This is a genomic window from Lewinella sp. IMCC34183 (assembly GCF_003390915.1).
Classification (GTDB): Bacteria; Bacteroidota; Bacteroidia; order Chitinophagales; family Saprospiraceae; genus Neolewinella.
Genome location: NZ_QMEM01000001.1, coordinates 56,996 through 114,666, shown reverse-complemented (window position 1 = coordinate 114,666; position 57,671 = coordinate 56,996). Strand labels below are relative to the sequence as shown.

Sequence of the window (57,671 nt, the reverse complement as noted above, 5' to 3'; positions counted from 1 at the left end):
GTCACGGGCGGGGAAAAGTGATCTACACCGACGGCGGCGAGATCGTCGGTACCTGGGTGGACGACGTGCTCGATGGCGAAGTCGCCTATACCTTCGCCAACGAAAACTACTACGTGGGTACCCTCCGGGAAAACGCCCTCGACGGCTTCGGCACCATGGACTACGCCAACGGCGACCGCTACGTCGGATTCTGGTCCGCCAACCGGCCCAACGGCCGCGGCCGGATGACCTACGCCGACGGCACCGCCTACCAGGGCGAATGGCTGGCCGGCGAGCCACGAGTCGACTGGGCGACCCTCGGCTTTGTCGGAAATACCGCCGACCTCGTCAACTGCAACGAAGGATGCCCCGACGGCGACTCACGCTACACCTACAGCGATGGTACCACCTTTTTCGGCACGACCCGTGACGGCAGCCCTGACGGGCGGGGCACGGTCATGTTCCCGAACGGAAACAGCTACCACGGCGCCTTCAGCAACCACCGTCCGAACGGTCTCGGCGTCATGCAATACCCCAGCGGACTGATCGAGGGCGGCCTCTGGCAGGACGGACAGCTGGCCCGCCCGATGTACACCGCCCAGGGCAACGCACCGGTCGCGGCCACGGCCGAGTACGACCCGGAAGTGAAGGTGTGGGCCGTGGTTGTCGGCTGTGCCTACTACCAGCACATGAAAACGCTGCGGTACACGGACGACGACGCGTACCAGTTCTACGCCTTCCTGAAGAGCATCGAGGGCGGAGCCCTCACCGACGAGCAGGTGAAGGTCCTGATCGACGAAGACGCCACCCACGAGAATATCCTTGCCGCCCTGCACGATACCTACCGCAAGGCCGACGAGAACGACGTTATCCTGTTCTACTTCAGCGGCCACGGCCTGCCCGGCTCCTTCCTGCCGGTCGACTACGACGGCGAGCGCAACGCCCTGGCCCATGCCGACGTCCACGCCGCCCTGGCGGAGAGCCGCTCGCGGCACAAGGTGGTGATCGCCGATGCCTGTCACAGCGGCAGCCTGGCGGCCCGAGGCGTGGGCGGGAACACCGGCATGCTTACCGACTACTATTCCGCATTGACGAATGCCCAGGCCTCTACCGCGCTGATGATGTCGAGCCGCGGGGAAGAGATCAGCATGGAAGACGGCGGACTCCGGTCCGGGGTGTTCAGCCACTACCTGATCCGGGGCATGAAGGGGGAAGCCGACGCGAATAAGGACGGCATGGTGTCCATAGAAGAACTGTTTACCTACGTACACCGTGAAGTGCGGGGGTACACCGGCAACCTGCAAACCCCTACCCTGACCGGGAATTACGACCGCAACATGCCGGTGTCCGTGACCCGCGCCCGCTGATCGGCCCTACTCCGGACGATTGTAGATATAGTACTCGACGGCCCGCGGCTCGAACTCCGCTTTGATCTTCTCGGGATACCGCGTCAGCCGCAGCGGCACCGTGTTGTGGGGATCGTCCGTCTGCATCCGGCTCAGGTCTGCCTCTACCTGAAAATCGGTGGCCCGTACGGATCCGAAGGCCCGCTGTGGAATGGTGGCCCGCACCGTCACGAAGGCCGGAAACACCCGGGAAGAATCGCTGCGCGGTGCATTGTAGAGGGTAACGGGTACCCGAAATTGCTGCTCGATAAAGGCCTCCACGTCAACGGCTACGGTGACCTCATTGTAATCGAGCACGAGGCCCTCCGGAGGGGGTTTCAGGGGGACGGTCTGCCGGAGGCTTCCCTCTACGTTATCGAGTACCAGGGGCTCCGACGGCCACGATTCAATCCCGGCCAGCACGTCGATGGCACCGGAGACGGTCACGCTGTCCGGCCGGAGGGACGTGCCCCCCGAGGAGGCGTAGCCCGGGGCATACCTGACGTCCACGTTGTTAATTACCGGCACCCGCTTGCCGTCGCGCCGGGTGGTGACGATCCGCTGGGGTTCGTAATTGAGGTTTTCGATCTCCAGGTCGCCGCTGCTCAGCTGGCGGCGCACTTCCTGCTCAAGCAGGTTGCGGTTGAGCTGGATGCTCTCTTTATCACCGATGTCGAGGGTGATGTCAATATCGTTGCCGCGCAGGCTTTCCCAGATCAGGTTCCAACCACGGCCATGGATCCGGACCGGCACGTTGCTGGGCGGGTCACCGGCGAGGGCCCGCTGGGGACTTACGGCGTAATTGACCACGACCACCTTATTGATGTCGTAGTCCTGTGACAGATTAAGAATAAGCCAGAACACGAAGGCCAGACCGATACACACCAGCAGCATCTGCCGGTCGGTCGTCTCCATATTGCGGAGCGGATTGCTATCCTTCAGTTTTTGGAGGGTAGATGGCATCGGTGAGTTCCTTGGAGATCGCGTTTTTGGTGACCTGAATGTAGGTCTTATTCCCTACGTTGAGGGTAACGATCTGGTCTTCGAGCTTATCGATGATGCCCAGCATGCCACTGGCCGTGACTACGCGCTGGCCCTTCGCCAGTCCTTCCATGAAGGTCTTCTGCTGCTTGCTGCGGCGGCGCTGGGGGATGATCATGGTGAAGACGAGCACGGCGAGCATGGCGATCATGAAGAAGCCGTTCGTGAACAGATCGCCACCGGCCTGGAGGAGGAGGGTCATGGGGTAGTTACTTTTAATTAATCGTTGAGTACGGTGCCGTCGACGTACACGGTGGTCATCGAGGGGTAGGTATTGGCGGTGAGCGTCACCGGTTTACGCTGCCGGCCGTACTTGTGGGCGGTATTGAACTCCACCCGGACGGTACCGGTGCCGCCCGGCGGTATTGGCCGTTCGGGGTAACTCGGTACGGTACAGCCGCAGGTCGACCGGGCATCGGTGATCATGAGCGGCACGCTTCCCGTGTTGGTAAAGGTAAACTCGTGGGTGACCAGTGTTCCCTCCGGTACTTCGCCGAATAGGTACTCGGGTGCTTCGAAGGACATCCGGGCCACGTCGGTACTGTCGGCGTCGTTCGCGACCGGATTCCGAATCAGGCTGGCGTTGTCGTCGGCCGCTTCCGGGGTCTCGGCCTCGGGCGCCGGGTCACTGGCACAGGACAGCAGAGCGGTAAACAGCAGGAAGTAAAGAAGTTTGTACATACCGTCCGGTTGGGCCCGCAAAGATACTCAACCGGGCGGCAACCCGGGTAGGTGGGGCGTTCCGGTTTCCCGGCGCGGGGAGTGTATATTTACTCCCCCACAACTCCACCGCTTACATGCGTCTTTTCCTTACCGGCTTCATGGGGTCCGGAAAAAGTTACGTCGGCCGCCGCCTGGCCGACCGGCTTGGCCTCCCCTTTCTCGACCTGGATGACCTGGTCGAAGAACAGACTAAAACCACGATAGCCGAACTGTTCGCCCGGGTCGGAGAATCCAGTTTCCGCGATCTGGAAAGCACCATGCTGCGGGAGCTCGATAATCTGCCGATGTTCGTCCTGGCTACCGGCGGCGGAACCCCTTGCTTCCACGACAACATGCAATGGATGAACGGGCAGGGCACCACGGTCTTTCTCGACACCCACCCCGAGATCATCGGTGCCCGGCTGGCCGATGAACGCGACAAACGCCCGCTTCTCCACGGCCCCGAGGACTTGCCTACCCTCATCCGGCGGCGCCTCGAAGATCGCCGCGAATGTTATGCCTCCGCCAAAATTCACGTCGTACACGACAACCCCGAGGACGACGTAGTGCGTTTGGTGGAGAGCCGGTTGAACGCTCACCGGCCTAACTGATCTCCATGCCACGTTTCCTCCTGCTATTCTGTACCCTGCTCTTCGCTACCGCCCTGTCCGCCCAGGACGATCCACAGCAGCGCCTCTACTTTATCGGATTCACCGATAAGGCAGGTACTACCTACAGTGTCGACCGGCCGGAGGAGTTCCTCAGCACCCGCGCCCTCGAGCGGCGGCGTAAAGTCAACGCGGCGGTCACGGAGGTTGACCTGCCCGTCAGCGCCGCGTACGAGCGGCAGCTTACCGACCGCGGGGCCAAGATCTGGTTGCGCAGCCGCTGGATGAATGGCGTAGTCGTAGCCACCACGGCCGGGGAGCTTGACGCCCTGGCCGACCTGCCCTTCGTAGATACCACATTCTACGCCGCTCCCCTGCAGTACGCGCGCGCTTCTGCCCTGCCCGCAGCCCCCCGGCTCGATCGACCGGCACCGGTCGTACAGCGGGTGCCGGTGAACGAAACGTTCTACGGGTACGGATACAAGGACCTGTCGCGCATGAACGGCGACAGCCTGCACCGCCTGGGCTTCCGGGGCGCAGGCGTACTGGTGGCGGTACTGGACGGCGGGTTCCCGAGCGTTGAATACAAGGATTTTCTGGGCTACGATCAAATCGAGGCCGTTCCGGGTAACTACGACCTAGTAGAGCAGGACAGTACCGCGCTCGACGGGTCTACCCACGGTGCTACGGTACTTAGCACCATGGCCGCCCAGCATCCCTTTTTCTTCATCGGCACGGCCCCCGAGGCCCGCTACGTGCTCTTCAAGACGGAAAACAGCCGCGGGGAACACCGCATGGAGGAAGTCAACTACGCGATCGCCCTGGAAATGGCCGACAGTGCCGGCGTAGACGTGGTGAACAGCAGCCTCGGCTACACCACCTTCACCGACAGCAGTATGGACTACACCTACGACGACCTGAACGGCAAGACGTCTCCCGCGACCATCGCCATCGACCGGGCGTTCGCGCGGGGCATCATCATCGTGACCAGCGCCGGCAACAGCGGGGCGGACGAGTGGAAGCATATCGGCATCCCCGCCGATGCCGCCGGGGCCTTCAGTATCGGGGCGATCGGGCCCGACGACGAGCGGGCCTACTTCAGCAGCTACGGGCCCACGGCCGACGGTCGTACCAAGCCCGACGTGAGCGGGCCCGGGGTCATGGTAGCCGCCGTGGCCGCCAACGGCAAGGGGCTCACCCCGGCCAACGGTACCAGCCTCAGCGCACCGCTGGTGACCGGGCTAATCGCCTGCCTGGTGCAGGCCGTCCCGGAAGCTACGAACCAGGAGATCCTGGACGCCGTTCGGGCTACGGCCTCGCAGGCGAACGCGCCGGACGACACGCTGGGGTACGGCAAACCGGATTTTGCCGCCGCGTACCGCTACCTTATTCAGCGGCGGCAGCAGCCCTGACCGCTGCCTTTTTTGCCGCGCGACTTGTACCGGCAGCGCCAGATGCTTATTTTTGAGAATCCCGCCCACGTGCCGCCCGCACCCGGCGGTCCCACGAACTCGCCGGATTTACCCGGCACCGCTTTTTTATTTGGTATCAGTAAGTTGGAACGAGCCCCGGCATCCTCTGGATGACCGGGGTTCTTTATTACTTACCTGCGGAAGGCCAACCGCTCGCCGCGTACCGTGTCGTTGACCCGGCCGTCGGCGTAGGCCAGCTGGCCGCTCACGATGGTTTCCCGTACCCGGCCCCGAAAGTTCATGCCCTCCAGGGGCGACCAGCCCACGTGGTAAAGGATGTTCTCCGGGCGGACCGTCCACTCGGTTTGCGGGTCGTAGATCACCACGTCGGCCCACATCCCCTCGTCGAGGAACCCGCGGCGATCGACCTGAAAGCAGATGGCCGGCGCGTGGCACATCTTCTCCACTACCCGTTCCAGGCTGATCTTCCCCTGTTGTTCCAGGCGCATCATCAGGTCGAGGCTGTGCTGCACCAGCGGCAACCCTCCCGGGGCCTTGAAGTAGTCGGCCTGGGCCTTCTCCGCGGCGGTGTGGGGGGCGTGGTCGGTCGCCACGACGTCGAAGTGGTCGTCGAGGAGGGCCGGCAGCAGGGCCGCGCGGTGGTGCTCCTCCTTGATGGCGGGGTTGCACTTGATGCGGTTTCCGAGGCGGGCGTAGTCGTCGGCGTTGAAGGTGAGGTGGTGTACGCAGACCTCCGCGGTGATGCGCTTCTGCTCCAGCGGGATGTCGTTGCGAAAGAGCCCTACCTCGTCGGCGGTGCTGATGTGAAGGATGTGCAGGCGGGCGTTGTGGCGGGTTGCGAGCTCCACCGCCAGGGAACTGCTCTTGAGACAGCCGGCGGCGGATCGGATGTTCGGGTGCTCGCGGACCGGGATCTCCACGCCGTATTTCTCGCGCGCCTCCGCGGCGTTGTGGCGGATGGTGGCCTCGTCCTCGCAGTGGGTAGCGATCAGGAGGGGGATGCGGGAAAAGAGCGCGTCTAGGGTACGTTCGCTGTCCACCAACATATTACCGGTGCTACTGCCCATGAAAATCTTCAGTCCGCACACCTGCTCGGGATCGGTGCGCAGGGCCTCGTCGAGGTTATCGTTCGAAGCTCCCATGTAGAAGCTGTAATTGGCTACGCTGGTGGCGCCGCCGATGCGGTACTTCTCGTCGAGCAGCAGCTGGGTGAGGGCGGCGGGTTTGGTGTTGGGCATCTCCATGAAGGAGGTGGTACCACCGGCCACGGCGGCGCGGGCTTCGGAGCCGATGGTCGCCTTGTGCGTGAGTCCGGGCTCGCGGAAGTGTACCTGGTCGTCGATCACGCCGGGCAGCACGTAGCAGCCCTCGGCGTTGATCTCGCGGTCGGCCCGCACGTTGAGGGAGTCTTCCACGCGGGTGATGAAGCCGTCTTCGATGAGTAGGTCCCCTACCCTGCGTTCCCCGCGATTTACGATGGTTCCGCCCTTGATGAGGATGCTTTGCCGCGCCATAAATGTGTTTTCGGCCAAGGTAAGGCCACCTCCGCCGATTTTAGGACGCCGTTAATAGAACGGTGGGACTTTTTAAGACTTTTCGCTGCAACCTTTGGGATGCGACAAACGCCCTTCACGTGAATCAACTGCCGGCCATCCGCCACTCGGGCGGGGACGCAGGTGCAACGCAAACCCGCAAACGCATTACCCATGAAGACCCTGTATTCACTATTGACCCTTTGTTTATTTACCGGTGCTCTCGCGGCCCAGGAGCTGGCTTACGCCGCCCCCGCCCCCGCCCCCGCTACCGACGCCGGTCCCCGCTTGGCTTACCGGTCGGCCGCTCCCGTGCATGCATCGGTTGCCGACTATTCGCTCCGCCGGGAGAAAACCCTGCTTGGCGACCTTGACTTTACCGGGGCGTGGGGCGGCCCCACCTATAACTACTCGGCGACGGGCGACGACTGGTCGCTGGTCCGCGGTGGTTTTGGTGGCCTGGAATTCGGCGAAACCGTGTTCCTGGGCTACGGAGGCTGGAAAGCGCGTGAAAACTTCACCACCGACGAGGAACCGCTGGTCGGCGAACGGCCGCAGTATGAGTTCCGCCACGGCGGATTCATCATCGGGGTGGCGCCCGGCGCCGACAACGTCATTCACCCCCGCTTTACCGCCATCGTGGGCCCCGGCCGCATCGATGTGGAGGGAGAAGGACGGGACCGCATGCTCGTGGGCCAGCTTATGGGCGGCGCGGAGATCAACCTTTTCCAGTGGTTCCGTCTGGGTATCGAGGGCGGCTACCGCTTCGCGAGCGGCGTGGACAGCGACGTCATCACCGCCAAGGACGTCAGCGGCGCGGTCGTCCAGATCGAGGCCCGCTTCGGCTGGAGCTGGTAAGTTGTCCCCGGCTGGCGGCGGCTTTCCTACCTTTGCGCTCCTATGGAAAATTCGCCCATCAAGCACATTGCCATCGCCGGGAATATCGGCGCCGGTAAAACGACCCTCTGCCGCCAGCTGGGCCAGCACTTCGGCTGGGAAGTTCACTACGAAAGCGCCGAGAACAATCCCTACCTGAGCGATTTCTACGACGATATGAAGCGCTGGAGTTTCAACCTCCAGGTGTACTTCCTACACAACCGCTACCGGCAGATCATCGACATTCAGGACGGTGACCACCCGGTCATCCAGGACCGTACGATCTACGAGGACGCCAACATCTTCGCGCCCAACCTTTTCGGCATGGGCCTGATGACCGAACGCGACTTCAACAGCTACACGGAGCTTTTCCATACCATGACCAGCCGCATCAAGCCCCCCGATCTGCTGATCTACCTGCGGGCGGGCATCGGCACGCTCGTCGCCCACATCGAGAACCGCGGGCGCGACTACGAGGGCAGCATGAGCCTGGATTACCTCAAGCAGCTCAACCGGCGCTACGAAGACTGGATCCGTGACTACCACGACGGCAACATCCTGATCATCAACGTGGACGAGGTCGACTTCGTCAATAAAAAGGAAGACCTCGGCCGCGTGATCAACATGGTGGACGGCAAACTTCACGGCCTGTTCAAGGGAGCGTAGCGGCGCTGCCTACAGTCCCTCCTGCATGCTGCTCGCCAGGTCGATGTAAACGCCTTCCCGCTCGGGGGGCGAGATGCTCTGCAGGTATTCGGACTTCTGAGCGTTGTCGTTCTCCACGAAGGGCCGGATCTGGAACAGCCAGATCTTGTTGTCCTGAAATCCCAACTCAACATCAAAGGGCCCGTCGGTATTCACGCCCGGTGCCTGCGGCATGATACGCTCTACTTCCTGCCCTAAAGCGTAGAGATCCGACAGGTTTTGCTGACTCAGGATCGGACGATCGAAGGGGGCGGCAACCATCACCGAGCCCCCCGTTACCGGCAGGCGACGGTACATGCGCTCGCGGGCGGGCGCCTGCAGGGTGAAGCGGCCATCGGCTCCCAGCAGGTAGGATTCCGCGGCTTGTCCATCGACCGCACCCCCAGCACCGCGGCTGAAGGCCACGGTAATATCGTCGTCCAGTCCGGACGTAACCCCCTTGGTGATCATCACGCCGGAATATTCCACGTCCACGCTCGGGATGATGAGGATGCTAGGGAATACGTTCTCGGGGTTCAGGAGGTAGCGCTGACGCCAGCGGTAGCTTCGTTCCGTGTACGGGCTGGCCCAGACTTCCTTGATGCCGTCCAGAATGGAGGTGCGGCCCACGACATTGAAGACGGTCTTGTTGAGGCCGGCCCCGGTGAAGGATTCCAGATCCTCCATGTTAGTGTCCGACCGTAGGAATACCGGTACTTCTCCGAATTCGCCACCAAGTACGTCGCGGAAGCCGTCCTGTAGTTGGGCGATCAGTTTGCCCTCGATGCGGATCTCATCGATGGCCGTGCGCAGCGTGGCCAGCTGTTCAAGCGTATAGGCCTCGATATCCGCTGCACTGCGGCCATCCTTTTCCATACGGGCCGCTTCGGCGAAGCGTGCGTTGAGGAAGGTCCAGTAGCTGGTACCGTCGGGCTGGCCGGGCATCTGCTGATCCAGGTGCTCACGGAAAATGCCGAATGGGATCACCAGACCGTTGACGACCTTATCGGGGAAGAGCGCCTTGAGCTGGCCGAGGTTGGCGGCCTTGGGGCCGGACCGTACGCCGCTGTCTTCGGCGTCGACGTTTCGCAGGTCCAGTACGTCGCGGGTCGAGAGATCGATGCGGTCGACGGGCACGGCGATCTTTTCCTGGCTGCGTTCGCGCACGGCGAAAAGGTCACGCTCCGTTTCGGTCATGTCTCCGACCGGCTTCATCAGTACCGATCCGCCGCTGCTCACCGCGTAAAAGACCTCCTCACCATCGTACGGCTTGAGCTGCTTGAATTGCTGGTCGCTAAGCACGGCGTTGGGAATACCCAGATTGCGGGCCAGCAACTGTACGTGGCTGACCATATTCCCCTCGCTCACGGTAAGGATACCGCCGACGGGTTTCAGGTCGGATGGCGGACGGCTGAAGGCGAAGATGTCGTGGTTGTTGACCTCTACGCCGTCGGGCGCGCCCTCGATCAGGTGAAGGATGCCCCGGGCGTAGCCGGGATTGAGGCCGCGGGCCTGGGCCTGGGAGGCGATGTCCATAAGGTGGTTGCCGCTGTCGCTGTTGCGAGCCAGCCAGTCGCCGAGGGCGCCGACGGCCTGCCCGAAGGGCAGCAGAACGGAACCCCGGATCTGGTCGTCGAGAAAGCCGAGGGCCTGCGGTTCGAAGCTCGCGTACCGCTCTGCCACATCGCCGTAGACGACCCGGTTGGTAGCGGTGCCCCACTCCACGAAGCGACGGGCGTTGTCGAGGTAATCGTCGAGCATCCGGGGCCAGATGTACTGATACCCGGGATCGGCGAGGTTACCGATGGCGGCTTCGTACTCCCAGAGTTCGATGAAGCCCGTGCCCGCCGCGGCCTCCCCGAGGTAGCAGATCTTCTCCATCTGGTCCCGGGCCGTGACCGGTTCCCAACTGCCGGCGGTGCGGAAGATGAGGTCGCTTACTTCATTAAGTACGTCGATCAGGCGCAGGCGATCGAGGGGACGGCGCTCGTCGTTGACCAAACTCTGGCGAATGGCTACGCTCAGGTCGGCCGCCGCGGTCAGGCGCGAAACATCGTTGGAGCCGTCCTCCAGGCGGGCCTGCTGCTCGACGAACCCGATCAGGCCGGGCCGGAGGGGGTCGGTCTCGGGGAGATCGGCGAGCAGATCGCGCACGTTGCTCAGGTCGCTGCCTCCGTACGCCACGTTGATGTCGTTGACCAGAGATTCGGCGGAAGCGTAGAGGTCGCGTTCGCGCAATTCCGTGGCGTGTTCTTCCATGAAGCGTTCCACCGCACCTGCGTCCGCGCCCTCCGGACGTCCGTGGATCTTGATCCGCAGGTCCATGAAGGCCGGGTACTCATCGGCGATCTCCTTACTGACCGCGCGAATACGCTGGTTGAGGTCGGTATCGCCGCGGTGCGGAATGTCGCGGGCGGCCTGCACGATGAGGTAAAAGTTTTCCCGCAGCACGTCGTCCTTAGCAAGCAGCCACCGGAAAAAACTGCGGCCCCACTCTTCCTCGTCCTCTACCTGGAAGGCGCCCCGGTAGAAGCGGGCCTGCTCGAGGATCCAGCCGTCGTCGACGGCCACGAGGTAATTATTGAGCTGGTACTGTTTGAGTCGGCTGTGATCGTTGGCCGCATCCCAGAAATCCCCGTACTCGGTATCGGCGAGTACCTGTCCGAAGAACAGGTGGTCCTGCCGCATGAGCTGCTTGATACGCGGAGTATAGTCGGCGTGCTGGTGGGCGCGGTCGTCGTCCGGACAGGGGTCACGCGCCGCGCGCTGGCTGCCGTCGGAGCAAAACCAGAAGATGCCGCGGTAGGGGCCGCGCCGGTCGGTACGGTAGGTGTTGACGAGCTCGGCGATCTCCCCGGGAGGAGTCGACTGAGCGACCAGGGACGGACCGCCGGCCAGGGTGCTAATGAGCAACAGAACGATCAGTCGGAAACCAGGTACGAACCGGGAAATAGTGTACATGCAAATAGGTTTATCGGGCAAAGGCAGGCATAATACAGCCGGCGTGCGCACGCCGTTCAAAGGTAAGACCGTTATCTGGCCAAGCAGTGTGAACATTGTTGGTACAGGTATTCTTCTAACCAAAACTTTAGTTTACGTGATAGCATTGCGCATTTTGGCCTACGTTCTCGGAACGATCGGCGTAGTCGGTACTTTGATGCCCTTCATCAAGTACGACGATTGGTGGATTCGCGGGTTTGACTATCCCCGGCAACAACTTGCCTTTCTGCTCTTCCTTTCGGCCATTTGCTGGGTGCTGTCCAACCAACAGAACGACGCACTCAATATTGCCGTCAGTGTTATTCTGGTATCCGCAACGCTGTATCAGGGCTACCGCATTCTACCGTATACGCCCCTTCACGGCAAGGATGCCAAGGATGCCGAAATCCTGGAAGAAAGCTCCGGCCACCTCACCCTGATGATCAGCAACGTACTGCAGACCAATACGCGGACGGACCTGCTGATCAGCCTGGTCAAGGAACGCGACCCCGATATCCTGCTGACCGTGGAAACGAATAAGTGGTGGGAGGAGAAAATCATGGAAGGCCTGGGCGATACCTATCCCTACCGCGTGCCGGTACCCATCGAGAACCTGTACGGCATGCACCTCTGGAGCAAACTGGAGCTGATCGACCCCGAGGTGAAGTACCGTATCAAAGATGATATTCCCAGCGTGGAAACTTCCATCAAGCTGGAGAACGGCCACGAAGTCGACCTGTACTTCCTGCACCCCATGCCGCCCAGCCCCACCGAGGCCTACGCGAGCACCGGACGGGACGCCGAATTGTCCCTCGTCGGGCTGGAGATCAAGGAACGCGATCACAAGACCGTGATCGTCGCCGGTGATATGAACGACGTAGCGTGGTCCCACTCCTCCCGCCTTTTTCAGCGGCTCAGCGGCCTGCTCGATCCCCGCCGCGGCCGGGGCATGTTCTCCACCTTTCACGCGGAGCACCGCCTGCTGCGCTGGCCGCTCGATCACGTGTTTCACAGCAGTGACCTGGCCGTGGTCGATTTGGAGCGGCTGCCGTACATCGGATCCGATCACTTCCCGGTACTGATCACGCTCAGCTACGAGCCCGCCCAGGACGAAAACCAGGGCGAAACGCCGGAGGAAGATGACCTGGAAGAGGCCGAGGAAACCATCGAAAAGGGCAAGGCACACGAGGACGATGCCGTAATCAAGGAGCGGTAATCAGCAAAAGAGTGTCATTTATATACGGCATCACTTCACCAGCTACACCGGACCGCCGTACCTTCGCCGCCTCTCCCAATCCGACTTTCGTATGAAAAATGTGGTTTCTCAGCGCTTTATCAAGTGTCACGACAAGCTTAAAGCCGAGAAACGAATTCGCTCCAGCCGCGCCTTCGCCCTGTCGCTGGACTATCTCCCGCAGTCCTTAAGCGAGATCCTGAAGGGACGCCGCGACGTGACCATCGAGCTGCTGCGGCAGGCCATCAATAAGTACAAGCTCAACCCGGTGTACATCTTTACCGGCGACGGTCCCATGTTCATGACTGAGGAGAGCAATCAGAACTTCCGGGTGCTGACCACCATCACCACCCCCGATGCGGACGAGCTGATTGTACACGTTCCCCTCCCGGCCCAGTCGGTGTACGCGGGCGAGCTCGGCGACCCCTCTTTCGTAGAGAGCCTGCCTACCTTCAGCCTGCCGGACTATAAATACAAGGTGGGCACCCACCGCAGCTTCGATGTGCCGGGCAACAGCATGGAACCTACCCTCTTCGAGGGCGACAAGGTGGTCTGTGCCTTCCTGGAGCCTACCCTATGGGAAAGCGGCATCAAGGACAATTACGCCTACGTAGTGGTCACCCGCAGCGACGTGGTGGTCAAGCGGATCCGCAACCACATCGCCGAGAGCAAGGAACTGGAGGTGATCTCCGACAACAGCTTCTACGAAACTTACCGCATCCCGCTGTCCGATCTCCGCGAGATCTGGTACGTGCGCGCCCGCATCACCCCGTTTTTGCCCTCTCCGCAAAATATCCAGCGCTACGTCCACGACGAGATGGCCGACCTCAAGGCCACCATCGCGCAGCAGGGCAAATTGATGGAGCGACTGGGCGTATCGGTAGAGAAGGTCCTCAGTGGCCAGTCCAAAAAATAGGTTCGGGGTACGTTATTCCTCGATGGTGCAAGTCCAGTCTATCGCTACCCCCCCAGCCTTGAGCATCAGTGATACGCTGCACAGTTTTTCCATGCTGAGGCGGCAGGCGCGGTCGGCCTTTTTAGGGTCGAGGGGTCCGAACAGGCGGTAGTGGACCCGGATGCGGGTAAAGGTGCGCGGCTCCGTGTCGCGGCGATCGGCCTCCACGGTGACTTTGATATCGCGCAGTTCCTGCCGCTGCTTCTGCAACAGCAGTACTATATCAATACTCGAGCAACTGGCTACGGCCGCGAGTACCAGCTGCATGGGGCGCATTCCCTTGCCCTGGCCGCCGATGTCGGGGCTACCGTCGGTCTGGACCGTCAGGCCCTCGTCGTTGGTGGTTTCAAAGAGGAAGGCGTCGTCGAGGCGGTTTAATTCTACTTTCACTACTTAGCGCGGTTTTTTTCCCAGAGCATACGGTTGTCGTTTACCTCGATCCAGTACCCGTCCGGGTCCTGAACGTATACCTGCTGCACGCCGTCCGGGCGCTTGTTTGATTTCATCTTTTCGCCGGTCCAGGTCTCGAAGGCGATATTCTCGTCGCGCAGGTGCTGCACGAAGCCGGCAAAGTCGTTGACGGCCATGCAGAGGTGAACGCCCTTGGTAGTGGTTACGTCCGCCCGGTCCGTCTCAATGATGTGGAGGGCCATGCCTTCCCCCAGCGACATCCAGACGCGCCGGTCATTGCCCGTTCCGTTATAGATGGTGTCGAGGGCAAAGGTATGCATGTAGAATTCCGCGCTGCGGTCCAGGTCGGTAACGTTAATGGCGTAGTGGTCGAAGCTGGCTCCGTAGGCGCCGTTTGCCTCCCCGAAGGGCGCGATCTTCGGGGAGCAGGATAGGGCCAGCAGGGTGATCCCGAGGCAGAGTAAGGTTCGCATGCGACTTCGTTTAGGCGGTAAGATACGCGTGACCCGTAAACTTCCATGGTGTCCGGATCCGTGGGCGTTCACCCCTCCTAAGAGGCCGTAGTTAAATTTTCGGCGGGAGGCTCAGCGCGTCTTCCGGGACCGTAATTTCGGAAGCGCTAAGCGAGTTTCATGCACCCAACCTACCGGTTTTTATACCCTTTCGTCCTGTGCTTCACCCTACTGGCCTGCACGAAAGAAGACGAAGGGGGAACCCTTGAGGTATTCGTCTCAAACGCCGATGGTCCGCAGGCCGGCGTGGCAGTACGGCTCGATCCGGGCGATGCCCGCGGCATCACCGACAGTGCGGGAACCGTACTGTTTGCTGACCTGCCCCCCCTCGATTACCTCGTCGAGGCCAGCCACGACGAGCTGGGTAGCAACAGTGCGCTAGCCTCCGTGGCGGAAGGCACGCTGACCCAGGCCATCATTAGGCTTCCCGGGCGGTACAATCGCGGTCCGGAAATAATCCCCGTGTTCCCCCGCCCCGACATAACCGATGGGTTCCGGGACACGGAGGGGTTCACCTTCGAAGCCCGCCTGACGGACGACCGCGACGCCACCGGAACCATCCCCTGGGAGCTGACCAGTAGCCTGGACGGCGTCCTGGGGTCGGGCGTAGATTCCGCGGGCCTGGCCGCGGTGTACCTGCAGGACTTATCGGTCGGCACCCACGTATTTACCCTTACGGCCACCGATAGCGAGGGCCTTACCAGCCGTCTCTCCTTCAACGTGCTGATACTGCCGCCGGCCCCTACCGTATATATCCGGAATGCGGTACCCAGCGGCGAGGGTCTGGCCGTGAGCTGGTCGCGCTGGGCCGGCGGCGACTTCGACCACTACACGGTGTACCGGGGTGAGGCGGGGAGCAATAGCCTATACGAGATCGCCATCCTTAACGACGTCAACGATACCGTCTTCGTGGACGAAACCCTACCCTACAACCGACCCGTAGATTACCAGGTGAACGTGTTCACCGGCCGGTCCGAACCCATCTCCAGTGAGCCGTACACAGCAGCGTACACGGTAGACCACATAGATCTCGAGGCGACGGTCAACCGGCTGTTGTCTGACCCGAAGCGAGGCCTGCTGTACGGTATAGATCAGGAAAACGACCGCCTGGTGGTCATGGACGTGGGCACCAGGCGGGTGACCCTGCAATTGCCGGCAGGCAGCCAGCCGACGGACCTCAGTTTGTCACCGAATGGAGACACCCTGTACGTGGCCGCCTCCGGAGGCAATACAATTACCATATTCGACCTGACAGTCCTCAAACGCGACCGGGTGATCTACCTCCCTGCCGCACGCTTCGCGCAGACGCTGCGCCCGATACGGGTAGCAGCCCTCACCGGAGGACGTGTAGCGCTGATCGGCGATTCAAACGTGCGTGGGCTACACCTTTACCGGCCCGGAGTGGATACGCTCACGCTCCTCGACGTAGGGGCATCAGAATCAAATAACCTGATAGCCGATCCAACCGGCACGCGACTGTTTATGTCGAACTTCGGCGGCGGCGGGCAGCGGGCCGTCCGCTTCGATCCTGACGGAGAGGGCAGTTTGTTTTTGGCCGATAAATCGGCTTCCTCCAACGGTAGCCTTCGTGCCGTACTGACCGCCGACGGCCGCTACTTCTTCTCGGGGAATGCCATGCTTCGCGCGAATGATCTGCAGCAGGTGGTGGCCACCTTCGGCACCGACTACTACAACGACATACGACTGTCCAACGCCGACGGCAGCCGCGTCATGGGCCCCGACCGGTACTACGGGAGCCAGCCAGCGGTAGAATTGGGACCGGTGCGGGCACCCAATCGGGTGCTGGCCTACGATCCGATGCGGGGCATCGCCTTCCACCACGAACTGTATTCTACCCTCATCACCCTCGTACCCTTTCCCTGATGCACCTGCTCCGCACCGCCTGCTTCCTCCTGTGCCTCCTGCTAGCCGCGGGCTGTGAAAAGGAGGAGCTGCCCCTTACCGGCAGCCTTGAAGTTACGGCCTACGACCAGGTGGGCAGACCCATTCCCGGAGCCACGGTACGGCTCACTCCCGGCGCCCTGGAGCAGCTGACCGATTCACTAGGCAGGGCACGCTTCCTGGACCTGGCCACCGGCACCTACGACATAGAGGTAAGCCAGTTCTATTTCCTCCCGCACGCCACCTCCCTGCGGATCACGGACCACCCCGTCGTACGCTACGACGCGGAACTTATTTCGGATCCCAACATTCCCCGGATATGGATTTACTCACCCGACGCCCGGTACATCACCACCTACATTCTTGGTGACAGCATGCTGGTCAATGCCGACGCCGCTAATGAGGTGCACGGTGCCCTGACCTATGCTATCCGTTCCGACCGTGACGGCCTGATCGGGGAGGGACAGGTCCCGGAGACCGGTAGGATATACGTGACCGTTCCCCTGCTTAGTTCGGGATTGCATACGATCACAATCACGGCGATGGCCGCGACGGGACACGAGACCAGTGTTGCCCTAAGCATACGGGTGCTTGAGGAGCCCGCGCCACCCACGCTGCTGTCCGCCACACCCACGCCTGAGGGTGTACTGCTGCGGTGGACGCAAACCACGAGCGAGGCCTTCAACGCCTACGAGGTAATCGTCGAGGCCGACAACCAGGGATTTTCCTCCTTCCTCACTTCCACCTTTACGTCTACCGATACGACGTTTCTCCACCGGGATCCGGGCTTCGGGGTGGATTATACCTATGCGGTTCGGTTGCAGCTGGACAATCAGGTAGAGCTGACCAGCAACCGCATTACGGTACCGTCCGGCGTACCCCGGTTGAAGTTCGAATCTCAGGTTATGGGCATGCTCGTTGATCGCCAGCGCCCCCTGCTTTACGTTATCACGGCCGAATCGCCCGAACTGCTGGTCTATAATACCGAGGATCTAACGTTGGTGGCGGTCCTGACCCTGCCTGGCGTACCGGAATCACTGGCGCAGTCCGGCGATGGTAGTACCCTGTTCCTCCCGCTGCCCCGGGCGGGTGCTATCCAGCTGGTTGACCTGACAAACCAGACCGTGGCGCGGACCGTCCCGGCGTTGGGCTTGGCCGGCGAAACCGATGCCCCCTTCCCCATCCGCGCCGTCGGCTTGTCCGACGGACTATTAGCGTACACGGGGTACGGTAGTCTGCGCGGGCAGACCGTGGTGGCGGATGCGATCACGGGCGACACCCTTGGATCTTACGCGGCCAATTACTCCGTGCCCGAATTCGTGACCCCCCCCGCCGGGGATGTACTTTTCACGGTCGAGCAGGACATGATCTTTCGCTACGGCGTCAGTAAGGGGGGACTGGCCCTGGAGCAGCGTATACGGCATAGCGCATCGATGTATGTCCGGGCATACCTGACCGACGACGCCCGGTTCCTGGTGGCGGATGCCGTCCGCCGGGACGCCAAGAATCTGCAACGGGTACTGGGTAGCTACCCCACGGGCCTGTTCGCGCTCAGCGGAGACGGCCGGTATGCCGTCGGGGCGTATGGATTGCTGGACGGTGAAACGTATCAGGTGCTGCTGCCCCTGTCCGTCATCGTCCAGGGGGCATCGATAGACACCCAAACCGGGACGTTCTTCTTCACCACCCTCGACGCCAACCGTACAATATTCCGGATGCCGATGCCAGACCGGTGATCAAACCAGCAGTTCCGGGGCGGTATTCAGGGTTACGCGGCCAGTGCTCAACAGGGTACGGCGCAGTCCCGCCGTGCGCGGGAACACGTAATCGAAGTAGTACGCTGCGGTAGCCAGCTTGGACTCATAGAAGGTTTGCTCGTCCCGGCCCAGGGGGGTCCCTCCAACGGTACGGGCCGCTTCGAGGGCGCGAACGGCAGCGTTGGCCTGCAGGACCCATATCCACCCGATAACGTGCAGCCCGAAGTAGTCAAGAAAAACGGTAGCGTCCGCCAGGAACACCCGGGGATCGTCTTCCCGCTGGGCGAGCCCCAACAAATACTCCAGGGTCTCCTGCAGCTTACCGACACCCTGGCCCAGCGTCCCGGCCAGCTCCCGCGTCCGTGCGTTGGCCTGGGCATCCCGCAGGGTGGCGGTGACCTCTTCGGCGAGAAAACCAACCGCCTTGCCGTTCTCCATCAGCACCTTGCGGCCGAGCAGATCGAGCCCGTGTATGGTAGTCGTACCCTCGTAGATGGAGTTGACGCGTATGTCGCGGAACAACTGCTCCACCGGGTGATCGTCGGTGTATCCGGCGCCTCCGAGTACCTGCATGGCCAGGCTAACGGACTCGTTGCCGTACTCGCTGGGGAAGCTTTTCGCGACCGGCGTAAGCAGTTCGAGTAATAGCCGGCTGCGGTCGTCCCCCGCGGCGCGGTAGCGATCCTCGTAGAGGCTACACTGGAGAAGCAGCGCGATGCTACCCTCGACCACGCTCTTCTGGAAGAGCAGCATGCGGCGTACGTCGGCGTGCTCGATGATGAGTACCTGCGGGGCTTCCACGTCCTTATTGCCGGGGTGGCGGCCCTGCGGTCGCTCGCGGGCGTAGGTGAGGCTGGCGTAGTAGGCCGCGGAGGCCGCGCCGGCGGCCATCATGCCCGTGCCGATACGGGCCTCGTTCATCATCAGGAACATATTATTGAGCCCCCGGAATTCTTCACCGACCAGCAGACCGCGCGTAGGCCCCTGCTCGCCGAACATGAGGTGGGCGGCCACGTAGCCTTTCTGCCCCATTTTGCCGTAGATGCCGGCGGTCGTCACGTGGTTGTCGGTCAGGCCGTCGGGGCCGGGCAGGTACTTCGGCACCACGAAGAGGCTGACGCCCTTCACGCCCTTCGGGCCGTCCTTCTGGCGGGCCAGCAGCAGGTGGACCACGTTTTCCACGCCGGTATGATCGCCGCCGCTGATGTAGATCTTCTGTCCGAAGATGTGGTAGGTGCCGTCGGACTGCTCCTCATAGTAGGTGGTGATGTCGCTCAGGGAGCTTCCCGCCTGGGGCTCGGTCAGGGCCATGGTACCCTGCCACTCGCCGGCCGCCATCTTGCCCAGGTAGGCCTCGCGCAGTTCGTCGCTGCCGAACTCCCGGATCAGGTTGGCGGCGCCCGTGGTCAGGAAGCCGTAGGCGGCCAGGTTGCCGTTGGCGGCCTGGAAGACGAGGCTGCCGGCGTTGAGCACGGTCAGGGGCATCTGCTGCCCCTCGTGCTCGAAGCCCCAGGCAGCGCTGAGCCAGCCGCTTTCTCCCAGCGCGCGCAGTCCTTTTCCTACCTCGGGCAAGACGTGCACCTCGCCGTCGGCGAAATACGCCTTGTCGCGATCCATCCGTGCGTAGTGGGGAGCCAGGTACTGGTCGGCGAGCTGACGGGCGGCATCGAGGCTGAAATCGATGGCCTCACGGTCGAAATCACCGAAGCGCTCGCTGCGGAGTACGCTCCCCAGATCGAGTACTTCGTGCAGGATAAACCGGAGGTTGCGGAGGGATATGTAGGACATACAGTAAAGATAGAAATTCATTGCACCCGCGTCCGCGCGACCTGTGTATCTTTGCCCCCCCAAACGAACCGCGCGTGGCTAATAAGTACTTCGACCTGATTGACCAGACCTTCTACTTTCCCCAGGAAGGATTCGACATGGACAACGGGTACCTTACCTTCAACCGAATCCCCCTGATCCACCTGATCCGAAAGTACGGTACGCCGCTCAAGCTGACCTACCTGCCCAGCATCGGTCGCAAGATCAAGGAAGCCCGTAACCTCTTTCGCCGCGCCATGCGCGCCCAGGGCTACGCCGGGCAGTATCAGTACTGCTACTGCACGAAAAGCAGCCACTTCGCGCACGTCGTGGAGGAGGCCCTCGACCACGACGTACAGCTCGAGATCAGCTCCGCCTACGACGTCGACCTCATCCGCCGCCTGCACGCCCGCAAAAAGCTGGACAAAAAGATCCAGATCGTCTGCAACGGCTTCAAGCCCGAAAACTACCTCGAAGGGATCGTGGGCCTGATGAACGACGGATTCGAAAACGTGATCGCGGTGGTAGACAACAGCCACGAACTCGACTACTACGAGCAGCACGTGGAGGGCGTGGCCAAGATCGGTATCCGCATGGCCACCGAAGAAGAGCCCAACTTCGAGTTCTACACCAGCCGCCTGGGGCTGCGGTACGGCGACGTACTGCCCCTGTTCCGCGAACGGATCAAGGAGAGCAGCAAGCTGGAACTCCACATGCTGCATTTCTTCGTCGACACTGGCATCAAGGATACGCTCTACTACTGGGGGGAACTGAAGAAAGCCGTGCGCCTTTACGGCGAGCTGAAAAAGGAGAGCGAGAACCTTCACGCCCTCAACATCGGCGGGGGCATGCCTATCCGCAATAGCCTCGGTTTCGAGTTCGACTACAAGTACATGGTACGGGAAATCGTCAAGAACATCCTCGAAGCCTGTGAGGAGGACGGCGTCCCGGAGCCGGATATCTTCACTGAATTCGGCAAATACACCGTAGGCGAAAGCGGTGCCACGATATTTTCGGTCCTGGCGCGCAAGCAACAGAACGACAGCGAGATGTGGTACATGATCGATAATTCGCTCATGACCACCCTACCGGATGCGTGGGGAATTGGGGAACGCTTCATCCTCCTACCGATCAATAAGTGGGACCGCGACTACCGCCGCGTGAATATCGGCGGACTCAGCTGCGATAACTCCGACTACTACAACTCCGAGATCCACGAGAGCCAGGTGTACCTGCCGGTAGATCGCGAAGGAGACGAGGAGCCGCTGTACCTAGGCTTCTTCCATACCGGAGCCTACCAGGACAGCATCAGCGGCTACGGCGGCATCAAGCACTGCATGATCCCGAGCCCGCAGCACATCATCATCGATATCGACGAGGAAGGAAACCTGACCGACCGGGTACTCGCCGGCAAGCAGTCGGCCGAGAGTATGCTGCAGATCCTGGGGTACTAGGACTGCATCCGTTTGATCACGCTCATCACCAGGCGCTCCGGCAGTAGCGGGAGCAAGCCCTTGATGACTACCTGCAGCCCGAGTTCATTGATAACCTCCAGGCGACCGGCCTCCATGGCCGTGTACGCCTGTCGGGCCACGCTGCTCGGGCTGGCCCCCTGCCCCATCATTGCATTGTCCTCGGCGAAGCCGGCTCGGTCGGCGAATTCGGTCTCTACGGGGCCGGGGCACAGCACGGTCACGCTTACCCCGGTGCCGTCGACCTCCGACGCCACGGCCTTACTGAGTGAATTTACGTAGGCCTTGGTGGCGAAATAAACGGCCTGCAGCGGTCCCGGCATAAATCCGGCCGTGCTGGAGGTATTAAGGATCCAGCCCCGCCCGCGTGCCTTCATTCCCGGGAGGAACAGATGCAGCAATTCGGTGACGGCAGTTACGTTCAGCTCAATCATTGCGGATACGGTAGACCAGTCCTGCTCGCTAAACCGGGCGTTGCCCCCGAATCCAGCGTTGTTGAACAGGTAATCGATCTCGATCCCTTCCGCCTCCAGAAAATCGAAAAGGCCCTGCCGCGCACCGGCCTCGGTGAGGTCCTTTACGTAGACTTGTACGGTTACGCCGTAGCGTTCGCGCAATTCGCTGGCTAGTTCCTCCAGTTCGTCCTCGCGGCGGGCCACGATGACCACGTCCCGCCCACGGCGGGCGTGCTCACGGGCCAGGCTGCGCCCGATGCCCGAACTGGCGCCGGTGATCAGTCCGGCCGCTCTCATGCTTTCTCGGCAACCCGCCCGAGTTTGCTGAAAAACTGACGAACCTCCGTTACGCCGGTGAGGCTGTACCGGGCGGCGGTCCGGCCGGGGCCCACCTTGATGCTTACGCCCCAGTCGGGTAGCGCGCGGAAGATGTCCTCGTCGGTGCTGTCGTCACCGATTCCGAGGATGAAGCCCCACTTGCTCATATTGACCCAGTGCTGGGTAGCTTTCCCCTTGTTCACGCCGGCGTTCTTGATCTCTACGACCTTGTTGCCTTCGAGCACCTGCAGGTCCTGGTTCTGGATCAGGTAGGTCAGCATGTCGCGGAACTCGCGCACGCGCTTGTTGCCCAGGTCGCGGTCGATGTTGCGGTAGTGCCAGGCCAGGCTGTAGTCTTTCTCCTCAATGAAGGAGCCGGGGGTACGGGAGACGAGGTTCTCGAGCAACTCGCGGACTTTGGGTTTCCAGCCGTCCACCACGTTGGGGTTGAGTCGCCACTCACCTTTTTCCTTCATCCACACGCCGTGTTCGGCGGCCATTTCCACGTCGAGGTGGCCGAGCCACTTCTGCAGGGTTGCCTTGTCGCGCCCGCTGTTGATGACCACGTTGTTCTTGGGGTCGGCGGCGAGGGTGGACAGCACCTTCAGTACCTCCTCGTCGGGTTTGACGGCCTGTGGGTCGGGGTCGAAGCCCATGAGCGTACCGTCGTAGTCGATGAAGAGCAGGCGGGTTTCGGCCTGTTCGTAGCTTTTCAGGACGGCGTCGAGGGCATCCTCGCTGAGGTGAGTGGTGTGGTGCATCTTATTCTTCTCTTTAAGTTTTTGCTGTTCCTTAATGAATGTGGCGGCCCAGTGCTTCACGTCGTACTGCCGCAGTTTCTCCTGCATTTCCTCCATCCGGCGCTGCTGCTCCTCGAGGGGCATCTCCAGGGCCTCGACAAGGGCGTCCTCGATCTCCTTGCTGCTCTGGGGATTGACGGTAAGGGCTCCGTCGTTGAGCTCGTAGACGGCGCCGGCCATTTCACTAAGGATAAGTACACCGCGCTTCTTGTCGTCCTTGGCGGCCACGTATTCCTTGGCTACCAGATTCATGCCGTCGCGCAGGGGCGTGATCAGGGCGATGTCCGCCTCCTTGTAAAGGGTAGTCAGCGCCGCGAAATTGAGTGAACGGTAGTAGTAGTGGATCGGCATCCAGTCGAAGGTGCTGTATTCGCTGTTCACCTGGCTCACCAGGATGTCCACCTCGGTCTTCAGGCTCTGGTACTGATCCACGTTCGCCCGGCTGGGCACCACGATCATGATCAGGTTCACCTTGCCGATGTACTCGGGGTGATTGCGGATGAACTGCCCGAAGGCGCGGATGCGGTGGGGAATACCCTTGGTATAGTCCAGCCGGTCCACGCTCAGGATGATCTTGCGGCTGGCGTGCAGCTTGCGGATCTCCCCGCTGCTCTGGTCGCTCTGCGCGTCCACGTCGGGGTTAGCGTACTTGTCGTACTCGATGCCCATCGGGAACACGTCAACGTTGACCTGCCGGTCCCCGATCGTCAGGCCACCGAACTCGTGCTCGTAGCCGGTGATGCGGTAGGCCGCCGACAGGAAGTGCCGCATGTAGCCGAAGGTGTGGAAGCCCACCTGGTCGCTGCCCAGGATACCGTCCAGGATTTCCTTGCGCCAGGGCAGGATACGGAACACCTCGTAGCTGGGAAAGGGGATGTGGAGGAAGAAACCGATACTGATCTTGGGAAACTTCTCGCGGATCATGGCGGGCAGCAACATGAGCTGGTAGTCGTGCACCCAGACCATATCGTCTTCCCGCAGCACGTTCTCTACCGCCTGGAAGAACTTGAAGTTGACCTCCTGGTAGGCCTGCCACATCTCGTCGTTGTACACGGTGTACTCGGTGAAGTAGTGGAAATGCGGCCAGATCGTCTTGTTGCTGTAGCCTTCGTAGTACAGGTCGATCTCGCGCTCGGTCAGGAATACCGGCACCAGGTTCCGCTTCATAAGGTCGCTGCGGATCGCCTCGCGCTCCCATTCGTTGGCGATGTCCTCACCCGGCCACCCGATCCAGATTTTGTTGTAGCTGTCGTCGAGTGAATTGAGGCCCGTGGCCAGTCCACCCGCACTGGGATGGTAATGCAGCTCGCCGTCGGAACGGTTTACCGTGATGGGCAGGCGATTAGATATGATGACCAGTCTAGACATGTGGGTGTAAAGGTTTTCAGTAGCGGATTAAAGCAGCACGTTTTTTAGTTATACAGCAGGCGGGAACGCAGGTGCGAGGAAGGTACTTAAAAAATAAGTATCTGCTGGCTTTCCTCCTCCGCATTCGTACGCTTGGGGCCGAGTTCCACGGCGGCTTCCGGGGGGGCATCGGGCAGCAGCCGGCGCACAATACGGAGTCGGTGGGAGTACCGCCCCCGTTCCCGGTCGAAGATGCCAAAGTGGTCCAGGGGGTCAATGCGCACCCGGCCGCACACGTGCAGCACCTGCCCGCCGGAAAGGATGAGCCCGACGTGTACGATGCGCCCGCGATCGTCCTGGAAAAACGCCAGGTCCGCTTCCTGGCACTGCAGGACGAAATCCACGCCGCGCCCCTGCTGGCACATGGCCGCGGGCTCGCGCGGCAGGCGCAAATTGGCCAGGCGGGCCACCAGCTGGATCAGCTCCCCCGCCCCTACCCCGGTCGGGGTACGCCCCCCCCGGAATTCCGGCACGTACAGCCACTTGCGCGCCAGGCGCAGCAGCAGGTCGGGCTCCGGCACCTGCTGGGCGGTCAGCAGCGCCTGCCCGGAGTAGCGGAAGCGCTGGGTGCCGTGGCGAAGCTGCAGCCCGTCGTAGTGGGGCAGTCGGGCACCGAAGGTCACCGGCAGGCCGTAGGTGTCGGTAAACACCGGACAGAACAGTTCCAGGGCGAAGGCCGGCCGCTCCACCTGCGCACGGAACGTCGCCGTATCCACCGGCGCCAGCTGGTCGGCCAGTATGTATCCCTCGGTGCCGTCGTCGGCCATTTCCACCCTACAGTAGGGCGGCGTGACGGCCAGGATACGGACGGGTTCGCCGAAGAGCAGCTGACTGACCAGCGGGGCCCGCGGGCGGGGTTTGGCCAGCAGCGGGGCGGCCGTGTATTTGCCGGTAGCGTAGGTTACCTCCATAGGCGGGCAAGATAGCCCTAAGCGGTCGGCAAGCCACCCCCGCACCGTACCTTTGGCATATGATATCCGGCGTCTTCCGTCTCTTACTACTCCTGTGCTGCCTGCTGCCCCTGGCTACGGTCCGGGCCCAGGATCCCCAGTTCTCGCAGACCTTTGCCTCCCCCGCCACGCTTAATCCGGCACTGATCGGCCTCTTCCCCGGGCGCTATCGCGTGGTCATCAACCACCGCAGCCAGTGGGGGCAAGTGTTGCAGAACCCCTTCAGCACCTCGGCCTTCGCGGCTGACTTTCACTACGACTTCCACCCCAAACGCCGCAGCAGCGACGGCTTCGGCGCCGGCGTCGTATTCCTCAACGACCGTATGGGGGAGGTGGACTTTTCCACTAACCAGGTCATGCTGGGCGGTGCCTTCCACAAGCGGCTCGACGCCCGCGGCGAAACCACCCTCAGCGCCGGCCTGCAGGGCGGCGTGGTGCAGCGCAGCCTCGGCTACGGCGACCTGACCTTCGACGACCAGTTCGACGGTACTACGGGCTACCTGCCCGCACTGGGCGCGGAGGTACTGCCCGAGAACAGCGTCTCCTTCGGTGATTTCCAGCTCGGTTTGAACTATAGCCACGTGCCCCAGAGCCGTACGGCCGTCTTTGCCGGCGTAGCCCTGCACCACGTCACCCAACCGGAACAAAGCTTCTACGCCTCCGCCACTGCCGGGACGGATGTCGAGGTTACTAATACCCTCTACTCCCGGTACAGCGCCTACGTCAACTTCCGCATTCCCGTCAACCTCACCACCCAACTGTCGCCGCGGGCGTACTACGTCGTACAGGGCCCCCACGCCCTCGCGCTCCTGGGCAGCAACCTCCGCCTGCTCGTCGACGACAGCAACGGTACCGCCCTCCACTTCGGGGTACACGCACGGGCGGCCCTCGGTGATGCCGGCTACCGGCTCGATAGTGGCGTGGGCTTCGTAGGGCTCGAGGTCTCGGACTTTCTGTTCGGCTTCAGCTACGACGGGGGCATCGGCAACTCCAGCCGGGGAGACAACCGCCGCCGCAGCGCCTTCGAGCTCAGCGCCTCCTTTATCGGGCTTTCGGAGGACGATGCCGCGGTTCCCTGTCCTAAATTCTGAGCCGCGAGATACTAAGGCAGCATCGGCATACCTTTAAGTAGAGCAGATAATTCCGCTACCATGAAATTTCTCCTATCCCTACTCCTGCTCTGCACGGCCGCATCGCTATCCGCCCAGATCGAATGGCTGAGCTGGGAGGAAGCCATTGTCCGTAACGAGCGGGAACCGCGAAAACTGCTGGTCGATGTCTACACCGACTGGTGTGGCTGGTGCAAGCACATGGACAAGACCAGCTTCCGGGAACCCGCCGTGGTGGCCTACGTCTCCGAAAACTTCTACGCCGTCAAGCTGGACGCCGAACAGGAAGAGACCATCACCTTTGACGGCCACGATTTCGCCTATGACCCCACCGTGGGCCGGCGCGGCGTGCATTCCCTGGCCGTGGCCCTGCTCGACGGCCGCATGAGCTACCCCAGCATCGTCTACCTGGACGATGAGCAGAAGCGGATCACCATCAGCCCGGGTTTCAAAGAAGGCCCGCAGCTATTGCGGGAGCTGACCTACGTCGGCGGCGACCACTTCAAATCCACCACCTTCCAGGATTACGTCGAGGCGACCGGCGAATAACCCCCTATTCTTCCTCCAGCAGGGACTGGTAAATATGGTAGTTCTCCGCGTCGTAGCAGATAAAGCGTACCTCCCGCACCACCCTACCGGTAAAGCCACGTACCGCAGCCACCGCGATGCGGGCCGCGCGCAGTTTGGGGAAGCCGTACACGCCCGTACTGATGTTGGGGAAGGCCACCGAACGAGCACCCTCCCGTTCAGCCAGCTCCAGGCTGTTGCGGTAGCAGGCACCCAGCAGCGCCTCTTCTTCTGCCGTTCCGCCCGCCCAGACCGGCCCCACCGTATGAATCAGCACTCGGGCGGGAAGGTCACCCGCAGTAGTGACCACGGCCTCACCGGTCGGGCAGCCACCGGTACGTTCCCGAATCTCGCGGCAGGCGCGGGCAATGGCCGGTCCTCCGGCGCGGTGAATGGCCCCGTCCACTCCTCCGCCCCCGGCCAGCCTGGAGTTGGCGGCGTTGACAATGGCGTCGACCGGGTGACGGGTGATGTCGTACTGGTGCAGGGAGATGGTCATCGTGGGGGCATTTGTTGTCCGAGGACCCGATCCGCCCGCGGCGTGTTCGGTGCCAAATGCAGGGTAAATGACAATATCTTAACAAACCCCACATCCATGGGGTTTGACCCCACCCCCCCCGGGCCCTATATTTGCACTGCAGCAAAGGGAAACGTTCCCTTTATTTTTGTCTCTCATTCTTAAACCTAATCACTTAACGGGAGTAGGAGTTTTTTCTCCTCCACCTTTTTCTTCGAAGCTGTTTTCGGGCTCTGTGCCCCAAGGACAATTTTCAGTAGACGAATTAAGACTTAAGGCCCGCACGGTGCAACGTGCGGGTCTTTTTTTGTCCCTACCTGATCGTTAGCCGCGCACGCCACCGCCCTTTTGCGTGCTTACCACACGACTGTGGGGTTACCTGCGGCACGGGCCGCACCTACTTTTACCGTATTGGCGGAGCTGCGGTTTCGCCGCGCATCACTCACCTAACCTGAAACAACCCACCTTGTACCACCCCAACGCCATTGCCCGTACCGGTCAGCTGTTTGGGAGTGTGCTCCGTCCTGTCGTGACCTTCGCTGCGCCGATGATCGGCCAGTACGATAAAAGCCTCCGCAAAACTGCGCAGGCTTTTTTCGTGATACCCCACGTAAATGGGGTCACGCCACCCCACCCCCCCTCGTTCTAAGGGTGGATAATGTAAAACAACTATACAGAATGTATTTCGCCCGAATTCCGGGACTAAGAGAATTATTAGTGTATTTATATACCTAATAATGCGCATTAAGTTTTTTAACGGCATTATGCGCCGTGACTTTTTGTTATTATGGTAGTTAGAAAGCTTTTTTTGGCCCGTGCTTTTGCACGGGTCTTTTTTTTGCCCGTGCCGGTCCTGTGAAGGGGCCATTGAACACGCTGCCCCTCCCCGCTTGTTTGCATGCGTGATATAGTTCTACCCCAGATATGATCCGACTGCTTGTTCCCCTGATATTCCTGCTCCTCTCCTGCGCTGACGGGCCTCCGGCTTCGGCCGAACCGCCGAGCAGTGGTGCGCGTACGGAAATCCCGGAAACCATTGTCCAGGACCAGATCGCTTACACCCGCGACCAGACCCCGGAGGCTCCGCTGGAGAACGTACCACCGCCCGCCCAGCCCACGACGCCCACCCCGCGCCCGAAACCGGTGCCGCCCCCGCCGCCCACCAACGCCGCACCCGCGCCCCCGCCTGCCCCCGCGCCCGCCGCCGCTTCCCAGGATGCGCCCGACCACCAGCTGTGGAACCAGCTGCTGCAACGCTACGTATCGGCCAACGGCCGGGTCAACTACGAAGGATTCCGCCAGGACAGTGCCCAACTCAAGAAGTACCTGAAGCTGCTGGGCCGGGCCGTACCCGACGACGGCTGGTCGCGCGACGAGGCGCTGGCGTACTGGATCAACGCGTACAATGCCTTCACCATTCAGTTGATCCTCGACCACTGGCCCGTGAACAGTATCCGCGACATCGACGAGCCCTGGGCTCAGAAATTTATTCGCCTGGAAGGGAAGAGTTACAGCCTCGACCAGATCGAACACCAGATCATCCGTCCGACCTTCTCCGAGCCCCGGATTCACTTCGCGCTGGTGTGCGCCGCCGTCAGCTGTCCCCCCCTGGCCAACCAGGCCTACACCGCCCCACGGCTCGAGGAGATGCTCACCAAGGCCACCCGCAGCTTTATCAACAACGAGCAATTCAACGTCACCCAGGAAGAGGTGGTACGGGTTTCTCCGCTCTTCGACTGGTACGCGGAGGATTTCGGGGATGTAACGAAATTTCTGAACACTTACCTCCGGACCAATATTCCGGCCGGAAAGGAACTTTACTTTCTGGACTACGACTGGGACCTGAATGACTGAGGCTGGGTACCTTCGCGGCCATGGTTAATGTAAAGCAAGGGACCCCGCGTCTTCCCTACCAGCCCGCGCCCGGCACCGTTTTCGAAGGTGATACCCTGAGTACGCTGCGGTACGAAGACGTATACTACAATCACTCCGTCGGTCGCATCAGCGAAGTGCGGCGGATCGACGAGCACCGGTTTGCGTTCGTTTCCGAGGGCACGGTATTTCTGGTGGTGGAGATCTGGTCGGATCACCTCGTCCGCTTTACGTACGGGTACCGCGCTCCCGCCCCCGACTTCAGCTACGCCCGCGCCCCGGAAGCCCGTCCCGCCGCCGCCACGCTGCGGCAGTACACGGAGGGCAGCGGCCATTACCTGGAGACCGCGGCCCTACGGATACACATCGACGGCACCGACGGAGCCGTGGCCATCACGGAACTAGCGTCGGGTACCGAACTTCACCGGCAGGCTACTCCCTTCTACGCGCGCACTACACTGATGAAGGGACTCGACCAGGTGCGGGTACAGCTACTGGCCGCCGAAAAGGAACACTTCTACGGCCTCGGCGATAAGGCCTGGGACACCGACCTGCGCGGGCGAACCTTCGAGAACTGGACCACCGACTCCTTCGCTTACGGCCGCGAACGCGACGCGCTTTACCGGGCCGTACCGTTCTTCTACGGTCTGCGCGACGGCCGTGGCTACGGTGTGTTTCTGGACAACACCTACCGCACGCACTTCGACTTCGACAGCAACGGCGACGGGCTCGTGACCCTCTGGGCCGACGGCGGAGCCTTCGACTATTACTTCATCGCCGGCCCCCAACTCGACCGCGTGGCCAGCCGCTACGCAGGCCTCACGGGCGTGCCCGAACTTCCGCCCCTCTGGAGCCTCGGCTACCACCAGTGCCGGTGGAGCTACTACCCCGAGGAGCGGGTCCGGGAGGTAGCCGATGCCTTCCGGGTAAAAGCGATCCCCTGTGATGCCATCTACCTGGACATCGACTACATGGACGAATACCGCTGCTTTACCTGGAACCCGGAGTACTTCCCCGACCCAAAGGAAATGATCTCCGCCCTGGCGGCCGAAGGCTTCCATACAGTGGTCATGATCGACCCGGGAATCCGGGTCGACGAAGACTACCCGGTGTACGCGGAAGGGGTAAAGATCGATGCCTTCTGCCGCCGCAGCACCGGCGAGCAGATGGTGGGCCCGGTTTGGCCGCCGCAGTGCGTGTGGCCCGACTACACCAACCCGCGCGTCCGCGACTGGTGGGGACAACTTTACCGGGAGCTCTACGTCGAGCAGGGCGTCAGCGGTTTCTGGAACGACATGAACGAGCCCGCCATGTTCAAGGTCAACGCCATGACCTTCCCGCCCGACGTACGTCACGACTTTGACGGACAGACGGGCGACCACAAAAAGGCACACAACATCTACGGCATGCAGATGGCCCGCGCCACCTACGAAGGGCTCCGCAAGCTGCAGCCCGCCAAGCGCCCCTTCCTGCTGGCCCGGGCCAACTACAGCGGCGGCCAGCGGTTCGCTTCGCTGTGGACCGGCGACAACATTGCCAGCTGGGAGCACCTCGCCCTGGCCAACCGGCAGTGCCTGCGGCTATCGATCAGCGGATACAGCTTCGTGGGTACCGATATCGGGGGATTCGTGGACGACCCCAGTCCCGAATTGCTCACCCGCTGGCTGCAACTAGCGGTCTTCCACCCGCTGATGCGCATCCACAGCATGGGCAACAACACCGACGGGGCGGCGGAGGCCGAGGCCGACGAAGTCAAGGAGGCGGAAGCCAACAACCGACAGGACCAAGAACCGTGGGTACACGGCGGCGAGCATACCGACCGCAACCGGAAGGCCATCGAGCTACGTTACCGCTTGTTGCCCTACCTCTATACCGCCTTCGAACGCCACGTGGCTACCGGCGTGCCGGTCCTGCGCAACCTGTTTTTCTACGACCAAAACGATGCGCGCTGCCGCAAGTACGCCGACCAGTTCCTGGCGGGCGAAGACTTGCTGGTCTGCCCCGTCGTTCAGCCCGGGGTAAAGAGCCTGACCGTCTACCTGCCCCGGGGCAACTGGTACAGCTTCTGGACCGGCAAGCGCTTCGAAGGGGGCCGCACGGTACGTATCCGTCTGCACGCCGACCGGTTGCCCATCTTCGTGCGGGCTGGCGCGATCGTGCCCACGGTACCGGTGGTCCAGCACACAGCCGCCCTGCGCGATGCCGAACGGCTGGAACTATCCGTGTACCTGGACAATGCGGGCACCGGAAGCTTCTACTGGGATGCAGGCGATGGGTATGGCTACGAAACCGGGCAGTATAGCCGCCGCACCTTCACCCTGGTTCGAGAGGGCGGCGCCGTGACGGTGGAACAGGCGTGGGAGGGCGATTTTCGCAGCGGCTTCCAAACCATGGTCATCCAACTAATCGGACTGAACGAAGCCCCGGGCCGCGTGACCGTCGACGGAAACCTTTTACCCGACGCGCCGCGTTTTGACCGGCAGACCGCCTCCGTTGAGGTACCCTACGATTTCCGGCGGGTCGTCATCGAGTAAGCCCGCCCACCAAAACTGCCCTACCATGTTCACAGGAATCATCGAAGCCGCCGGCACCCTTACGGATATCGTCCGGGAAGACGAAAACGTCCACTTCAGCGTAGCAAGCCCGATCAGCGCCGAACTGAAGATCGACCAGAGCCTGGCCCACGATGGCGTCTGCCTGACGGTGGTCGCCCTCGGGGAGGGGACCCACACCGTCACGGCTATCCGGGAGACGCTCGACCGTACCCGCCTCGGGGACTGGCGGATCGGCGGTACGGTAAACCTGGAGCGGGCCATGCAGGCCGGGGCACGCCTCGACGGGCACATCGTACAGGGCCACGTCGATACCGTAGGCGAATGCATCGAGGTAGTAGAAAGCGGCGGCAGCTGGTACTACACCTTCCGCTACGCGAGCGATGACCTGCTGGTCGATAAGGGCAGCATTTGCGTCAACGGGGTAAGCCTGACGGTCGTCACCCCCACCGATGACACCTTCCGGGTGGCCATCATCCCCTACACCCATGCGCATACTAACTTCGGTACGTTGGATGTCGGAAGCCAGGTCAACCTGGAGTTCGATATTATCGGCAAATACATCGCGCGGCAGATGGCAGCGTACCGGAGATAAAGTTTTCTTAAGGGAAAATAATTCACCGATTGCTGGGAACAAATGGGTGATCTTAGGACTGCATTTAACTACATCCCAAAACTCCCCGCATGATGAAGACCTTACTTTTTTCCTTACTGACCCTGCTCGTTTCCGCTACGATCTACGCGCAGCAGCCCATCGATCTCGAACCTATATCTACAGTCAGGCTAACCAAGCCCCCCGTGTCGATCGCAAAGGCAGTTGCGGACACATTGGCACCCGATGTCCTGACCGATCCCTGTGCAGAAACCGTGACCATATACGGCATCACTGAGGAAATACCCGGGTATGTTCTAGGCAGCAACGCCCTCGGGACCCTAAGCATACTGCAGCGCATCCAGGCCAATTCCAACGCGCCCTTCCTGGTGACCAGCATTTCGGTGGCGTTTGCAGATTACGATGACGAAATAAGCAATACCTCCGTCCGGGCGGTAGTCTACGATGATCTCGGGGCCGACGGGTCGTTCGGCAGTTTTCTGGGCGGCAGCGAATCCATACAGGTAGACGACATCGTGCTTCCTCCGACCGGCCAAATCGCGTTGACCACCTTCAATTTTTCGACTCCCGTGCTGGTCCAGACCGACAGTTCCTTCCTGATCGGCATCGATTTTGCCGACACCTATACCTCGAATGAAGAGGGCTACATCGGCCTTTTCAGTACCCAGGACGGTTGCGGAAGCGGCACCAATACCTTCGAAACCTACGAAGAGAACGGAAATACGCTCTACAGCAGCATCGCAAACAGCTACTCCTTCACCGACCCCAATACGCAGCAAACCGACAACATCGATATTGAGCTGGTAGTCTTTGTGACAATCGAGACCGATATCAATACGTCCACCCATTCCCCAACGGCGGACTACCACGCTAGCGTTCAGCCAAACCCCACCACAGGCAACGCACTCTTTAAGTTCGTGGCCGGTTCGATGCCCCGGACCTACTCGGCCAGCCTGACTGATCTGGCGGGTAAAGTACTCCGGCAACAAAAGATTGAGGGACGGTCCGGCACGCAACAGTTGGAATGGGACCTTTCCGACCTCTCTACTGGCCTTTACCTTTACCACATCGACGGCCCCGAGGGCCGGCAGTCCGGTAAGGTGATCAAGCAATAAATTTTACTCCGGTAGCCGCCCGGGTCCCTACGGATCCGGGCGGCTTTTTTCTATCCTGCTTCCCATGAATACTTTTCTCCGCATAGCCATTTTTTGGTGCGCCGTTTCGGGCGTTTGCGCTGCCCAGTCCGGTAGCCGGCCCGGCTTCGTCGCCGCTTCCCGGCTGGTCGTTGATACCCTCACTTCGGCCATCCTCACGGAACCGTGCGCGGAGAACTTCCAGATTTTTGGCGTCGTAATCGGTCAAGGTTTCGTCACGGGTGCCAACTCGGACGGTGACCGCCTGAAACTGCAGCGCATCGAGCGCGGCTCCACCGAGCCGGTTCGCGTAACTTCGGTCGGCGTAGCTTTTGCCCCCTTCCAGGGCAACATCGCGGACCGCAAGCTGCGGGTCGAACTGTACGCCGATACCACCGCCAGCGATACGATCGGCCGGCTGATCGCCGTCAGCGATAGCGTCCGGGTAGGCGACTTCACGCAACCGGGGCGCAATGGATCGTATACCAATTTCACCTTCCCGGAACCCCTGTTACTGGAGGAATCATCCTTCCTGGTGGGGGTCAATTTCGATGAGGCATACGCCGAATCGGACACCGGCTACGTGGGCATTTACCACACCAATCCCGGCTGCGGCGACGGGACCAACGTCATCGAAGGGATACCGGACGCTTCGGGGACCCTGCGCTATACTACCCTCGCCGACAATCGCGCCGGCCTGAACGTGGAACTGTTTATCCGCGTGGTCGTGGACACCGAAACCGACCCGAATCCGGTCTTCAACCTGCCGACCGCCGACTACGCCGCCAGCGTTAGCCCCAATCCCGCCCGGGCCAGCGCTACCCTTTCCTTCCAGACTGGTTCCTCGGGCTCCTATACCGTCGGGTTGACCGACCCGACGGGCCGCAACGTATTCCGAAAGCGGGTACCCGCCAGCGGCGGCGGCGCGCAGGTGCAGTGGGAGCTATCCATCCTGCCCGCGGGGCTCTACATTTATCACATCGATGGCCCCGCCGGTCGCCAATCCGGAAAGCTTATCGTCCGGTAGTCAGCGGTCCTAGAGGTCCAGCAGACCACCGGGCAACTCCATCAGCAGTACGGATTCCTCCCCGCGGACCTCGCGGATCAGGTCCTCGTGCAGCGGAATGTAAACGGTCTTCTCCTGGTGGGTTATTTCGGCGAGGTAGTGCTCCGGCAGGTCCACGATACCGACGATGGGCCCCATTTCCGGATACCCCTCGGCCTGGATACAGTACCCCACCACCCCGTCCCAGGGGGTCGCTTCGTCCGGCGCCTCGGCACTCACTTCGGAGGCCGGCAGCAGCAGCGGCTTGTTGGACAACAGGGAGACCTGCTCGCGCGTGTCGAAGCGCTCGAGCTTCACGGTAAGCTTTCCTCCCTGCCGGAACCGCTCCACGAAGTAAGGAATGGGCTTCTCGCCGACCAGTATCGCGCGGGCGAGCAGCAGATCGTCCTCGTAGCATTCGTCAACGAAGAGCGTAAGTTCGCCCCGGATGCCGTGGGGCCGTCCCGTCGTGCCGATCTGTACGAGTTCCATTACCCGCAAAGATACTACCTGCCCGAACCAGAACGAAGCGGATGTCTGCCAATCTACGGTCGCGATACGGCTACGGGCTGGGGGCCGGAGCCGGCAAGGTCCAGGATCTTCTTTAGCGAGATCGGTTTCCGCAGCGGGCCAACGGTGACGAGCTTTTGCTCCGCTACCCCGCGTCCGGCCAGGGCGCAGTATTCCCACGAGTTTCCCGCCAGGTGGGCGGCCAGGAAGCCAGACCAGAACGCGTCCCCCGCCCCCGTGGTGTCGGCCACGTCCACGGGCCGCGTAGCCAGGGTGAACGCTCCTGCTGGTGTGGAAACATGGCACCCGCGCTCGCCGAGCGTCAGGCACACCACTTCCGCCCCCCAGTCGTGAATGCGACTGGCCGCCTTCGCGGGATCGGAAACCGGTACGCCGAAGAGCCGTTCGTAGTCGACGTCACTGAACTTGGCCAGGGCCCGGCCGCCCGGTAACCCGAGGTAGGCGGCCAGCGTACGCCGCGCCTCGTCGCGGTCGGGCCAGATCTTGGCGGCGTAGTTCGCGTCAATGCTCAGCCGCCGCCCCGCTTCCGCCACCCGCGCGGCAACCTCCAGTAGGGTTCCGCGGGCCGGTTCCCGGCTAAGGGCGAAGGCCGTTGTATGAAAAATTCGCAGTTTATCCGTCATGCCACGGTGTACCTGACCGGGTAGGATGTGCAGGTCGGCGGAACGGTAGGCTTCGAAGTCGCTGACCTTCCGCGAGCGCGTCACGAGGATGGCCGTGGTCGGGTAGGCGGAGGTACGCCGCACACAGGTGATGTCTACCCCCCGCTGTTGCAGTTCCTCGAGGATCAGGGCGCCGCTGTCGTCACAGCCTACGGTGGCCAGCAGGCCCGCGGACTGCCCGAGCAGGGCCAGGTTGGCGGCCAGGTTGGCCGGACTTCCGCCTACGAAGCGGCGGTAGGTGGCGGCGGAACGAAAGGAGTCGGCGTACTCGGTGCTGATCAGGTCGATCAGCACTTCGCCGGCACAGAGGATGGCGGGGAAGCTCATGCGAGCAAGATACAGGGACTCTACCGGATTCTTCCGGTCACTCCAATTTGGCGTATACATGCCATGGACCGCCGCGGTCAGTTACCTTTACGGTATGACAGAAAGCGAGGTAAAGCTGATCTCGGTCGAAGAAGTAATCAAGGCCCGCCACCGGCTCCGCGGCGTGGCGCTTGAGACACCGCTGATGCGCAGTACGCGGCTGAGTAAGCTGTATAACGCGGACATCTATCTGAAGCGGGAGGACCTGCAGGAAGTACGCAGTTATAAGATTCGCGGTAGCTACAACAAGATGGCATCCCTGAGCCAGGAGGAACGCGACCGCGGCGTGGTATGCGCCAGTGCCGGCAACCACGCCCAGGGGCTCGCCTACGCCTGCAACGCCATGCAGGTGAAGGGGGTCATCTTTATGCCGGTCGTGACGCCTTCGCAGAAGGTCCGTAAGGTGCGCATGTTCGGTGGGGATTGCGTGGAGGTAGTACTCATCGGCGACACCTACGACGACGCGTACAGTGAATCGATGCGCGTCGCGGAGGAGCGGGGACTGACATATGTTCATCCCTTCGACGACCCGAAGACCATCGCCGGACAAGGCACCGTGGGCCTGGAGATCCTCGACGCCGCCACTAAGCCGATCGACCTGGTGGTCATGGCCGTGGGCGGCGGTGGCCTGAGTGCCGGTGTCGGCAGCGTATTCCGGCAGCTGAGTCCGAACACTACGCTCATTGGAGTGGAGCCCTCCGGTGCGCCAGCCATGTACAACAGCCTGCGCGCCGGCCACGTGGTGACGCTGGACACCATCGACAGCTTCGTCGACGGGGCGGCGGTCCGCCGGGTGGGCAAGCACAACTTCCCGATCGTGCGCGATACGGTGGAGCGCATCGAATTGGTCGACGAAGGCAAGGTGTGCGGGGTCATGCTCGACCTCTATAATGAAGACGGGCTGGTAGTGGAACCCGCCGGTGCCCTGTCCATCGCCGTGCTGGATCAGTTGGGTGACCTAAGCGGCAAGCACATCGTATGCATCATCAGCGGCGGCAACAACGACATCACCCGTACGCCGGAGATCCAGGAGCGCGCGCTGATGTACGCCGGCCTGAAGCACTATTTCATTGTTGAGTTTCCCCAACGGTCCGGAGCGCTGCGCGACTTCCTCGACGTGTTGGGCCCGGACGACGACATTACCCACTTCGAGTACACCAAAAAGCACAACCGCGCGATGGGTCCCGCCCTGGTGGGCATCCAGCTCGGCATGCGTGGGGACTTCGACGAGCTTATCCGGCGCATGGACGCCCGCAAATTGCGCTATGAGCACCTCAACGACCAGCCGATCCTGTTTGAGATGCTGATCTGACCCTTTCAAACATTTCGTTTACATTAGCGCAAGAATTTCTCTCGATTGTTACAAAATCTAAAACTGATCTCCGCGGGCGCGGGCAGCGGTAAGACCTACCGCCTGACGCAGGAGATGACGGCCCTGCTGACGGAGGGCTCCGTACGTCCGGCGGGCATCATCGCTACCACCTTCACCAAACGCGCCGCCGCGGAACTCAAGGAACGGGTCCGGGTGGCCCTGCTAAGGAAGGGCCTTACCCGCGAGGCCAACGAGTTGACGAGCGCCCTCATCGGCACGGTCCACGGCCTTGGCGTCAAACTGCTGCGGCGCTTTGCCTACGAAGCGGGCGTGAGTCCGCAAGTGGACATCATCGCCGACGGCGACGGGCAACGCCTGTTCAATCTGAGCATGGCCAAAGTGATCAAGATCGAGCAGATACAGGCCATTGAGAACCTGTGCGTCCGGCTCAGCCTCAGCCAGGGCAATGACAAGTACAACTGGCGCGGCGACGTACTCAATCTCGTGGAGATCATTCGCGGCAACAACTTTTCCGCGGAGGACATCGCGCGCAGCAGGTGGAAAAGCTGGGAGAGCCTCGCCGCCTACCTGCCGCCGGTAAACGACGACCTCTCCCTTGAGCAGTTCCATACGCGCCTCGAGCGACTGCTGAAAGAAACCCGGCAGCAACTACTGGACAACGAGCGCGACCAGACGAAGAAAACCGACGGCGTCGCCCAACGGCTGCGCGACCTGCTCCGCCAACTCAAGGAACGCGACGCCCTCCCCTGGGCCGAGTATGCCAAGCTGGCACGCCTGGAGCAGGACGTCGGAGCCAAGAGCCGGGAGCTGGTGACCGAGTTGGCCGAGCTGGGCGCGCGCCACGCCTCCCTGCGCGGATTCCAGGACGACCTGAAGGGATACCAGGACCTTCTTTTCGACTTTGCCGCCGAGGCGATCAGGGAATACGATACCTTCAAAAAAAACCGGGGCCGAATCGACTACACGGACATGGAGGTCCTGGTGCTGGACCTGCTGGATAACCCCAATGTGCAGGAAACGCTGCGCCGCGAGCTCGACCTGCTCATGGTCGACGAATTCCAGGACACCTCCCCCATGCAGCTGGCGATCTTCCTGCGCCTCAGCGAACTGGCCCGCCGGAGCGTATGGGTGGGTGACCCCAAACAGTCTATCTACGGCTTCCGCGGCGCGGAACCCCGGCTGATGGCAGCGGTGATGCAGGCCAACGGCCCCATCGACCCGGCCAATATTCAGCGCGACAGCTGGCGGAGCCGCCAGGAGCTGGTGTACGCCTGCAACAGTTTGTTCGTCGCGGCCTTCCCAGAATTTAGTCCCAAGGAGGTCAGCCTCGAACCGATCCGGTGCCCCGCCGGGACCGAGCACAGTCCCCCGGAGAGCGAAGAACTGGCAGCGACCGGCGCACTGATCCACTGGCACTTCGAGGTGGAATCCGGTCGCTACAATGCGGAGTTTCTCCGGGATGCCCTTGCCAAAGCCGTTCGCGAGTTGCTGGCCAACCCGCCGCTGATCCTGCCGAAGGGGGCCAAACAGGAGCGTCGCCTGGTTGCCGGTGACGTTGCCATCCTCTGCCGATCCAACCAGGGTTGCTTCGACCTGGCCGATTCGCTCGCCAAGCAGGGCATCCCCGCCGCGATTGCCCGCAAGGGACTGATGCAGACGGCCGAAGCCACCTTCATTCTCGCCTGCCTGAAGTATATGCTCAACCCGTCCGACACCCTGTCGGTCGCCGAGATACTGCTCTTCGGGGCCCGCCGGAGTCTGCCGGAAATCATCGATCTCCGGCTGGCGTTCCTGTCCGCCACCGACGTCGACGAAGCGTGGGCACGCGACCAGGACATTATCCGTACCCTGGACGAATTGCGCACCGTCACCTCCGAGCATTCGACCAGTGAGATGCTCAACATCATTCTCGAACGCGCGGACGTGCGGCGCATCGCCGTCGCCTGGGGGACGGGTGAACAACGCCTCAGCAATATCGACGAGATCCGTCGCCTCGCCGTCGCCTACGAAGACCACTGTCACCATCAGCACACGGCCGCCTCCCTTGGCGGGTTTCTCCTTTACCTGGACGGGCTGGTACGCGACAAGGACGACCAGCAGGGAGCCAGTGAGCGCCCGGAAGCCGTCAATGTACTGACCTACCACAAGAGTAAGGGACTGGAGTGGCCGGCGGTCGTGTGCTATGACCTCGACCAAAATCTTCGCGCCGGGGTCTGGGGGCGGGCCGTTGTCCCCAACGATCCCGACGCCCCGGTCGACCTGGAACGACCACTTGCCAACCGGTGGCTCCGGTACTGGGTCAACCCCTACGGCAAACTGGCCAAGGGCGTCCCACTCATCGAGACGCTCGCGGAAAGCAGCTGGCAGGAACGCGCGACGGAGGAAGCCCTGGCCGAAGAGGCTCGCCTGCTCTACGTGGGCATGACCCGCGCCCGGGACTACCTCATTCTGCCCACCGGGAAGAACGGCGCCAGCTGGGTGGACCGCGTGTACGCCCGCGGCGGCAAGGCCACCTCCGTCCTGGAGCCAGGCACTTCCGAAACGCCCTTTTCCTGGAACGGGATGGACATCGACAAACGCTACCAGCAGTGGACGGAGCCGCGGCAGCAGCCCGCCTACCCGATGGCCTTTCACGAAATTCCCTTCATCGACCGGCAACGCAGCGGGCGGCAATCTTTCCCTCCCCTCCGCGTGACCGAAGAGTTCCTGCTGAGCCTGGCCAACGGTACCGCCCCCGGGCAACCCCTGCGCTACGTCGATCTGCCGGAACCCGAGCCGGCCACCGACCAGCGCGTACTGGCCCGCTGTATCGCCCACTTTCTCGCCGGCGACCCCGTAGCCGGCGGCGATCAGGATTACCGCCGCGAGCTGGCGACCGGCCTGCTGGACGACTTCGCGCCCGGCGGAGACCCGGAACCGGATACGCTATTGCACGCTTCGGACGGGTTCCACTCCTTACGCGACAGCAACTGGCCCGATGCGACCTTCCGCTGCCGCGTCGCCGTGCGCGGAACGGTGCGCGGCCACCGGTACGGCGGCCACATCGACTGGCTTGGCGAGCAGCCCGATGGCAGCCTGATCTTACTCCAGGATGTATGCTTGTCCGGAAAGCAATTTCAGCAGCAATCGGCGCTCCGCATCGCGGAAGTCAAGCTGCTCGCCGAAGTTCTGCACCAATCTACTTCCGCCCCGGTGACTGCGGCCTTTCTTCACTTTCCGGGCACGGGAGAACTAGCGGAGGTCCCCCTATGAGATTGCTCCTGCTCGCAGCCACCCCCGCCGAGATAGCCCCGACCGTGACGTGGTTGCGGGAAACGGCTACCGCCACGCGGCGGGACGTCCTGCAGTTTCCTAAAACCGAGATCCAACTTCTGTTTACCGGGATCGGACCGGTACGCACCGCTTTCGCCCTCGGCCAAGTACTGCAAGGATCCGATCGCCCCTTTCTCGCCGTACAGGCGGGGGTGGCAGGTACCCTGGATCCCTCCCTGGATCTGGGTGACGTTGTGAATGTAACTTCGGAGCTGTTCTACGACGACGGCGCGGAAAACACGGATGGCAGTCCCGTGAACCTCCCCGCCATGGGCTTTGCATTTGCGGCTCCCTTTGATGCGGACGGGGTGCTGCGCCCCCCGGGGCCGGCGGGCCTCCTACCCTTCCCGCAGGTAGCGGGGGGCACGGCGGGCCGGGCTACGGGCTCGGCTGAACGCATCGCCTGGATCCGGCGGCACTATCCGGAGGTACAAGTGGAAAGCATGGAGGGCGCGGCATTCATTTACGCCGCCCTCTCCACCGGCGTGGAGGCACTGCAACTCCGCAGTATCAGCAACCGGGTGACTCCCCGTGACCGGGAAGCGTGGGACCTGCCCAGCGCAATCACGAACCTGAACGCCGCCCTCCGCCGGGTACTGGAGCCCTTTCTTCAGCCGCTGGACCAAGCAGAGTAACGAAAGCTGTTATTCCTTCATGGAAACCTTGGCCGTGGGCCCCATCATTTCGTTGCGCAGTGCGGTTTGCCGTGCGACGTTGCGGGCCACGGTCAGCCAGGCCTCTCGTGTCAGTTCGTCCTCCTTCCGGAGAATGGCCGGCGCGCCACTGTCGCCGCCTTCGCGTATGGACTGGACCAGCGGAATCTGCCCCAACAGCATACTGTTGCTCTTCCGGGCCAGTGCCTTGCCCCCGCCCTGCCCGAAGATGTAGTACTTGTTGTCGGGAAGCTCAGCGGGGGTGAAGTAGGACATATTTTCCACTACCCCCAGCACCGGTACCTGGACGTCCGGCAGGAAGAACATATTCATCGCCTTCACCGCGTCGGCCAGCGCTACGTCCTGCGGCGTGGTGACCAGCACCGCACCGGTGACGCTGACGGTCTGCACCAGGGTAAGTTGCACGTCGCCGGTTCCGGGGGGAAGGTCGACGATCAGGTAGTCCAGTGGTGGCCAGATCGTCTCTTCGATGAATTGGCGGATAATGCCGGCCAGGCGTGGCCCGCGGAGTACGACCGCCTGCTCCGGGTCCACGACAAAGCCGGTACTCATCACCGGCAGTCCGTAGGCGAAGAGCGGCTTGATCTTGGGTTTGCCGTACACCTTTTCTACTTGCGGGCGCTGTCCCTGCAACCCCAGCATGGTCGGAGCGGAGGGTCCGTAAACGTCGGCGTCCAGCAAACCGACGGTAGCTCCCAGCTCCTGCAGGCCGAGCGCCAGATTTACCGCCACGGTGCTCTTCCCTACCCCGCCCTTCCCGCTGGCTACGGCGATGATGTTGCGCACGTGCGGCAGGGGATTGTCCTTTTGGGGGCCGCCGCCCTGCCCCGCGCCGGCCGTGGCGGCCGGGTTCTGCATGTGGACGTGCACGTTAGCGGAGGGATACACGGACAGGATGGCCTCCTGACAGGCGAAGTTGAGTTGCTGCTTGTAGTTTTCGTCGAGCTTGGGCAGCTGCAGCGTAAACGACACCTCGGGTGCCTCCACCTTCAGGTGAAGCACCATATTGGCGCTGATGATATCCTGCCCCGTTTTGGGGTCCGTGACCGTGGACAGTGCCTCGGCGATTTTGCTAACTTCCATAAGCGATTAAAGGTCTACGATGGTGACGCCCTCCCCCCCCTGCTCGCGGGGTGGCGTACTCAGGCTGAAGTCTTGATTATACTCCTTTAGTTTTTGCCGGACCGCCCGGCGGAGGGCCCCGCTGCCCTTACCGTGTACGATGCGCAGTTGACTGGCATTGGCCATCAGGGCCTGGTCGATAAAGGCCTGGGTAGTATGGAGCACTTCCTCGTACCGCATGCCGCGGACGTCGAGCTTGTTGCTGAAGGTGGCTACGGTCGTCACATCACTGGAGACGCTGCGCTCCTTACGGAGCGGCAGTGGGTTATCGGTATGCTCCAGGTCGCGCAGGTTGGCCGTCAGGCGCAGGTCGCCGACGATTACGATGGCCCGTTTTTTGTCGATGCTCTCGATGGTGCCGGAGGCCCCGCCGGTGCGCAACTTGACATAATCGCCTTCCGCGAATTGCCGCTTGCCACCTTTTCCGGATTTGGGCTGGTAGTAAATGTTCTCGCGGAGATCGGTGACCTGCTCGCTGATCTTTTCCCGTTCCTCACGCAGCTCCTTGGCCTTTTCCTTGGCTTCGTCGATCTTCTTTTCTTCGCGGAGTTTGCGGATCAGGTTCTCCATCTCCTTGTTGTACTTGGCGGTCTCGGCCAGGGATTGTTCTTTGGCCTCCAGCTTCAGTCGCTTGCGGCGGACCTCCATGTCGCGGTGGAGCTCCTCATAGGTGCGGGTCAGGGCATCGAGCGTCTTCTGCTTCTGTTCCAGCGCCGTAAGCTTCTCCTCCACCTCCTGTTTCTCGCGCTGGAGATCGACCAGCAGCTCGTCCACGGCCCGCTCGTTCTTGCCGGCGCGGCGGCGGGCGTAGTCCAGGGTATCGCCCGGCAGACCGCTTTTCTGGGCGATCTCGAAGGCGTAGCTGGATCCCGGCCGGCCTACGTTCAGCTCGTAAGTAGGACTCAGCGTATCCTTGTCGAAGTTCATCCCCCCGTTGATGATGCCCGAGGTCTTGTAGGCGTACATCTTGAGGTTGCTGTAGTGGGTAGTGATCACCCCGAGTGCCCGGCGGGCATTCAGACCTTCCAGTATACCCTCGGCAATAGCACCGCCGAGTGCCGGATCGGTACCCGCGCCGAATTCGTCGATGAGTACCAGCGTCTGGGCGTCGGCGGACTTCAGGAATTGCCGGGCGTTTTGCAGCCGGCTGCTGTAGGTGGACAGGTCGTCTTCCAGACTCTGCTGGTCCCCGATGTCGGTGAAGATCCGGGTAAACATGCCGAGCTCACTTTCCTTGTCCACAGTCACCAGCAGGCCGCTTTGTGCCATGAGCTGCAAGAGGCCCACCGACTTCATGGAGATCGACTTGCCCCCGGCGTTGGGTCCTGAGAGCATCAGCAAGCGGTTCTTGCCGCGCAGCTTCAGGTCAAAGGCCACCGTCTTCTTCCCGTACGGCTTGTTCTTGAGGTACAGCAGGGGATGCCGGCCTTCCTTGATGTTGATGCCCGGACGGGGATCGACACGCGGGCGCTCGGCCTTCATCTGCCCGGCCAGCGTGGCCTTGGCTTGTACCACGTCGAAGGTGGTGATTAGGTCCTGGTAGGCGGCCATCCGGTCGACGTGGGGGCGCAGGGCGGCGGATACCTCCCGAAGGATACGAAAGATCTCGCGGCGCTCCTCCTGCTGCAGATCGAAGATGTCGTTGTTGATGGAGATCACCTCATCGGGCTCGATGTAGGCGGTCTTGCCGGTCGCCGATTCGTCGTGGATGATGCCCCGTATCTGACGCTTGTGCTCGCTGGGCACGGCGAGGACCCGCCGGCCGTTGCGGAAGCTTTCCACGGTATCGGTGAGGTAACCGGCGCGGCGGTACTTCTCGATGACGGCCCGGAACGCCTTCTCCACCTCCCGCTGCTTGCTGCCGATCAACCGCCGGATGCGGCTCAGTTCATCCGAGGCGTCCGACCGGATATGCCCCTCGACGTCGATCACCGCTTCGATGGCGGCGGACAGTTCGGGCACGTATTCCACCTCGCGGACCAGTCCGTATAAGTGCGGGAACGCGGTCTGTCGGCCCGTAGAGGAGAAGAACCCGAAAAGTTGCTTGGCCTGCAGCAGCAGCACGTTCACCTTGGCGAGGCCGGACTCGACCAGCGCGTAGCCTTCCACGCGCAAGGCCCGAAGCTCCTCGCTGATGTCTTCGTAACCGTTGACCGTCAGCATGTTGCGCTCCTCCGTACCCTGACGGAATTCCGCCACCTCCTCTAGCCAGCGGTTGACTTCCGCTACGTCGGTTGACGGCAGGAGCCCACGGGCGCGCTCACGACCGAGATCACCCTGACACTGCCGTTCCAGCAGGTCGAGGACTTTGTCAAATTCCAGTTTTTCAAGGGTATCCGCGGGGAGTAGCTGCATAAATCAACACAAAATGTAGAAAGGTAAACGGGCCGTGGGGACCGATGGTTGGTCTATTTATCGCGCTCCCGGTTTTTTAGGCGCGGCCGGTTCCATTCCTCCCGCTGGGCAAAAGAAACCACGTTCTTGATCATCGACACCAGCCCCAAAAACACCAGGTATCCGACGGTCACCACCAGATAGATCCAGCGGTAAGAGCCGGCTTCCGAGATGGTCAGGCCGCTGAAGGCCCAGGCCAGCAGTCCGGCACCGAGGGCAAGCCCCATGAAGCTGTATACGCTGCGCCCCCAGTACTTGGCGGTATTAGCCGCCGCCGCGCTCAGTACCGCATTGAAGAGCGCGAAAAAGAGCATGAAGCTTGCCGCGCAAAGCCACGGGAACCGGTTACTGACGCCCACCGTGTCCGTGCCGGAAATGATCAGGCCGAACAGGTCGACGACGAATACCATCGCCAGCACCACGCCTGCCTGTAGCACGGGATCGACGCGACGTTCGAAAATTGATTGCTCGGGGCTAGCCATGTCCGGTCGTTTACCCGGCAAACAGCTTCTGCCGGGAAAGGTTACGCGGATTCGGCGGTAACGCTGTCGGTACCCGGTCCGGGGGCAAAGGTACTTACCCACGCGATCGCGTCAAGTACCCGCTGCCGCTCCCGGTCGCGGTCCTCCTGGTTATAGTCGAAGGCTTCCGCGAATACCGTGAGTACCTCCTCCAGCACGGGACGGATACTCGGCAGGTCGAAGTATAGGCGGCCACTGCGCCGCTCCACCCAGTCGATCGGGTACACGGCCAGTTCGTGCTCGATACACCAGGCCGCCTCGGCGGCCGCCAGCCGCGCTACGTCGGTGGTTTCCTTCCGGTCGCGGGCCTGCGCGATGATCTGGGGGGTTTGCTTTCCGTAGTTCGCTACGAGGTAGGCGGCGCGGTCCACGGCGAGGCTGGCGGCGTCTAGCTGGCCAACGATCTCGCGCTCGTAGGAGAGCACTTCGGCGAAGTTGCGGAAGGGACCGCCACTGAGCACGATCTCCCGGGTATGGGTATCGGCCAGGTCGTCGCCGTCATCGTGCAGCTGCTTGCCCAGCCGGTCGACCACCCGTTCGGCCATCTTGCGGTAGCCGGTCAGCTTACCGCCGGCGATGCTCAGCAGACCGCTTTCGCTCTCGAATATCTCGTCCTTGCGGGACATCTCTCCGGCTTCCTTCCCCTCCTCGAAGATCAGGGGCCGTACCCCCGCCCAGCTGGATTCCACATCGGCAACCGTCAGGTCGACCGTCGGAAAAATGGCGTTGGTAGCGTCGAGGAGGTACTCGACGTCCTCCAGGTACACCGGAACGGCGTTCGGATCGCCGGTGTAGGGCGTATCGGTCGTCCCGATGTACGTAGACCGCAGGCGTGGGATGGCAAACAACATCCGGCCGTCCGCGACGTCGAAGTAGCAGGCGTGCTGCAGGGGCAACCGCTCCCGGGCCACGACGATGTGCACCCCCTTCGAGAGGAAAAGTCGCTTGTGGTTCATGCTGTGGTCGATCTTCCGCAGGTCGTCGACCCAGGGCCCGGCGGAGCTGATGACGTGGGCGCAGCGCAGCACAAGTTCCTCGCCGGTGAAGCGGTCGCGACAACGGACGGCCTCGATCTGCCGTTCGTCGTCGTAGACGAAGTCGGTCGCTTCCACGTAGTTGGCGGCTACCGCCCCCTTCTCCATGGCCGTTTTCACGTTCTCGATGGTCAACCGGGCATCGTCCGTGCGGTACTCGGCGTAGAAGCCGCCGCCCTTCAGGATATCCTCCCGCAGCAACGGCTCCAGCTCCAGCGTTTCTTCCTTGCTGAGCATCACGCGCTTGTCGTCGCCCCCTACGTCGGCCAGAAAGTCGTACACCCACAGGGCCATGCTGGTGGACAGCTTACCGAGGGAGCCGCCCTCCACGAGGGGGAGCAACATCTTCTCGGGCCGCACGAGGTGGGGTGCCAGCTTGTGTACGACAGCGCGTTCCTGGCCTACTTCGCGGACCAGACCGATCTCCAGGTTCTTCAGGTAACGGAGCCCGCCGTGGATCAGCTTGGTAGATTTCGAGCTGGTACCCGAAGCAAAGTCGCTGCGCTCGATGAGGGCCACCGACAATCCGCGGCTGGCGGCATCGAGGGCGACGCCGGCCCCGGTGATTCCCCCGCCGATGACGACGAGGTCGAAGGACTGGTTGGCTAATTGGTCGAGGACCCGGCGGCGGGCGGCGCTGGCTTGCATGGCGGAAGGTTTAATCAAAGCGGGCGGGGCCGCGGGTGCAGTGCCCCTACAACGTCCCCGCCCCGCTTTGGTTAACTACTCCGCGTTCTCGGGGCGCAGTTTGCGGACGGTGCGGCCGGCCTGCCACATCTCGCTGTCGCTGAGCTCCTTCAGTTCGGCCTCTAGCTTTACGCGGTAGTCCTTCTGGCTGTTCGAATCGATGCTGCGCTGTGCTTCCTCACCGGAGGACACGCTCTTGTAGAGGTCCTGGAAGACGGGCTTGACCGCGTCCCGGAACTTGTCTTTCCAGTCCAGCGCACCCCGCTGGGCGGTGGTGGAACAGTTGGCGTACATCCAGTCCATACCGTTCTCGGCCACGAGGGGCATGAGGCTCTGGGTGAGTTCCTCCACCGTTTCGTTGAAGGCTTCGGACGGGCTGTGGCCGTTGGCGCGCAGTACGTCGTACTGGGCCTCGAAGATGCCCTGGATGGCGCCCATGAGGGTGCCGCGCTCACCGGTCAGGTCGGAGTACACTTCCCGCTGGAAGTCGGTTTCGAAGAGGTAGCCCGATCCCACGCCGATGCCGAGAGCGACCACGCGCTCGTAGGCGCGTCCGGTGGCATCCTGGTCGATGGCGAAGCTGGAGTTCAGTCCGCGTCCCTCCAGGAAAAGGCGGCGCAGGCTGGTGCCGGATCCTTTGGGAGCGACCAGGATCACGTCGACGCCCTCGGGGGCGATGATCTTGGTGCGGTCGTTGTAGGTGATCCCGAAGCCATGGCTGAAGTACAGCGCCTTTCCGGGGGTGAGGTAGGGCTTGAGCCGCGGCCACACTTCGATCTGGGCGGCATCCGAAAGCAGGTACTGGATGATCGTTCCGCGGTCGGCGGCTTCCTCGATCTCGAACAGGCTTTCACCGGGTACCCAGCCGTCCTTGACGGCCTTATCCCAGGAGGCACCGCCCTTACGCTGGCCTACGATGACGTTGAACCCGTTGTCGCGGAGGTTCAGGCTCTGGCCGGGGCCCTGTACGCCATAGCCGATCACGGCGATGGTTTCGTCTTTCAGGACTTCACGCGCCTTTTCAAGGGGGAATTCTTCGCGGGTGACGACCTTCTCTTCCGTGCCGCCAAAGTTCAACATTGCCATAAGTGGGTAGCTTTTGTGTTCGCGGCAAAGATGCAAAAGCACGCGGGAAGCCCCTACCCAAACTGCCCTCCTTTTACGACGGCTAATTCGCCGGGGCACCGTGGGCCTCCACTTCCACCTGCGGAATAACCACTTCGGCGTAGCGTTGGTGCCCCAGCAGGAAATAGTGGATCGCAATGCTATCGGCTACCCGCCCCGCGTCGGTACGGGCCGGACCCACCCTACCCGACTCGATTTCCTCGGACCTGCGCGCCCGCCGGTAGACCCAGAGCGGAAGGTTGCGGTAAAAATCGAAGTGGGCCCGCAGGATGGCCCAGATGTGCTGCACCTTCCCCTGGCTCAGAAAGAGCAGCCCCGCCGCGCCGTCGAGCAGCAAGCGGACCGGCAACCACCACATCAGCCGCGTGGCGTGCTCGTTTTTGAAGCTGGTGATGAGGGTGTTGCGAAAATTCAGGTACGCCTTGCTGGGCGTATCGTAGGCCAGGGTGCCGCCACCAACGTGGTAGACGGTGGATTCGGGCTCCACGAGCACGCGGTAGCCGGCCCGCTTCATGCGCCAGCACAGGTCGATCTCCTCGGCGTGGGCGAAGTATTCCGGCTCGAAGCCCCGCATGGCGTGGAAGGCGGACGAACGGACGAAAAAGGCCGCCCCGGTAGCCCAAAAGATCTCCATCGGGCAGTCGTACTGCCCCTCGTCACGCTCCGTATGTCCGAAGAGCCGCCCCCGACAGAAGGGGTAGCCCAGGAAGTCGATAAATCCCCCGCTGGCCCCCGCGTACTCGAAGCATTCGGGGGAGTGCTCGGCCAGCACCTTGGGCTGTACCGCCCCGACGTTCGGATTTGCAAAGTGGCGGAGCACGGGAAGCAGCCAGCCCGGGGTGACGCGCACGTCGCTGTTCAGGAGCACGTAGACTTCCGCGTCGACCTCCTGCAGCGCCGCGTTGTAGCCGGCGGCGAAACCGAGGTTTTCCGGAAGTTCGATCAGCTGCACGTCCGGAAATCGCTCCCGGCAAAAGGCCACAGAGTCGTCGGTGCTCGCATTGTCCGCCACGATCGCCCGGGCGCCGGGGATTAGGTTCTCCAGCACCGTGGGCAAGTAGTTTTCCAGGTACGGTCGCCCGTTGTAATTGAGGATGACGACGGCCGTGGAAGGCAGGTTACGGTCCTGCGCCTCCGCGCTGGCGATCCGGTCCTGCCGCAGTACTTCGCGGGCGTCGCGCTCGTCGCGCTCCAGTTGTTTGCCGAGGGCCTGCATGCCGGGCAGCGCAAGGTCACCGCGCAGGTATTCGATGAAGCGGACGGTCAGCGTTTTTCCGTACAGGTCACCCCTAAAGTCAAACACGTGAAGCTCCACGGTCGTACCGCGTCCATCGGCGAGGACGGGGCGGTCTCCGATGTACAGCATACCCTCGTACAGGCAATCATCAATCACCGCCCGCACCGCGTAAATGCCCGGAGCGGGAATGAGCTTAAGGGCATGCTCCGGCTGCAGGTTGGCCGTCGGATAGCCGATGGTACGGCCCAGTTGCTGCCCCCGGACCACCTTCCCGGTCAGTTCGTAGGGCCGCCCCATCAACTGGTCGGCGCGGCGTACATCGCCCTCGGTAAGCGCCTGGCGAATTTTGGTCGAGCTCACGGTGATTTCCTCGACTTCCTGGGCGGCGATCTCGATCACCTCGTATCCGTGCTCCGCGGAGAGGTACCGCAGCAACTCGACGTTGCCTTCCCGGTCCTTCCCGAAGCGGTGATCGTAACCGATGACAATTCGGTCGGGGCGGAAGTTCCGTACGAGAAACTGCTCGATGTATTCGGTGGGTGACTGCTCACTGAACGCCCGGTCAAACGGCACGATCACCAGGTGGTCGATGCCCTCCTCCGCGCAGAACGCGATCTTCTCGCGGGTGGAGGTCAGGAGCCGCAGGTTATTGTCCTCCGGCTGCAGCACCGTACGCGGGTGGGGATCGAAGGTGATGATCACGCTCTCGCCACCGCGCCGCTCGGCCATGCGGCGGATACGCTTGAGCAGTTGCTGGTGACCGCGGTGGACACCGTCGAAACTGCCGATGGTGATCACGGCACGCCGAAAGCGCGGCAGGTCGTCGAGGCGGTAGTAGGTCTGCATCGGCGGCAAAGGTAGCGTGACGCCGGCGGAGTCGGGTACGCTAAGGGCAACTAGACCGTGGGTTTCCAGCCATCTTCGTAGTCGCGGCTCCAGAGGGCGATCGCCTCGCTACTGTTTTTGGGCTTGCCGGTCTCGGTGTCGATGGCCAGAACTGAACTGGTGCGCTGGGCCATATTCCCCAGGTGGCAGGTGGTGACGCTGGGGTTTGCGTCGGCCACGGGCGAGTTGAGCTGCTCGTCGGAATTGATGCCGGAAATAAAATTGGCGATGTGCAGCTCGTCGAGGTTACCGCCTCCGGTGGTGTCCATACTGATCGATTTGCCGTCTTCGTCCTCTTTCCGCAGTTCCTTTCCTTCCAGGTCGTAGACGATGAAGCCGCCCCGGTCCATGAGCACGCTGCCTTCGGTACCGTAGATCATGGAGCCGCGGCCGCGGTCCCAGAGCGGCATGGCGTTGCAGCTGCGGCCGTCCCAGTGGATATGCTTGCCGCCGGGGTACTTGAAGCTCGCCAGCTGAGTATCGTAGGTTTCCCAGGCGTCATCAAAGGCGAAGCGGCCACCGCTGGACTGGACCTGCTCGGGGTACTCTACCCCCAGGGCCCACCGGCACATATCGATCTCGTGCGTGCCGTTATTGAGCAGCTCGCCGGTACCATACTTCCAGAACCAGTGCCATTTGTAGTGGACGAGCAGGGCGTCAAAGTCCTGCCGGGGCGCGGGGCCCTGCCAGAGGTCCCAATCGAGCCATTCGGGAACCGGAGCGGGCTCGTGCTCGCCGATGGGTCCGCGATTGGCGGCGTACCAGGCCTTGCCGGCGTAGGCGTCGCCGATGAGTCCGTCATGGATCTCCTTGACGACCTTGTTCAGGGTCACGCTGCTGCGCGTCTGGTTGCCCATCTGCACCTTGAGGCCGGTGTCGGCCTGTTTGGCCACGAGCATATCGCCCTCGGCCGGGTTGTGGCTGCAGGGTTTTTCGACGTAGACGTGCTTGCCGGCTTCCAGGGCCATGATGGCCATGGGAGCGTGCCAGTGATCGGGGGTGGCGATAACTACGGCATCGATCTTCTTGTCGTCGAGGAAGCGGCGGAAATCCTGTCCTCCTTTGGGTTTCTTGCCCCCGCCGTCCACCACGGCTTTCTGGCCTTTTTCAATGGCGCGGGTATCGACGTCGCCGATACCGACCACCTTGCAGTTCTTGGCTCCCGCAAAGGTGCGGGCGAGATAGCTTCCCCGGCTGTTGACCCCAAAAACCGCCACGTTGACGGTATCGTTGGCCCCCATGACCTGACTGCTGAGGGGCAGGCCGACGGTAAGGCCGGCGGTGGTGAGGGCGGATTGCTTAAGGAAGGATCGACGATTTGACATGATCGGGTAGTTTAAAGCTCACGAATCTTGATGGTACGGAAGGCCACGGCGTCGCCGTGATCCTGCAGGAGGATAGGCCCCTTGGGCCACTGCCCGAAGTTTTCCCAGTCCTTGTATTTGCTGTAGTTGACGAGGGCGTCGAACAGCTGGCTAAAGCGATCGTACTCGACCACTTTGTATCCGTTGAGCCAGTGTTCGACCTTACCGTCCTTGACCCGGATGCGACCCCGGTTCCAGTCGCCGATCCGGTATTCCTTGCGGCGGTCAACGTCTACCGGGTTGGCGGGGATCAGGTCGTAGAGGGAGGCCATGGTCCGGTTACCGCGTACGCCGGCCTTGGCGTCGGGGTGGCGCTCGTCGTCCAGGATCTGGTACTCAAGTCCGATGGCGGAGCCGGGTCCGCGATTGAGGTCGGGATCCACGAAGTACTTGACCCCGCTGTTGGCCCCCTCCGTGGGCTTGAATTCGAAGATCAGGTCGAAATTACCGAAGGTTTCCTTCGTTACGATATCGCCGCCGTTGGTGCTTTCGCCGCCGTTGCCGGCCAGGACGCGCAGTTCGCCGTCGGCCACTTCCCAGCCTCGGGCGGGAAACTCGTCGAGCTTTACGCCGCGCCAGTTGTCCGTCGACTGTCCGTCGAAGAGCAGCCGCCAGCCCTGCCGCCGTTCGGCTTCGGAGAGCTGGTTGACGAGCAGGTTTTCTACGGGAGCCAGCACAGCGTCCATGCGGTCGGCTTCGGTGGCGTTGTTCTTGATGCGGATGTTGCGCCACTTCACCTGCTTGCCGGCCAGTTCCTCGGAAATGGCGTGCACCTGCAGACAGATAAGCCCGGAAGCATCGACACTGTCGATGAGGTTGGCCGCCGACTGTCCGTTCACGAAGGTGCGCAGGTTGTTGCCGATGGCTTCGATGCGGAGCTGATTCCACTCGCCCTGCCGGTAAGCGGAGCGGGCCGCGTCGTTGTAGTGGAGCGGATAGATCCACCCCCGGCGGGCTTCGTCGTAAATGCCACCGGTATACGCCCGGGCACTGGGATCGATCTCTACCTGGTAGCCGTAAATGCGGCGGATATCGCCCGCCTGCCGCCACTGTCCCCGCGCCATGACGCCGCTGTTGAGGGGCGCATCGTCGTTGAACTCCAGTTCGAGGACAAAGTCACCGTAGGGCCGGTCCGTACACAGGAAGGTGTTGGGGGTATTCACCACGGCGGTGCCGGTGATGACGTCGCCGTCGATCTCGTAGGGAGCCTGCCCCCCGTAGGACTCCCAATTGCTCAGGTCCTTACCGTTTGTTAATGAAGTGAAGCCGTCCTGGGCCGCGACAGAAGTCAGGGCGCCAGCCAGCAGTACGGTAGTAATCAACCGCTTTTGCATGATGGGTGGGTTAATGTAAAAATGGGCGCCCAGGGCACCAAAGCCAATATATATCGCGGAACAAGATAGAAATTTTTTGTTCCTGCCGTACACCTACCCCACGATACCTACCTTCCGTTTTCTCCGGTAATCCGGTCACTGCCTATGTCTTATCGCCCCCTGATCTACCTCCTGTTATTCGCTTGCAACTACGCCACGGCGCAGGATAGCCGCCCGTTCGTGTTGCAGACGGAGGAGGACGGGGTGCGGGTGTACGTGCGCGACGAGAGCGCCGGTGAGCTTTCCGTTCGCGTGGTTACCCAGGCCGCCACTACCCTGCCCCGCGTACGACGTACGCTCGACGAGGCTTCCCGTTACGACGAGTGGGTTCACCGTTGCGACGGTGCCTACATCGTACCGGGCGGCACGGCAAACAACTTCGTCTACGTTTCCGGGATCGATATGCCTTTTCCGTTCCGCGACAAGGAGGTCGTGGCCCGCGTACGACAATGGGTCGACGCGGCGGGGGTCCTTACCCGCACCATCACCGCCGAACCGGGCGCGATCCCGCCCACCGACGGGCGTGACCGCCTGACCGTGTACGGTGGCGAATGGGTCATCCGGCCGCTGGCGGACGGCGAAGTAGAGCTGCAGTGCACCGTGCGTACCGATGCCGGTGCCGGGTTGCCCGGCTGGTTGCGCAAAGAGATCATGACCGGGGGCCCGGCCCGGACGGTTGCCAACCTGCGGCGGCGACTGGAAGCCGCCCGCTAGTGCCGCAGGACCGCCGTGGTCGGAATGGTTGGCGACTCTTCCCACTCCATCATCGCGTTGACGAGGCGCACTTCCTCGAACTGGTACAGGTCCCGTAGCCGTATGACGGTCGGAAAGAGTACGCCCCGGTCGATCAATTCCTCCCGACGAGTACCGGGAAGCAGGGGCCAAGCCGGTGTATACCACTTGTTACCATCGTGGAAAGCCAGGTTCGCATAGCTACTGTCGGTCAGGTGGTTACGCTGCACGATCAGGACATCGTCACAGCCCGCCCGCTGCGCGAATAGTTTCTCCAGGTGGCTCCGGTCGGCGTACTTCTTGCCGTACCGCAGGTCGTCGGCCTCGATTACGCGAAGCGAACGTACCGGCCGGATCGTATATGGGTGCACCTCTGCACTTTCGAGCGAGGCACCATACACGATCCGCAGTTTGTGGACCCCGCTGGCGGGCAGGTCAAGCTCGTCGATAACCCGGCTGAGGCGGAAGGCGGGCGCCTTGCCAAAGAACCGGTGACGGGTACGGTCCACCCGCGTCTGGTGACGCGAAAGCAACTGCGGCTGACCGTCAACAATGCGGATGGTTTCAAGAAAGTGAGGAGCGGAAGGGGCCATCGACGCGCGAAGATATAAGGCTAAACGTATTTCCCCAGGGGAAGACGGATCTTGGCCAGCAGCTCGGCATACTCTTCCGCTTCCGTGCTGCGGGCCGTAATGCCCCCGCCCGACCGGAACATAAACCCACCATCCGCCCGCCGTTCAAGGAAGCGAATCAGGACGCAACTGTCGAGTTCCGCCCCGTCAAAGTAGCCCGCGACGCCACAGTAGTACCCCCTTGGCCCGCCTTCGGCGCGGCGGATCAGGTCAAGGGTAGCCGGCTTCGGTGCCCCGCTGACGGAACCGGCCGGTAATAGCTGCAGGAGCCAGTCGCCCAGTCGTTCTCTCCAGTCCGACGGCAGTTGCCCCCCGATGCGCGAGCTCGACTGCAGCAGGCCCGCCGCGCCCGCCTCGGTGGAGTCCAGGTAGCGGTACTCCAGCACCCGGACTTCGCGCGCCAACTGGCTCAGGTCGTTCCGCATGAGGTCCACGATGGTGGCGTGCTCCGCGATCTCCTTGGTACTCCCCAGTAGTGCCGCCCGGCCGGCCGCCGTATCCGGTGCCGTGCCCTTCATTGGTCGGGTTTCGATGCGGCCCGCCGCGGTGACCTTCACGAAGCTTTCCGGACTGAAGCAGGCAAAGCGACCCGGCAGGAGCACGCGGTAGGTCGCGGCGGCGTGTTCGTAAGCCGCCGTAAGGGTACCCGCGAAGTCCACTGGACTGGGGAAGGTGAGGTTGGTGAGAAAGCTGTCGCCATGGCGCAGCCCTGCCTGTACCGCGGCGTAAGCGGCAGCATAAGCCTGCCGGTCCGGACCGGGGCCATGCAGTTTTCCCGGCCGGGGCGCCGTACGCAGCGGGTCGGGGTGCCCCGGAAACGCAAACCGGACGCCCGCGTCCGGCAATTGATCCAGCGTCCAGAGCCGGGGTTGCCGCAGTTCGAAGTCCAGCAGGAAGAAGCAGGGCCGTCCCGCGGCCGCCAGCCGGTTGAGGCGGCCGGACCAGTCGCGGAGGTCGGCGGATGGTTGGTGCGGCATGGCAACAAAGACAATTCGCGGCGTCGAAAGTTAGCCGACTGCCGTGCCTTCCAGCGTCCGCAGATACTTGATGCCTTCCGGGATGGCCAGGTGGGCACGCGTACTTTCGCGGCTGAGTTCCAGGCACACCAGGCCGCGAAAATCGATCGCCCGCAAATTCCGGAGCACGGGCCCCAGTTCCATATCGCCCTCGTGCGGGGGCAGGTGGAGGTGGACACCCCGGTTCATTCCCTCGATCGCCACCGTCCCCAGGTCGCGGGCGTGGGTAGTTACCGCCGCTGCCGGGTCTCCCTCCCCCGTCACCCATACGTGGCCTACGTCGAGGGCCAGGCGTAAGTGCTTGGCAAGCACGTGATTCGCCTGCTTGAGCTGCAGGTAGTCTGCGTTGGTCTCCACCAGCATGCCGGGTTCGGGTTCCAGGCTGATGGTCACCCCCCGCTCGGTGGCGTAGGCTACGACCTCGGTCATCCCGTCCACCAGGTACCCGTAGGCTTCGCGCTTCCCCACGGCCGCCTGCCGCACACCCGCCCAGCACGAGACGGTTTCCGCCCCCAGTCGGTGGGCGATATCGGCTGCGCGCTTGAGGAAGGCGACGCGCCGGGCCCGACCGGCCGCCGAGGGGTGCAGCAGGGTGGGTTCGTGCTTGGTTCGCGGGTCCAGGAGGTAGCGGGCTCCGGTTTCGATCACGCAGCCCAGCTGCAGTTCGTCCAGCTGCCTGCCCACCTCCTCCGTGCGCCGCTCCCAGTCCGGGGCGAGGGGGTCCAGGTGATGCCAGTCGAGCGTGAGCGCCACGCCCGCGTAGCCGGCCGCGGCGATAAGTCGCAGGGCATCCGGCAGCCGGTGGTGGGCGCAGCCGTTGGTGTTGTAGGCGTAGCGAAGCGTGCTCATGCTTATTCCGGGTGCGGTACGTAATCGGAGGTGGAGGGACCGGCCGGGTCCGTGGCTCCCTGGGCGTGCAGCCAGCGCGATAACTCGGCTTGCTGCTCGGGGAAGGCGTGTGCGGGATCCCGCCCGTCGCGCGTCATGGGTGCCTTGAAGAAGGCGCCCAGCGCCTCCACTACCCCACCCTGCCCGCGGCGGCGGGCCAGGTCCAGGCAGCGGGCGATCTCGATGGCCAGCGGGGCGGCCAGGATGCTGTCCTTGCAAAGGAAGTCGACCTTCATCTGCATTCGCTGGCCGAGGAAGCCGGTGAAGTCGATATTGTCCCAGGCCTCCTTGTCGTCGCCCCGCGGGCGGTAGTAATTGATGCGTACCAGGTGGTCCTCCACGGGGTAGCCCAGGCAGCTCGTCAGCACGTCTCCCTTGGTACCGATTTTGTTTTCCAGGGATTCGGGGTGGCGAAGCGCCTCTCCATCGCGGTTGCCAAGAATGTTGGTACTGAACCAGCCGTCAACCCGCAGGGCCCGGGCGCGAAACGCCGGAGCCAGCACCGTCTTGATGAAGGTCTGCCCCGTCTTGCCGTCCTTTCCGGCCACGGGTACCTGTCGCTGTCCCGCCAGTTCGCGGAGGGCCGGGATATCGGCCGCCCGACTCGGCGTAAAGTTCCCGTAGGCAACCCCGTGGCTGATGCAGGCGTAGGCGTACAGCATGGCGGGGGTGATACCGGTATGGTTCGCGTCGAGCGCCGCCTCGAAGGCTTCCACCGAATGGTAAATGTCGCCGGCGGGATCGAGAGCGTGTTCCGTGCTGGCCAGGTTGATGACCACCACGGAACCTCCGAGGTCGCCGGAAAACGCATCCAGTTGCTTGATGATACCCGCGATAAGTTCCCGGTGCGTACCGGTGCTGTCGCGCTCGCCCACTACCCCGCGACAGTAGTTTCGGTTGCTGATCGCGGTCCAGGGCCGCTGGGCGGCGAGGCTGCCAGCCACGGCCTCGAGCTGCTTCTCGGACAGTACGCCGTGGTGGCGGGCGGCGGTCAGCAGATCCTGATCGAAGAGGTCCCAGCCCCGGCAGTACACCGACCGGTAGTCGGTAAGGTCAAGTCCGGTGAATTCGGCCAGCGGAAGGCCGGTCGTATCCTGCCGGCCGGAGCGGATGAGTTCGAGGCCGGCCGCGACCGTCGTGCCGACGGCCCCGCCCAGCCCGATGATGGCGATTCCGA

General features: G+C 62.3%; 47 protein-coding genes (2 of these 47 running past the window's edge). 21 read left to right on the top strand and 26 right to left on the bottom strand.

The genetic code is table 11. The features are described 5' to 3' along the window. A protein-coding gene (locus DQG19_RS00495; protein ID WP_116124274.1) for a caspase family protein crosses the window boundary here: on the top strand, positions 1 to 1,346 show its 3' portion. 292 nt of this gene lie to the left of the window's left edge; the window shows 1,346 of its 1,638 coding nt (coding positions 293-1,638); its start codon lies beyond the left edge, outside the window; its stop codon occupies positions 1,344 to 1,346. A 6-nt stretch (positions 1,347 to 1,352) separates the two neighbouring features. On the opposite strand, the gene DQG19_RS00490 is transcribed toward DQG19_RS00495, so the two are convergent. Genes DQG19_RS00490 through DQG19_RS00480 form a run of 3 tightly spaced genes read right to left on the bottom strand, consistent with a single transcriptional unit; the run spans position 1,353 to position 3,086 of the window. Further along, positions 1,353 to 2,327 carry a YbbR-like domain-containing protein gene (locus DQG19_RS00490; protein ID WP_116124273.1) on the bottom strand — a complete coding sequence of 325 codons (975 nt, stop codon included), beginning with the start codon at positions 2,325 to 2,327 and terminating at the stop codon, positions 1,353 to 1,355. Further along, positions 2,296 to 2,607 carry a preprotein translocase subunit YajC gene (yajC, locus tag DQG19_RS00485; protein WP_116124272.1) on the bottom strand — a complete coding sequence of 104 codons (312 nt, stop codon included), beginning with the start codon at positions 2,605 to 2,607 and terminating at the stop codon, positions 2,296 to 2,298. Before yajC ends, DQG19_RS00490 begins: the two co-directional genes overlap by 32 nt. Positions 2,608 to 2,624: 17 nt before the next feature. After that, entirely contained in the window at positions 2,625 to 3,086 is a 462-nt protein-coding gene (locus DQG19_RS00480) for a DUF1573 domain-containing protein (RefSeq protein ID WP_116124271.1), read from the bottom strand. 116 nt (positions 3,087 to 3,202) lie between these two features. Here DQG19_RS00480 and DQG19_RS00475 point away from each other — a divergent pair, with 116 nt between their 5' ends. Both DQG19_RS00475 and DQG19_RS00470 read left to right on the top strand, forming a co-directional pair. Then, positions 3,203 to 3,718 (top strand): shikimate kinase, encoded by a 516-nt coding sequence (locus DQG19_RS00475; RefSeq protein ID WP_116124270.1) that lies wholly within the window; start codon positions 3,203 to 3,205, stop codon positions 3,716 to 3,718. Positions 3,719 to 3,723: 5 nt separating this feature from the next. Continuing rightward, the gene (locus DQG19_RS00470) at positions 3,724 to 5,127 is read left to right on the top strand and encodes a S8 family serine peptidase (protein WP_116124269.1); all 1,404 of its coding nucleotides are present in this window, start codon (positions 3,724 to 3,726) and stop codon (positions 5,125 to 5,127) included. 191 nt (positions 5,128 to 5,318) lie between these two features. Here DQG19_RS00470 and DQG19_RS00465 read toward each other — a convergent pair whose 3' ends face one another. Further along, positions 5,319 to 6,662 (bottom strand): dihydroorotase, encoded by a 1,344-nt coding sequence (locus DQG19_RS00465; protein ID WP_116124268.1) that lies wholly within the window; start codon positions 6,660 to 6,662, stop codon positions 5,319 to 5,321. A gap of 192 nt (positions 6,663 to 6,854) precedes the next feature. Between DQG19_RS00465 and DQG19_RS00460 the strand changes: the two genes are divergently transcribed. Further along, positions 6,855 to 7,538, top strand: a complete 684-nt coding sequence (locus tag DQG19_RS00460; RefSeq protein ID WP_157974244.1) for a hypothetical protein — start codon at positions 6,855 to 6,857, stop codon at positions 7,536 to 7,538. 42 nt (positions 7,539 to 7,580) lie between these two features. Further along, entirely contained in the window at positions 7,581 to 8,222 is a 642-nt protein-coding gene (locus tag DQG19_RS00455) for a deoxynucleoside kinase (RefSeq protein ID WP_116124266.1), read from the top strand. 9 nt (positions 8,223 to 8,231) lie between these two features. On the opposite strand, the gene DQG19_RS00450 is transcribed toward DQG19_RS00455, so the two are convergent. Further along, the gene (locus DQG19_RS00450; protein ID WP_157974243.1) at positions 8,232 to 11,201 is read right to left on the bottom strand and encodes a PEP/pyruvate-binding domain-containing protein; all 2,970 of its coding nucleotides are present in this window, start codon (positions 11,199 to 11,201) and stop codon (positions 8,232 to 8,234) included. A 136-nt stretch (positions 11,202 to 11,337) separates the two neighbouring features. Here DQG19_RS00450 and DQG19_RS00445 point away from each other — a divergent pair, with 136 nt between their 5' ends. Both DQG19_RS00445 and DQG19_RS00440 read left to right on the top strand, forming a co-directional pair. Further along, complete coding sequence (locus tag DQG19_RS00445; protein ID WP_157974242.1) at positions 11,338 to 12,435, top strand: endonuclease/exonuclease/phosphatase family protein; 1,098 nt, start codon at positions 11,338 to 11,340, stop codon at positions 12,433 to 12,435. A gap of 91 nt (positions 12,436 to 12,526) precedes the next feature. Continuing rightward, the gene (locus tag DQG19_RS00440) at positions 12,527 to 13,369 is read left to right on the top strand and encodes a helix-turn-helix transcriptional regulator (RefSeq protein WP_116124263.1); all 843 of its coding nucleotides are present in this window, start codon (positions 12,527 to 12,529) and stop codon (positions 13,367 to 13,369) included. A gap of 12 nt (positions 13,370 to 13,381) precedes the next feature. On the opposite strand, the gene DQG19_RS00435 is transcribed toward DQG19_RS00440, so the two are convergent. Continuing rightward, positions 13,382 to 13,798: an OsmC family protein gene (locus tag DQG19_RS00435; protein WP_116124262.1), complete on the bottom strand. Its 417-nt coding sequence runs from the start codon at positions 13,796 to 13,798 to the stop codon at positions 13,382 to 13,384. After that, positions 13,798 to 14,292, bottom strand: coding sequence for a VOC family protein (locus tag DQG19_RS00430; RefSeq protein WP_116124261.1), 495 nt, complete (start codon positions 14,290 to 14,292; stop codon positions 13,798 to 13,800). Before DQG19_RS00430 ends, DQG19_RS00435 begins: the two co-directional genes overlap by 1 nt. Before the next feature lie 159 nt (positions 14,293 to 14,451). On the opposite strand from DQG19_RS00430, the gene DQG19_RS00425 reads away from it, so the two are divergent. Together DQG19_RS00425 and DQG19_RS00420 are read left to right on the top strand one after the other, a co-directional pair. Continuing rightward, positions 14,452 to 16,215, top strand: coding sequence for a YncE family protein (locus DQG19_RS00425; protein ID WP_116124260.1), 1,764 nt, complete (start codon positions 14,452 to 14,454; stop codon positions 16,213 to 16,215). Then, a complete protein-coding gene (locus DQG19_RS00420) occupies positions 16,215 to 17,969 on the top strand; it encodes a carboxypeptidase-like regulatory domain-containing protein (RefSeq protein WP_116124259.1) in 1,755 nt (584 codons plus the stop codon). The genes DQG19_RS00425 and DQG19_RS00420 overlap by 1 nt, the downstream gene beginning before the upstream one ends. On the opposite strand, the gene DQG19_RS00415 is transcribed toward DQG19_RS00420, so the two are convergent. Beyond that, the gene (locus tag DQG19_RS00415) at positions 17,970 to 19,778 is read right to left on the bottom strand and encodes an acyl-CoA dehydrogenase (RefSeq protein ID WP_116124258.1); all 1,809 of its coding nucleotides are present in this window, start codon (positions 19,776 to 19,778) and stop codon (positions 17,970 to 17,972) included. 74 nt (positions 19,779 to 19,852) lie between these two features. Here DQG19_RS00415 and DQG19_RS00410 point away from each other — a divergent pair, with 74 nt between their 5' ends. Continuing rightward, positions 19,853 to 21,250, top strand: coding sequence for an arginine decarboxylase (locus DQG19_RS00410; protein ID WP_116124257.1), 1,398 nt, complete (start codon positions 19,853 to 19,855; stop codon positions 21,248 to 21,250). On the opposite strand, the gene DQG19_RS00405 is transcribed toward DQG19_RS00410, so the two are convergent. The 3 genes from DQG19_RS00405 to DQG19_RS00395 all read right to left on the bottom strand — a co-directional run bounded on the left by DQG19_RS00405 (position 21,247) and on the right by DQG19_RS00395 (position 25,159). Beyond that, positions 21,247 to 22,020, bottom strand: coding sequence for an SDR family NAD(P)-dependent oxidoreductase (locus DQG19_RS00405; protein WP_116124256.1), 774 nt, complete (start codon positions 22,018 to 22,020; stop codon positions 21,247 to 21,249). The two genes, DQG19_RS00410 and DQG19_RS00405, sit on opposite strands and share 4 nt — an antisense overlap. Further along, positions 22,017 to 24,209 carry a bifunctional alpha,alpha-trehalose-phosphate synthase (UDP-forming)/trehalose-phosphatase gene (locus tag DQG19_RS00400; RefSeq protein ID WP_116124255.1) on the bottom strand — a complete coding sequence of 731 codons (2,193 nt, stop codon included), beginning with the start codon at positions 24,207 to 24,209 and terminating at the stop codon, positions 22,017 to 22,019. Before DQG19_RS00400 ends, DQG19_RS00405 begins: the two co-directional genes overlap by 4 nt. 86 nt (positions 24,210 to 24,295) lie before the next feature. Beyond that, positions 24,296 to 25,159, bottom strand: coding sequence for an NlpC/P60 family protein (locus DQG19_RS00395; RefSeq protein ID WP_116124254.1), 864 nt, complete (start codon positions 25,157 to 25,159; stop codon positions 24,296 to 24,298). Between the two features lie 59 nt (positions 25,160 to 25,218). Here DQG19_RS00395 and DQG19_RS00390 point away from each other — a divergent pair, with 59 nt between their 5' ends. Together DQG19_RS00390 and DQG19_RS00385 are read left to right on the top strand one after the other, a co-directional pair. Further along, positions 25,219 to 26,289, top strand: a complete 1,071-nt coding sequence (locus tag DQG19_RS00390) for a PorP/SprF family type IX secretion system membrane protein (RefSeq protein WP_116124253.1) — start codon at positions 25,219 to 25,221, stop codon at positions 26,287 to 26,289. A 60-nt stretch (positions 26,290 to 26,349) separates the two neighbouring features. Then, a complete protein-coding gene (locus DQG19_RS00385) occupies positions 26,350 to 26,856 on the top strand; it encodes a thioredoxin family protein (RefSeq protein WP_116124252.1) in 507 nt (168 codons plus the stop codon). A 4-nt stretch (positions 26,857 to 26,860) separates the two neighbouring features. Here the strand turns inward: DQG19_RS00385 and DQG19_RS00380 are convergent, their stop codons facing one another. Further along, positions 26,861 to 27,373, bottom strand: a complete 513-nt coding sequence (locus tag DQG19_RS00380) for an O-acetyl-ADP-ribose deacetylase (protein WP_116124251.1) — start codon at positions 27,371 to 27,373, stop codon at positions 26,861 to 26,863. Between the two features lie 942 nt (positions 27,374 to 28,315). Between DQG19_RS00380 and DQG19_RS00370 the strand changes: the two genes are divergently transcribed. From DQG19_RS00370 to DQG19_RS00350, 5 genes are all read left to right on the top strand, one after another. Further along, the gene (locus DQG19_RS00370; protein ID WP_116124249.1) at positions 28,316 to 29,245 is read left to right on the top strand and encodes a DUF547 domain-containing protein; all 930 of its coding nucleotides are present in this window, start codon (positions 28,316 to 28,318) and stop codon (positions 29,243 to 29,245) included. Positions 29,246 to 29,265: 20 nt separating this feature from the next. Continuing rightward, on the top strand, positions 29,266 to 31,797 hold the full coding sequence (locus DQG19_RS00365; RefSeq protein WP_116124248.1) for a TIM-barrel domain-containing protein: 2,532 nt from the start codon (positions 29,266 to 29,268) through the stop codon (positions 31,795 to 31,797). Positions 31,798 to 31,822: 25 nt separating this feature from the next. Then, the gene (locus tag DQG19_RS00360; protein WP_116124247.1) at positions 31,823 to 32,410 is read left to right on the top strand and encodes a riboflavin synthase; all 588 of its coding nucleotides are present in this window, start codon (positions 31,823 to 31,825) and stop codon (positions 32,408 to 32,410) included. 89 nt (positions 32,411 to 32,499) lie between these two features. Continuing rightward, complete coding sequence (locus DQG19_RS00355; RefSeq protein ID WP_116124246.1) at positions 32,500 to 33,543, top strand: T9SS type A sorting domain-containing protein; 1,044 nt, start codon at positions 32,500 to 32,502, stop codon at positions 33,541 to 33,543. Between the two features lie 64 nt (positions 33,544 to 33,607). After that, positions 33,608 to 34,588: a T9SS type A sorting domain-containing protein gene (locus tag DQG19_RS00350; RefSeq protein ID WP_116124245.1), complete on the top strand. Its 981-nt coding sequence runs from the start codon at positions 33,608 to 33,610 to the stop codon at positions 34,586 to 34,588. A gap of 9 nt (positions 34,589 to 34,597) precedes the next feature. Here DQG19_RS00350 and DQG19_RS00345 read toward each other — a convergent pair whose 3' ends face one another. Both DQG19_RS00345 and DQG19_RS00340 read right to left on the bottom strand, forming a co-directional pair. Next, positions 34,598 to 35,098, bottom strand: coding sequence for a ribosome maturation factor RimM (locus DQG19_RS00345; protein WP_116124244.1), 501 nt, complete (start codon positions 35,096 to 35,098; stop codon positions 34,598 to 34,600). Positions 35,099 to 35,151: 53 nt separating this feature from the next. Then, complete coding sequence (locus tag DQG19_RS00340) at positions 35,152 to 36,126, bottom strand: carbohydrate kinase family protein (protein ID WP_157974241.1); 975 nt, start codon at positions 36,124 to 36,126, stop codon at positions 35,152 to 35,154. Positions 36,127 to 36,220: 94 nt separating this feature from the next. Between DQG19_RS00340 and ilvA the strand changes: the two genes are divergently transcribed. Genes ilvA through mqnB form a run of 3 tightly spaced genes read left to right on the top strand, consistent with a single transcriptional unit; the run spans position 36,221 to position 41,445 of the window. Beyond that, positions 36,221 to 37,477, top strand: coding sequence for a threonine ammonia-lyase (ilvA, locus tag DQG19_RS00335; RefSeq protein WP_116124242.1), 1,257 nt, complete (start codon positions 36,221 to 36,223; stop codon positions 37,475 to 37,477). A 45-nt stretch (positions 37,478 to 37,522) separates the two neighbouring features. Then, positions 37,523 to 40,750, top strand: coding sequence for a UvrD-helicase domain-containing protein (locus DQG19_RS00330; protein ID WP_116124241.1), 3,228 nt, complete (start codon positions 37,523 to 37,525; stop codon positions 40,748 to 40,750). Continuing rightward, positions 40,747 to 41,445: a futalosine hydrolase gene (mqnB, locus tag DQG19_RS00325; RefSeq protein ID WP_157974240.1), complete on the top strand. Its 699-nt coding sequence runs from the start codon at positions 40,747 to 40,749 to the stop codon at positions 41,443 to 41,445. The genes DQG19_RS00330 and mqnB overlap by 4 nt, the downstream gene beginning before the upstream one ends. A 9-nt stretch (positions 41,446 to 41,454) precedes the next feature. Here mqnB and DQG19_RS00320 read toward each other — a convergent pair whose 3' ends face one another. The 8 genes from DQG19_RS00320 to DQG19_RS00285 form a co-directional block, all read right to left on the bottom strand. Further along, on the bottom strand, positions 41,455 to 42,567 hold the full coding sequence (locus DQG19_RS00320; RefSeq protein ID WP_116124239.1) for an Mrp/NBP35 family ATP-binding protein: 1,113 nt from the start codon (positions 42,565 to 42,567) through the stop codon (positions 41,455 to 41,457). A 6-nt stretch (positions 42,568 to 42,573) separates the two neighbouring features. Next, positions 42,574 to 44,961, bottom strand: coding sequence for an endonuclease MutS2 (locus DQG19_RS00315; RefSeq protein WP_116124238.1), 2,388 nt, complete (start codon positions 44,959 to 44,961; stop codon positions 42,574 to 42,576). A 53-nt stretch (positions 44,962 to 45,014) separates the two neighbouring features. Then, positions 45,015 to 45,482 carry a hypothetical protein gene (locus DQG19_RS00310; protein ID WP_116124237.1) on the bottom strand — a complete coding sequence of 156 codons (468 nt, stop codon included), beginning with the start codon at positions 45,480 to 45,482 and terminating at the stop codon, positions 45,015 to 45,017. Between the two features lie 41 nt (positions 45,483 to 45,523). After that, positions 45,524 to 47,203, bottom strand: coding sequence for a glycerol-3-phosphate dehydrogenase/oxidase (locus tag DQG19_RS00305; RefSeq protein ID WP_116124236.1), 1,680 nt, complete (start codon positions 47,201 to 47,203; stop codon positions 45,524 to 45,526). 75 nt (positions 47,204 to 47,278) lie between these two features. Then, positions 47,279 to 48,328 carry a ketol-acid reductoisomerase gene (gene ilvC, locus DQG19_RS00300; RefSeq protein ID WP_116124235.1) on the bottom strand — a complete coding sequence of 350 codons (1,050 nt, stop codon included), beginning with the start codon at positions 48,326 to 48,328 and terminating at the stop codon, positions 47,279 to 47,281. Positions 48,329 to 48,410: 82 nt separating this feature from the next. Further along, positions 48,411 to 50,450: a bifunctional riboflavin kinase/FAD synthetase gene (locus tag DQG19_RS00295; RefSeq protein WP_116124234.1), complete on the bottom strand. Its 2,040-nt coding sequence runs from the start codon at positions 50,448 to 50,450 to the stop codon at positions 48,411 to 48,413. Positions 50,451 to 50,500: 50 nt separating this feature from the next. After that, positions 50,501 to 51,814, bottom strand: a complete 1,314-nt coding sequence (locus DQG19_RS00290; protein ID WP_116124233.1) for a Gfo/Idh/MocA family oxidoreductase — start codon at positions 51,812 to 51,814, stop codon at positions 50,501 to 50,503. An 11-nt stretch (positions 51,815 to 51,825) separates the two neighbouring features. Then, positions 51,826 to 53,187, bottom strand: a complete 1,362-nt coding sequence (locus tag DQG19_RS00285; RefSeq protein ID WP_116124232.1) for a DUF1080 domain-containing protein — start codon at positions 53,185 to 53,187, stop codon at positions 51,826 to 51,828. Between the two features lie 144 nt (positions 53,188 to 53,331). Here DQG19_RS00285 and DQG19_RS00280 point away from each other — a divergent pair, with 144 nt between their 5' ends. Then, a complete protein-coding gene (locus tag DQG19_RS00280; RefSeq protein WP_116124231.1) occupies positions 53,332 to 53,940 on the top strand; it encodes a hypothetical protein in 609 nt (202 codons plus the stop codon). Here DQG19_RS00280 and DQG19_RS00275 read toward each other — a convergent pair. The 4 genes in view from DQG19_RS00275 to DQG19_RS00260 are tightly spaced (at most 30 nt apart) and all read right to left on the bottom strand, a layout consistent with a single transcriptional unit that may run on beyond the window. After that, on the bottom strand, positions 53,937 to 54,551 hold the full coding sequence (locus DQG19_RS00275; protein ID WP_116124230.1) for an aminotransferase class IV: 615 nt from the start codon (positions 54,549 to 54,551) through the stop codon (positions 53,937 to 53,939). The genes DQG19_RS00280 and DQG19_RS00275 overlap by 4 nt on opposite strands. 20 nt (positions 54,552 to 54,571) lie before the next feature. After that, a complete protein-coding gene (locus tag DQG19_RS00270) occupies positions 54,572 to 55,567 on the bottom strand; it encodes an aminodeoxychorismate synthase component I (protein WP_116124229.1) in 996 nt (331 codons plus the stop codon). Positions 55,568 to 55,597: 30 nt separating this feature from the next. Then, on the bottom strand, positions 55,598 to 56,455 hold the full coding sequence (locus tag DQG19_RS00265) for a sugar phosphate isomerase/epimerase family protein (protein ID WP_116124228.1): 858 nt from the start codon (positions 56,453 to 56,455) through the stop codon (positions 55,598 to 55,600). A gap of 2 nt (positions 56,456 to 56,457) precedes the next feature. Beyond that, positions 56,458 to 57,671 carry the 3' portion of an inositol-3-phosphate synthase gene (locus DQG19_RS00260; RefSeq protein ID WP_198661608.1) on the bottom strand. It continues 40 nt past the right edge of the window, so only the last 1,214 of its 1,254 coding nucleotides appear in the window; its start codon lies off the right edge, out of view; its stop codon occupies positions 56,458 to 56,460.

Bases quoted from the DNA above. Each gene is read 5' to 3' on its own strand.
- DQG19_RS00285 (WP_116124232.1), bottom strand. From the start codon at position 53,187: ATGCAAAAGCGGTTGATTACTACCGTACTGCTGGCTGGCGCCCTGACT.
- DQG19_RS00345 (WP_116124244.1), bottom strand. From the start codon at position 35,098: ATGGAACTCGTACAGATCGGCACGACGGGACGGCCCCACGGCATCCGG.
- DQG19_RS00465 (WP_116124268.1), bottom strand. From the start codon at position 6,662: ATGGCGCGGCAAAGCATCCTCATCAAGGGCGGAACCATCGTAAATCGC.
- DQG19_RS00355 (WP_116124246.1), top strand. From the start codon at position 32,500: ATGATGAAGACCTTACTTTTTTCCTTACTGACCCTGCTCGTTTCCGCT.
- DQG19_RS00385 (WP_116124252.1), top strand. From the start codon at position 26,350: ATGAAATTTCTCCTATCCCTACTCCTGCTCTGCACGGCCGCATCGCTA.
- DQG19_RS00380 (WP_116124251.1), bottom strand. From the start codon at position 27,373: ATGACCATCTCCCTGCACCAGTACGACATCACCCGTCACCCGGTCGAC.
- DQG19_RS00405 (WP_116124256.1), bottom strand. From the start codon at position 22,020: ATGAGAGCGGCCGGACTGATCACCGGCGCCAGTTCGGGCATCGGGCGC.
- DQG19_RS00360 (WP_116124247.1), top strand. From the start codon at position 31,823: ATGTTCACAGGAATCATCGAAGCCGCCGGCACCCTTACGGATATCGTC.
- DQG19_RS00425 (WP_116124260.1), top strand. From the start codon at position 14,452: ATGCACCCAACCTACCGGTTTTTATACCCTTTCGTCCTGTGCTTCACC.
- DQG19_RS00290 (WP_116124233.1), bottom strand. From the start codon at position 51,814: ATGTCAAATCGTCGATCCTTCCTTAAGCAATCCGCCCTCACCACCGCC.
- DQG19_RS00415 (WP_116124258.1), bottom strand. From the start codon at position 19,778: ATGTCCTACATATCCCTCCGCAACCTCCGGTTTATCCTGCACGAAGTA.
- DQG19_RS00420 (WP_116124259.1), top strand. From the start codon at position 16,215: ATGCACCTGCTCCGCACCGCCTGCTTCCTCCTGTGCCTCCTGCTAGCC.
- DQG19_RS00450 (WP_157974243.1), bottom strand. From the start codon at position 11,201: ATGTACACTATTTCCCGGTTCGTACCTGGTTTCCGACTGATCGTTCTG.
- DQG19_RS00365 (WP_116124248.1), top strand. From the start codon at position 29,266: ATGGTTAATGTAAAGCAAGGGACCCCGCGTCTTCCCTACCAGCCCGCG.
- DQG19_RS00310 (WP_116124237.1), bottom strand. From the start codon at position 45,482: ATGGCTAGCCCCGAGCAATCAATTTTCGAACGTCGCGTCGATCCCGTG.
- DQG19_RS00480 (WP_116124271.1), bottom strand. From the start codon at position 3,086: ATGTACAAACTTCTTTACTTCCTGCTGTTTACCGCTCTGCTGTCCTGT.
- DQG19_RS00395 (WP_116124254.1), bottom strand. From the start codon at position 25,159: ATGGAGGTAACCTACGCTACCGGCAAATACACGGCCGCCCCGCTGCTG.
- mqnB (WP_157974240.1), top strand. From the start codon at position 40,747: ATGAGATTGCTCCTGCTCGCAGCCACCCCCGCCGAGATAGCCCCGACC.
- DQG19_RS00430 (WP_116124261.1), bottom strand. From the start codon at position 14,292: ATGCGAACCTTACTCTGCCTCGGGATCACCCTGCTGGCCCTATCCTGC.
- DQG19_RS00460 (WP_157974244.1), top strand. From the start codon at position 6,855: ATGAAGACCCTGTATTCACTATTGACCCTTTGTTTATTTACCGGTGCT.
- DQG19_RS00390 (WP_116124253.1), top strand. From the start codon at position 25,219: ATGATATCCGGCGTCTTCCGTCTCTTACTACTCCTGTGCTGCCTGCTG.
- DQG19_RS00295 (WP_116124234.1), bottom strand. From the start codon at position 50,450: ATGCAGACCTACTACCGCCTCGACGACCTGCCGCGCTTTCGGCGTGCC.
- ilvA (WP_116124242.1), top strand. From the start codon at position 36,221: ATGACAGAAAGCGAGGTAAAGCTGATCTCGGTCGAAGAAGTAATCAAG.
- DQG19_RS00400 (WP_116124255.1), bottom strand. From the start codon at position 24,209: ATGTCTAGACTGGTCATCATATCTAATCGCCTGCCCATCACGGTAAAC.
- DQG19_RS00265 (WP_116124228.1), bottom strand. From the start codon at position 56,455: ATGAGCACGCTTCGCTACGCCTACAACACCAACGGCTGCGCCCACCAC.
- ilvC (WP_116124235.1), bottom strand. From the start codon at position 48,328: ATGGCAATGTTGAACTTTGGCGGCACGGAAGAGAAGGTCGTCACCCGC.
- DQG19_RS00270 (WP_116124229.1), bottom strand. From the start codon at position 55,567: ATGCCGCACCAACCATCCGCCGACCTCCGCGACTGGTCCGGCCGCCTC.
- yajC (WP_116124272.1), bottom strand. From the start codon at position 2,607: ATGACCCTCCTCCTCCAGGCCGGTGGCGATCTGTTCACGAACGGCTTC.
- DQG19_RS00280 (WP_116124231.1), top strand. From the start codon at position 53,332: ATGTCTTATCGCCCCCTGATCTACCTCCTGTTATTCGCTTGCAACTAC.
- DQG19_RS00475 (WP_116124270.1), top strand. From the start codon at position 3,203: ATGCGTCTTTTCCTTACCGGCTTCATGGGGTCCGGAAAAAGTTACGTC.
- DQG19_RS00440 (WP_116124263.1), top strand. From the start codon at position 12,527: ATGAAAAATGTGGTTTCTCAGCGCTTTATCAAGTGTCACGACAAGCTT.
- DQG19_RS00320 (WP_116124239.1), bottom strand. From the start codon at position 42,567: ATGGAAGTTAGCAAAATCGCCGAGGCACTGTCCACGGTCACGGACCCC.
- DQG19_RS00370 (WP_116124249.1), top strand. From the start codon at position 28,316: ATGATCCGACTGCTTGTTCCCCTGATATTCCTGCTCCTCTCCTGCGCT.
- DQG19_RS00315 (WP_116124238.1), bottom strand. From the start codon at position 44,961: ATGCAGCTACTCCCCGCGGATACCCTTGAAAAACTGGAATTTGACAAA.
- DQG19_RS00305 (WP_116124236.1), bottom strand. From the start codon at position 47,203: ATGCAAGCCAGCGCCGCCCGCCGCCGGGTCCTCGACCAATTAGCCAAC.
- DQG19_RS00455 (WP_116124266.1), top strand. From the start codon at position 7,581: ATGGAAAATTCGCCCATCAAGCACATTGCCATCGCCGGGAATATCGGC.
- DQG19_RS00340 (WP_157974241.1), bottom strand. From the start codon at position 36,126: ATGAGCTTCCCCGCCATCCTCTGTGCCGGCGAAGTGCTGATCGACCTG.
- DQG19_RS00275 (WP_116124230.1), bottom strand. From the start codon at position 54,551: ATGGCCCCTTCCGCTCCTCACTTTCTTGAAACCATCCGCATTGTTGAC.
- DQG19_RS00470 (WP_116124269.1), top strand. From the start codon at position 3,724: ATGCCACGTTTCCTCCTGCTATTCTGTACCCTGCTCTTCGCTACCGCC.
- DQG19_RS00350 (WP_116124245.1), top strand. From the start codon at position 33,608: ATGAATACTTTTCTCCGCATAGCCATTTTTTGGTGCGCCGTTTCGGGC.
- DQG19_RS00490 (WP_116124273.1), bottom strand. From the start codon at position 2,327: ATGCCATCTACCCTCCAAAAACTGAAGGATAGCAATCCGCTCCGCAAT.